Genomic DNA, 56,491 nt, shown 5'->3' with positions numbered 1-56,491 from the left:
GCCGACACCCCGATCCTCGTGTCCGAGGACGGCAAGATGCGCCTGGCCATCATCGGCTGGCTCAAGACCATCGAATGGCTGCAATGGTACGACGTGCAGTCCGAGCCCGGCGGCGTGCTCGACTCCGACAGCCATCAGCGCGGCTCGGTGGAATGCCTGTCCGTCCTGGACGGCGAGTTCGAGGTCGAGGTCGGCGGCGTCACCCAGCAGGCGAAGGCGGGCGAAAGCCTGCGCTACCGCTGCGACCGCCCCCATTCAGTGCGCTGCATCGGCGATGCGCCGGGTCGCGCCACCATGGTGTGCATCCTCAAAGCCGCCGTGATGGATTGAGGCCGAGGGGCCAGGGCTTGGCACGATTGTTGCTCTTCATCGGGCGGACATACCCTCTCACTTCATCACCGGCCTTGTGCCGGTGATCTCGCTCGGAAGGACGCTGCGCTCCACTTTGTCGAGAGGGCCGGGACAAGCCCGGCCATGACGTGAGAGGGTATCATTCCGGCCCAATCAGAAGAGGTAGAACACCGAAGCTCGTTCCTTCCTCACTCCGGCCGCTTGAATCCCTGTTTCGGCGGCAGAGACAGCAGATATTCCGCCATGGCCCGGCGGTCGGCGTCGGGGATCTGGGCCGTGTTGGCCACCACGGCTCCCATCGGCCCGCCGACCGTATCGAAGTTCGGCGTCTCGCCGGTCGTCAGCAGGGTCGTCAGGTCATCCACCGTCCAGCCTCCGATCCCGGTCGGATGCGGCGTGATGTTGGGAACGATGCCCCTGCCCTCCGGGTCGGGGCCGCCGGCGAAGCGTCGATCCTCGAGGATGGCCCCCGCGGTGTTGCGCTCGCTGTGGCACTCGGCGCAATGCCCGGGCCCGTTCACCAGATAAGCGCCCCGGTTCAGGCTCTCCGACTTCGACGGATCGGGCGTGAAGACGTTCCCGTCCAGGAAAGCCAGCTTCCAGAGACCAACGCCCCGACGGATGTTGAAGGGGAACGGCAGATCGTGATCGGGTGCGCGGCCTTCCACGGCCGGGAGGGTCTGCATGAAAGCAAAAAGGTCCGCGAGATCCCCCTCGGGCATCTTGGCATAGGAGGCGTAGGGAAAGGCGGGATAATAGTGGCGACCGTCGGGGGAGACGCCCTCGCGCATGGCGCGGACGAAGTCCGCCGTGGTCCAAGAGCCGATGCCGTCCTGCTTATGGGGCGAGATGTTGGGCACGTGGAAGGTGCCGAAGGGGGATTTCAGCGCATACCCGCCGCCGAGCCGTAGCTTGTCGCTCTGCTCGGGCACGGCATGGCAGGACGTGCAGCCTCCGGCGAAGAACAGGGTGCGGCCGTTCTCCAGGTTCGGCTGGCGGTTCGATCCGGACGTCTGCCCCGAGCTGGCCTGACCGTTCCCCCGGATGAGCGCGTAGGCCGCCGGCGAGGTCAGACCCCAGAAGGCCAGCGCTCCGATAACCGCCAGAACTACGAGACCCACGATCACCTTGCGCATCGACTCGTCTCCAAATGAAACGGGCGGCCCAGAGGCCGCCCATTTTAAAGCCTTCTGATCTTACGAGCTCTTCTTGCGGAAGTCGTTGTGGCAGGCGCCGCAGTTCTGCAGCACCTTCGGCAGCTCCGCCTTGAAGGAGGCCTCGTCCTTGATCGAAGCCATCGCCGCCTGGGCATCCGTGCGGAGCTTCGTCATGATCGAATCGAATTTCGCCTTGTTCTCCCAGATGGCCGGAAGAGCTTCGGTCTTCTCGGCGTTCTTGGAGCTCTCAGGGAACAGCGGACCGGCCTTCTCGGCATTCACTGCAAGAACCTGGAGGCTGGCCTTTGCCTTGGCGAGATCGAACGGCTCCTGGCCGCGCATCATGCCGCCGAGGGGACGCGTCTGCGCTCCCATCTCCTTCATGAGACCCTGGCGCTGCTCGACGACATTGCTTTGGGCAATGGCAGCCGTCACTCCGAGCGCCAGGAGGCTGGCGACGAACATTGTACGCTTCATATCTTCCTTCCCTCATGGGCCGACCGATGGTGTCCCTACGAACCACCGTCAGCGGGCCGGCATTAGCGCACATCTCGTCAAGCTTGAGCACTCCACTTTAGAACACATCTATGTGAGGCGCTCTCGAGACCCTACTCCACGGGCTCTCCCGCAGCCGCCCAATCCTTGAAGCCGCCCTTGTAATGTTCCCGGATGTCCCGCCCGGCCGCCTGGGCGTATTCGATGGCCCGCACGGACCGGACGCCCGCCGCGCAGGAAAAGACGACTCGCTTGCCTTCGGGCAGAGCGGAGACATCGAAGGACGAGAGCGGATGGGAGACGGCTCCCGGAATGTGCCCGGCGGCGAATTCATGCGGCTCGCGCACGTCGACGAGCACGAAGGCCCCCTCTTGCAGCCCCTGCTTGACGGCGTCGCGGTCGAGATCGATGACTTTCGGCGTTTCACTCATGGCAACTCCTCCCTGGGATGAGTTCCGTCATACCGGCTCGGCAGGGAGGAGTGCAATCCAGGCTGTCTCAGGCGAGCGGTGGAATCCGCAGCACCCAGCCGGGCTGGATCATGTCCGGATCCTTGACCGGCGGCGAGTTGGCCTTGACGATCTCGGTGTATTTCGCGCCTTTGCCCTTGCCGTAGTGCTTCTCGGCGATCTCCCAGAGGGTGTCGCCCTTCTGGACCGTGTACATGGTCGAGGCTGCGGCGGGCTGCTGGACCTGCAGCTCGCTCGTGTCGACTTCGGCGACGCCATAGGTGTTGCCGAGGGACAGAATGATCTTCTCGGCCTCTTCCTGGTTGGTCGCCTGGCCGGACAGTTTCACCTTGTCGCCCTCGACCTGGATCCCGAGCTTGCTCGCATCGAATCCGTGGCCCTGGACCTCCTGCTGCAGCTTCTCGGGAGTGGCAGCGGCGGCACTGCCGCCGAAGATCTTGGCGCCGGCTTCCTTGATGAACTTGAACAGACCCATATGGTCCTCCTCCTGCTCCTGCCCGGCTCACGATGGCCAAGCTGGGAGGAAGACGCATGGCCGTCCCGGGGGTTCCGATCAGGCCAAACTCGAAAAGACATCCGCCAGCGACGGCAGGCGATCCTTGAGCCGGAGCAGGGCGATCAGCTCGATCTGCACGATGGCGGTTTCGAATTCCACGTCCGTCTCATGATCCAGCCGCTCCTCGAAGGCGGCGAGGATCTCGTCCTTCGAGCGGCCCTTCACGGCCATGATGAACGGGAAGCCGAATTTCTGCCTGTAGGCCTCGTTCAGCTTCAGGAAGCGGTCGCGCTCCGCCTCCGTCAGGCTGTCGAGGCCGGCGGAGGATTGCTCGTTGCGGGAATCGGCCGTGAGATCGGCAAGCTTCAGGCGCCCGGCGAGATCCGGATGGGCATTGATCAGCGCCTGCTTCTGCTCGTGGGTCGCCTGCGAGAGGACGTGGACCATGGCCGCATGAAGTCCCTCGGCCGTGTCCTGCCCGGTGGTCAGCCCGGCGTCGAAGGTGCGCTCGGCGATCCAGGGCGAATGCTCGAAGATGTCGCCGAAAAGCTCGACGAACATCATCCGGCTCATGCGGCTGGGCTTCATGTCCGCCGGGCGGTGGTTCCGGATCCAGTGGCGCGCGATGTCGATCCGCCGGGCCACCCAGACATTCTCGTGGGACGTCACGTAATCCAGGAACCGGGCAAGCGCCGCAGCGCGCCCTGGGCGGCCGACGAGGCGGCAATGGAGGCCCACCGACATCATCTTCGGCGCCGTCTCGCCTTCCGCGTAGAGCGTGTCGAAGCTGTCCTTCAGATAGGCGAAGAACTGGTCGCCTGCATTGAACCCCTGCGGGGTGGCAAAGCGCATGTCGTTGGCGTCCAGCGTATAGGGCACGATCAGCTGCTGCCGGTCGCCATGCTGCTCCCAATAGGGCAGCTCATCCGCGTAGGAATCGGCGCTGTAGAGGAAGCCGCCCTCCTCCGCCACGAGACGGTTGGTGTGCTCCGAGGTGCGGCCCGTGTACCAGCCGAGGGGCCGCTCGCCCGTCACCTCGGTATGGATGCGGATCGCTTCCCTCATATGCGCCCGCTCCTCCTCGGCCGAGAAGTCTCGGTAGTCGATCCATTTAAGCCCGTGGCTGGCGATCTCCCAACCGGCCTCTTTCATGGCGGCAACGGCCTCCGGATTGCGCATGAGAGCCGTGGCGACGCCGTAAACGGTCACCGGCAGGCCGCGCTCGGTGAACAGGCGCCACAGACGCCAGAAGCCGGCGCGGGAACCGTATTCGTAGATCGACTCCATGCTCATGTGCCGCTGGCCGAGCCAAGGCTGCGCACCCACGATCTCCGACAGGAACGCCTCGGAAGCCCGGTCGCCGTGCAGGATGTTGTTCTCGCCGCCCTCTTCATAGTTGATCACGAACTGAACGCAGATCCGGGCTCCGTTCGGCCAGCGCGGATGCGGCGGGTTGCGGCCATAGCCGACGAGGTCGCGCGGATAGGAGATGTCGGGCAAGATCAGCTTCCTCGATAGGTGGAGTAGCTCCAGGGCGAGACGAGGAGCGGGACATGGTAATGGCCGTCGGGCTCCGCGATGGTGAAGCGGATCGGCACGACATCCAGGAACGGCGGATCGGCGGTCGCGGTGCCGAGGGAAGCGAAATAGGCGCCGACCTCGAAGACAAGCTCGTATGTTCCCGGACGGAACGCGCCGCCAATCATCAGGGGCGCATCCGTGCGTCCATCCGCATTCGTCGTCGTGCGGACGACGGAGCGGCGCTGCGTCCCCTCGACGGCGAAGAGTTCGATGGCGACACCCTTGGCGGGCTTGCCGTTGACGGTATCCAGTACGTGGGTGGACAGGCGTCCCATAAGGCCTCGCGGTCAGTGCAGTGTCCTTCGACGGGTGGAATCTTTCGGGACCACGTTCCGCCGTCAAGCGCATCCATAAGTCTAGTTGCACAAGTCCCGGGCATTCGCGACAGGGAAGCTGTTGAAAAAACGGCAGCATGGGCCTTCCGCCAAGGGGAGCCGGGCCCTAGGCTGTGACGTCCCCATCTGACCAAGTGGCTGCATGATCGACCCGCAAATTTCCGAATGGATCAGCCAGATCATCCGCTGGGTCCATGTGATTACGGCCATCGCCTGGATCGGCTCGTCGTTCTATTTCATCCATCTGGATCTCAGCCTCAAGAAGCGCGAGGGGCTGCCTGAAGGCGTCGGCGGCGAGGCGTGGCAGGTCCATGGCGGCGGGTTCTACAACATGCGCAAATATCTCGTCGCGCCGGCCGAACTGCCCAAGGAGCTGACCTGGTTCAAATGGGAGAGCTATTCCACCTGGATCAGCGGCTTCTTCCTCATCGTCTGGGTCTATTATCTCCACGCGGACCTCTACACCATCGACCCAGCCGTGCGCGCCTTGGAGCCCTGGCAGGCACCCGCCATCGGGATCGGTGGCATCGCCGCGAGCTGGCTGGTCTATGAGGGGCTCTGCCGTTCGCCGCTGGGCAAGAACGGTTTCGTCCTCGGCGTCGCGCTTTTCGTCTACATCCTGCTGGCAGCCTTCGCCTTCACCCAGGTCTTCAATGGCCGAGCGGCCTTCCTCCATACGGGCGCGATGATCGCCACCTGGATGTCGGCGAGCGTCTTCTTCATCATCATCCCGAACCAGAAGAAGGTGGTGGCCGAGCTCCTGGCGGGCCGCTCGCCCGACCCGAAGCTCGGCAAGGAAGCCAAGCTGCGCTCGACGCACAACAACTACCTGACGCTGCCCGTCATCTTCCTGATGCTGTCGAACCATTATCCGCTGGCCTGGTCGTCGCGCTACGCGGTCGCCATCATCGGGCTGATCGTGATCGCGGGAGCCGTGATCCGGCACTTCTTCAACTCGCAGCATGCGGGCAAGGGCTCGCCCTGGTGGACCTGGGCCGTGGCCGCCCTTTGCATCTGGGCCGCGATCTGGCTGTCGATCCTCGGCAAGCCGGGGAACGCCAACTTGGCGTCCGCCCCTGCGGATGCGACGCCCGCAGCCGTTACGGCATCCTTCGACGAGGCCGTGCTGGCGATCCAGTCCCGCTGCTCGATGTGCCATGCGACCGAACCCGTCTGGGACGGCATCGTCACGGCCCCGAAGGGCGTGCGCCTCGACACGCCGGAGGAGATTGCCCGCCACGCGGAGATCATCCGCATCCAGAGCGTGCTGACCCACGCCATGCCGCCCAACAACATCACCGAGATGACCCTGGACGAGCGCAAGGCCGTGGCAACGTGGCTCGCGGCCAGGGAAACGGCTACGCGTTAAGGGCACGGCGCCTACCCAACAACGACAGCAACGGAGGATCGAGTGACCGAACTCACCCTGGAGACGGCCCAGACAATTGCCACCGCCGCCCTCAAGACCGCGCGGGAAAAATCCTTCAAGCCGCTTTCCGTCGTCGTCTACGACGCTCGGGGCGCCCTCAAGGCTCTCCTGTCGGAAGACGGCACCAGCCTCAAGCGGGCCGAGATCGCCATGGGCAAGGCCTATGGCGCCCTGGCGCTCGGAGCCGGCTCGCGGGCCCTGCACAAGATGGCGACCGACCGCCCCTATTTCGTCGCCTCGGCGACCCACGCGGTGGGCGGGCAGCTCGTACCGGTTCCGGGCGGAGTCCTGATCAAGGACGCCCAGGGGCGGATCTTGGGTTCGGTGGGCGTCTCCGGCGACACCTCGGACAATGACGAAATCGCCGCTGCAGGCGGCATCGAGGCCGCAGGATTGGTGTTCGACACCGGTGCCTGACGCTAGGTCAAACGGACAACCGTTTGTTATTCCAGGAATTTCTTAATTTTTTGGATAGTACTGGACATAAACAGTTGATTGATCAACAAATAGGGCAAGGTTACTGCCCTACCGGCTCTGACCGAGACATTCAAAGACCCTAAGAGAAAATCAGAAAGGGAACGCGTCCGATGTCATCATGGATCAAACGCACGGCTCTCGCCGCCGTCGCCACGGCCGCCCTCATGGGCGCCGCGTCGGCTGAAGTCGTCTACAACCGCGCCAATTCGGGCGAGCCCGAGACGCTCGACACCCACAAGACCTCGACGGTGCAGGAATTCCACATCCTCCAGGACATGCTCGAAGGACTTGTCGCCTATGACATGAAGGCCAAGGCCGTTCCCGGTCAGGCGGAGAAGTGGGAGGTCAGCGACGATGGCAGGACCTATCGCTTTACGCTTCGTAGTGGTCTGAAGTGGTCGAACGGCGATCCTGTGACGGCTGAGGACTTCGTCTATTCTTATCGCCGCATCATGGATCCGGCGACGGGCGCGAAGTACGCCAACATCCTCTACCCCATCAAGAACGCCGAGAAGATCAACAAGGGCCAGGCGAAGGTCGAGGAGCTCGGCGTCAAGGCGGTCGACCCGAAGACCGTCGAGATCACCCTCGAGCAGCCGACCCCCTACTTCATCGAGCTCCTCACCCACCAGACCAGCCTGCCCGTTCACAGGGCTTCGGTGGAGAAGTTCGGCAAGGACTACGTGAAGCCGGGCAACATGGTGACGAACGGCGCCTACAAGCTCGCCGAGTTCGTGCCGAACTCGCACATCAAGCTCGTCAAGAACGAGAACTACCGCGACGCCAAGAACGTCCAGATTGAAACGGTCAACTACTTCCCCACCCCGGACTTCGCCGCCATGGTGCGCCGTTACGAGGCCGGCGAGCTCGACACGACGGACGACGTTCCGGCCGACCAGATGAAGTCGCTCAAGGAGCGCTTCAAGGATCAGGTCCACGTCGGCCCTTGGATGGGTGGCTGGTACATGGTCGTGAACTCCTCCAAGGCTCCGTTCAATGACGTGCGCGTGCGCCAAGCCCTCTCGATGGCCCTCGACCGCGAGTTCATCGCGGATCAGATCTGGGGCCAGACCATGCTGCCCGCCTATTCCTTCATCCCCCCGGGCGTCGGCAACTACGGGGAGCCCGCCTATGTGGACTACAAGGATACCTCACCCATCGATCGTGAGGAAAAGGCCAAGGCCCTCCTGAAGGAAGCCGGGTTCGGCGAAGGCAAGCCGCTGAAGCTCGAAATCCGCTACAACACGACCGACAACAACCGCAACACGGTCATCGCCATTGCCGACCAGTGGAAGCAGATCGGCGTCGAAACGACCTTCATCAACACGGACGGCAAGACCCACTTCGCCCATCTGCGTGACGGCGGCGACTTCGACATCGCCCGCTACGGCTGGATCGCAGACTTCTCCGATCCGGACAACTTCCTGTTCCTCCTCCGGAGCGACAACAAGGGCTTCAACTACGGCAAGTACAACAATCCGGAGTTCGACAGCCTGCTCCGGCAGGGCGCCGCCGAGATGGATCTGAAGAAGCGTGCCGACATCATGAAGAAGGCTGAGACCATCCTCATGAAGGACATTCCCTGGATCCCGATCATGTACTACGGCAAGAGCCACCTGATCTCACCGAAGATCAAGGGCTTCGAGCACAATACGCGCGGCATCTATCCGACGCGGTTCCTCTCGAAGGTCCAGTAAAAATATTTCTTCCTAGGGGCGGTCTGCTCGTCAGGCCGCCCTATTGTATTTCTGTTATGCTGTAGCAGGAGGAGCTTTCCATGCTCTCCTTCATCTTCCGCCGTTTCTTGTCGGCCATCCCTACTCTTTTCATCATCATTACGCTCTCGTTCTTCCTGATCCGGCTCGCTCCCGGCGGACCGTTCGATCTGGAGCGGCCTCTCGAGGCCAAGGTGATGGAAAACCTCAACCGGATCTATCAGCTCGACAAGCCGCTCTTCGAGCAGTACCTGCTCTATCTGGGCGCGGTCGTGCGGGGCGATTTCGGCCCCTCCTTCATCCTGCGCGACTTCTCCGTGGCCGAGCTCTTCGCCCGAGGCCTGCCCATCTCGATGACACTCGGGGCTCTGGCTCTCTCATTCGCCATCATCGTGGGCGGCACCCTGGGCTCCATCGCGGCTCTGCGCCAGAACAGCACCATCGACTATCTCGTCACCGGCATGGGCGCCCTCGGTCTGACGATCCCGAATTTCGTCGTTGCACCCATTTTCCAGATCGTCTTCGGCCTCGCCCTGGCTTGGCTGCCGGTGGCCGGCTGGGCCAACGGCAATCTCCGTAATCTCGTCATGCCGGTCCTCGTGCTGTCCCTGCCGCAGATCGCGGTCGTCGCACGCATGACCCGCGCGGCCATGATCGAGAACCTGCGCTCCAACCACATCCGCACCCTGCGTTCGCTCGGTCTGCCCACGCGGGTGATCGTGGCCCATGCCCTGCGCGGCGCGGCCCTGCCCGTGGTGTCCTATCTCGGGCCCGCGGCGGCAGCCCTGCTCACCGGCTCCGTGGTAGTGGAGACCATCTTCGGCCTGCCGGGGATCGGACGCTACTTCGTCGAAGGCGCGCTCAACCGCGACTACACCCTCGTCATGGGCACGGTCGTGGTGGTGGCGATCTTCGTTCTGCTCTTCAACCTCGTGGTCGATATTCTCTACGCCCTTATCGATCCGCGCATTCGCTACGAGTGAGATCTCCCATGGCTGAAGGCGCCGTTCTTCCCGTCGAGACCATGACGGGTCCCATCACCGGACGCTCCCTTTGGGCCGAGGCTCGCGGGCGTCTCATCCGCAACCGCGCGGCCCTGACCAGCATCATCGTGCTGAGCTTCATTGCGCTCGCCTGCATCTTCGGGCCGTTCTTCACCGGTCATCCCTTCGACCGGGTCTATCCGGATTACGTGAAGGTGCCGGCAAGCATCGAGGCCTATCCGAAGGCCGATCAGATCGAGCCGAACATCGAGCGCATCGGCGCCCGCGTCCGGGCTAAGGCCGAAAACATCACGATCGACAACGACGTCGTCCGCATGACGCTCGTGAGCTCCAGCTCGCGGCCGATCGACGAGCGGTTGCTGGCCTATTTCGAGCGCTCCGACCTGTTTGGTCCCGCCAAGGTCGTCGAGAAGCAGCAGGAGGGTCAGCGGCTCGTCGTCGACGTGCCTCTGAAGCGGCAGCATTTCCTCTTCGGCACGGACACCAACGGGCGCGATCTTCTCACCCGCACCATGAGGGCAGGCCAGGTCTCGCTCGCCATCGGGCTGCTCGCCACCTTCGTGGCGATCCTGATCGGCGTGATCTACGGCGCCACATCGGGCTATCTCGGGGGACGCGTCGATCTGGTGATGATGCGCGTCGTCGACATCCTCTATTCGCTGCCCTTCATCTTCTTCGTCATCATGCTGGTCGTGTTCTTCGGCCGCAACTTCGTGCTCATGTTCATCGCGGTCGGCGCGGTGGAATGGCTCGACATGGCCCGCATCGTCCGCGGCCAGACGCTCTCCATCAAGCGCCAGGAATACGTCCAAGCCGCCGAGGCCCTGGGTGTAGAGACGAAGGGCATCATCCGCCGTCACGTGATCCCCAACACGCTGGGACCGGTGGTCGTCTACATGACGCTTCTCGTGCCGAAGGTGATCCTGCTCGAGAGCTTCCTGTCCTTCCTCGGCCTCGGCGTCCAGGAGCCCAACACAAGCCTCGGCGTTCTGATTTCCGAGGGCGCTAAGAACATCCAGGGCGCCACCTGGATGCTGATCTATCCCTCCATCACGCTTGTCGCGATTCTTTTCTGCCTGAACTTCATCGGCGACGGCTTGCGCGATGCTCTCGACCCGAAGGATCGCTGACATGAAGGACGCCAATATGGCCGAACCCGTTCTTTCCGTCCGCAACCTTCACGTCCGCTTCCGTACCGGCGACGGCATTCTCCATGCGGTGAAGGGCATCGACCTCGACATCAACCCGGGCGAGACCGTGGCCATCGTGGGCGAGTCCGGGTCGGGCAAGAGCCAGACCATGATGTCCGTCATGGGGCTGCTCGCCTCGAACGGCTGGGCCGAGGGCTCGGTCAAGTATCGCGGCGAGGAGCTGGTGGGCCTCTCCCCCGACAGGCTCAACCACTACCGCGGCTCCAAGCTCACCATGATCTTCCAGGAGCCGATGACTTCGCTGGACCCGCTCTACCGGATCGGCGATCAGCTCAGCCTCCCGCTCATCACCCATGGCGGCCTGAGCAAGGCCGCTGCCCGCAAGCGCGCCATCGAGCTTTTGGAGCTCGTCCGCATCCCGGACCCGGCCCGGCGCATCGACGCCTATCCGCACGAGATGTCCGGCGGCCAGCGCCAGCGGGTTATGATCGCCATGGCGCTCGCCAACAATCCGGACGTGCTGATCGCCGACGAGCCGACCACCGCTCTCGACGTGACCGTCCAAGCGCGCATCCTAGAGCTTCTCGCGGACCTGCAGAAGCGGCTCGGCATGTCGATCGTGTTCATCACACACGACCTCGGCGTCGTGCGCCGCTTCGCCGACCGCACCTACGTGATGAAGCGCGGCGAGGTGGTCGAAAGCGGCGACACCGACGCGATCTTCGCAGCGCCCAAGCACCCGTATACGCAAATGCTCATCGATGCCGAGCCGACGGGCCGCAAGGAGCCCGTCGCGTCCACGGCTCCCATGGTGATCGATGCGCGAAACATCGCGGTTCAATTCACGCTCGAGAAAAGCTTTTTCGGCAAGGCCACCCATGTGCTCAAAGCCGTCGACGATGTGAGCCTCAGGGTTCGCGCCGGCGAGACGGTGGGCGTCGTGGGCGAATCCGGCTCGGGCAAGTCGACGCTCGGCCGCGCCATCCTGCGCCTGCAACCCGCTTCGGGCATGGTGCGGTTCGAGGACCGCAACCTCATGCCCCTCGACCGGGGCGGCATGAGGCCGTTGCGGCGCCATCTCCAGCTCGTCTTCCAGGATCCGTTCGGCTCCCTCTCGCCGCGCATGACGGCGGGCGAGATCGTGACCGAGGGCCTCCTCGTCCACGAGCCCAGCATCTCGCGCAAGGAGCGCGACCGGCGCGCCTCACAGGCGTTCGAGGAGGTGCAGCTCGATCCGGCCTGGCGCAACCGCTTCCCGCACGAGTTCTCCGGCGGCCAGCGGCAGCGCATCGCCATCGCCCGCGCCATGATCCTGCATCCGAAGCTCGTGGTCCTCGACGAGCCGACCTCGGCGCTCGACCGCTCGGTCCAGAAGGAGATCGTCGAGCTCTTGCGCAGCCTGCAGAAGGCCCACGGCCTCGCCTACGTCTTCATCAGCCACGACCTTGCAGTCGTGCGCGCCCTCTCGGACGAGATCATGGTGATGAAGAGCGGCAAGGTGGTGGAACGCGGAACCGCGGAGGAGATCTTCGACCGGCCGCAGGAGGAGTACACCCGCGACCTGATCGCGGCCGCCTTCCTGACCGAGCGCAGCACGGCCGAGCCGGCCACTCAGCCTCTGGCGTCCTGAGACGGGAACCAGATTGCCGGGCGCGGATTTGACTCCGCGCCATGGCAAAGCTCGCAGCCTACCGCGCCAAGCGCGACTTCACGAAAACATCCGAGCCGGCGGGGAAAGCCTCCCGCCGGCGGGGCGCCTCCTTCGTCGTCCAGAAACACGACGCCTCCCGCCTGCATTACGATTTCCGTCTGGAGCTCGACGGCGTTCTCAAAAGCTGGGCGGTGGCCAAGGGTCCGAGCCTCGTCAAGGGCGAGAAGCGCCTTGCGGTTCATGTCGAGGATCACCCTCTCGGTTACGGCGATTTCGAAGGCACCATCCCCGAAGGCCAATATGGCGGCGGGACCGTTCTGCTCTGGGATCGCGGAACCTGGGAGCCGGAAGGCGATCCTCACGAGGGTTACGAGAAGGGCCGCCTCACTTTCCGCCTCGAGGGCGAGAAGCTGCAGGGGACATGGCATCTCGTCCGCATGGCCAAGCGCCCGCGCGAACGCCAGGAATCCTGGCTCCTGATCAAAGCCGACGACGGCTATGCGCGCGGTGAGGACGATCCGGATATTCTCGACGAGGCGCCCCTGTCCGTGAAAACAGGTCGCACGCTCGAGGAGATTGCTCCAGGTGGGGCGGCGAAAACTCCCGCGAAACGAAAAGCTCCTGCAAAGAAAGCCGCATCTTCGAAATCGGAGAAGCCTGCCAAGCGGGTCGCTTCGAAGTCCAAGATATCCGATGATGCGACAGCCGAAGTCGCCGGCGTGCCACTCACCCATCCGGACCGCGTGCTGTGGGAGGATCAGGGGCTCACCAAGAAGGAGCTGGCCACGTTCTATGCCGGCATCTCCGATTGGCTGCTGCCGCATCTGGTCAACCGTCCTCTCACGCTCGTCCGTTGCCCCGGCGGTGCGGAGAAGAAGTGCTTCGTCCAGCGTCATTCCTGGGCCGGCATGAGCGCCTTTATCCAAGCGGACATGGTGAAGGATGGAACGGGCAAGCAGGAGGTCCTGACCGTTCGGGACATTCAGGGCGTCGTTTCCCTCGTCCAAGCAGGCGTACTGGAGATGCATGTTTGGGGTGCGACCCTGGCCGACTTGGAACGGCCCGATCGTCTCATCTTCGATTTCGATCCCGGCGAAGGCGTGGAATGGCCGCGCGTGATCGAAGGGGCTATTGCCGTCCGCGAACGCCTGAAGGTGCTGGGCCTCGAAAGCTTCGTGAAGACGACAGGCGGCAAGGGCCTGCACGTGGTCGTGCCACTCAGGCCGAAAGCGCCATGGAAGGACGCCCTCGCCTTTACGCGGGAAATCGCCGAAGCCATGGCGGCCGACGAGCCGGATCGCTACACCACTACCTCCGTCAAGCAGGAGCGCGAGGGGCGAATCTTCATCGATTACCTGCGCAACAACCGCGAGGCATCGGCCGTTGCACCCTACTCGACCCGCTCGCGGCCCGGCGCTCCCGTAGCCACGCCGGTGGCCTGGGAGGAGTTGTCGCCTGATCTCAGGCCGAACGGCTTCACCGTCGCGAACCTGAGCAAGCGTCTCGCCTCGCTCAAGCAGGATCCCTGGGCAGGGATGAGCAAGGTCGACCAGGTGCTGCCGGAACGCGCACGGACGAAGCGGGCCTCACGGCAGAAATAGCCTCAGAAGATCGGGGCCTTGATCCCTTCCACCTCAAGGGTTTTCTGAACGGCCGGCCGCGCCAGCACGCGCTCTGCGAGAGCGTTCAGGTTCGGGATGCTGCGAGGCGGCCGCGGCAGGCCACGGCCCCAGCGGATCAGCATGAACAGGAAGAGGTCTGCCGCAGAGAAGCGCTCGCCGAGAAGCCATGTCTTGTCCCCGAGCTGCGCGGAGATCACGTCGAACATGCGGTTGAGGCGCTCGCTGGCCGCCTGCTTGACGGCCGGTGCGGCAGCCTCGTCGGTCACGTGCTCGTGCGGATAGAACCAAGCGCGATACTCCACCTGCGGCGTGTTCGTGAGGTGGATGATCCATTTGTAGAACTCGGCCCGCTCGGCGGTTCCGGAGGCGGGCGCAAGGCCCGATTCCGGGAACCTGTCGGCCAGATGCAGGACGATGGCGGCCGTCTCGAACAGGACCAGGTCGCCGTCGATCAGCACGGGGATGCGTCCGCTCGGGTTCAGCCTGAGGTATTCCGGGCTTTTCTGGGCGTTCTGCCCCCTGTCCACGAGGCGCAGCTCGAACTCGGCGCCGATTTCCCGCAGCATCATGTGCGGCAGCAGGCTGGCATTGCCGGGATAGTAGTAGAGTGAAAGCATCGTGGCAGCCCCTTCCATCTTGACTGGCAGAACTCTGGTACGTCCTGCCCGCAATCCCGTAAAGAGTGCGCCGGCTTCGATCCCAGCCTTCCTTTCCAGTTGTCATGCCCTATCGTCCTGGAGACATGGAGGATTGCGGATGACGGATCAGGAACGGACCTTGAGGGAAAAGCTCCGGATCAAACCCGGCGAGACGATCCGGCTGAAGGACCGCAGCCCGCGGGACAAGTCGCTCTTCGGCGACGAGCAGCAGACGAAGGCCGCCACGGCCGCTCTGGCGAAGGAGATCGATACCCTGCAGGATCGGCTCTACGCGGAAGGCTCCCGCGCCCTTCTGGTGGTCCTCCAGGGCACGGACACGTCGGGCAAGGACGGCACCATCCGCGGCGTCTTCAACGCGACCGGACCTCTTGGGGTCACGGTCCATGCGTTCGGCCCGCCCTCGCGGCTCGAACTGGAGCACGATTATCTCTGGCGCGTGCATGCCGCCTGCCCCCGGCGCGGCACCATCGGCATTTTCAACCGCTCCCATTACGAGGACGTTCTCGTCGGCAAGGTGCGCAAGCTCGCGCCCGAGAAGGTCATCGAGCAGCGCTACGAGCAGATCAACGCATTTGAGAAGATGCTCGTGGAGACCGGCACGACCATCCTCAAGTTCATGCTGCACATCTCGAAAGATGAGCAGAAGGAGAGGCTTCAGGAACGCCTCGCCGATCCGGCGAAGCACTGGAAGTTCAACCCGGGCGACCTGGAGGATCGGGAGCACTGGGACGACTACCAGGAAGCCTACGAGATCATGCTCCACCGCTGCTCGACCCAATGGGCGCCCTGGCACGTCATACCTGCCGACCGGAAATGGGTTCGCAATGCGGCCATCGCGACCATCGTCAAGGCCACCCTCGAGGAGATGGACCCGCAATATCCGAAAGTCTCCTGGAACCCAGGAGACTTCAAGGTCGAATAGCGAACGCCCGATCTACTGCTGGATGCCCGGATAGGCCCACAGCCCAGAGACGCGCATCAGGTCGCGGTAGATCACCATCCTCTCGTCCTTGGAGACTTTCGCGGCCTCCTCGATGGACGGCGCGTCGAGGGCGACGATCGGGAGGATCGGCGCGCTGATGTCGTATTGCCGAAAGGCGTCCTCGAGGAGCGTGCGGGCCCGGCGCATGTGGCTGGAGCTCGTCACCAGGATGACTGAATCGGCCGTGTGGCGTTTCAGGAGATTGGCGACGTTCAGCACGTTGCCGACCGTGTCCTTCGACTTGTCCTCGATCAGGATGCGGTCCCGGTCGATGCCCTTCTCCACGAGCCACTTGGTCATGACGTCGCCCTCGGTGACGCCTGCCTGGGGCTGTCCGCCGGTGACCATGATCCGGGCCGTCGGGTTGGCGTTCGCGGCCTTCAAGGCCACGTCCAGGCGGTCAAGAAGCGGCTTTTCCGCCGTGCCGTCCTTGGCCAGGGCATAGCCGAGGGCGACAATCATCACGCGGCCCGGAACAGTCGGCACGTCCACATTCGGGCGCTCCGCCATGATGGCCTCGGCATGGGCAAAACGCCGGCGATAGGCTTCCGCGCGCTCGCGGTCGAGGGCCGCCAGAGCCTGGTCCGTCAGCGCGGCCTCATCGGCCTTGCCCTCGATGCGGGCGAGCGCTGCGAGCCAGGCTTGGGCGTCGAAAGACGACGGGTTCTTGGCCAGGATGTCCTCGTAGGTCGCGCGGGCCCCGGCAAGGTTCTTCTGCAGGATCTGCGACGAGGCGACGGCGAAGCGAAAATCGAGGCGCTCCGGCGCGAGCGACGAGGCTTCCGCGAAGGCCTTTTCCACCACGTCGTAGCGGCCGTGCAGGGTGATGCCCTTGAAGACCTCGGCTTCCGCCTTCTTCACGTCCCCGCCGGACCAGTAATACTGCATGCCGGTATCCACGAGCGTCTTGATCCGGCTCGTGTTGCCCGGATCGAAAGCATGGGCGGTGACCGACACGGACAAAGCGAGCAAAGTGGCTGCGCTGATGAGTGCGAACTTACGCATGGCGAAGGGCTCCTTGATGTGGCCGGGCATTCAAAGCTGGAGCCGACGACAATCCGATGTCAAACTCAAACCCATCCACAGCCCGGGGTGAACTTTCGGATGGTCTTGCCGAGCCGAGGTTTAAGCGCGACAATAATCCTCATGAAGAGCATTCTCGTCCCGATTGAAGATCACGGCATCGTCGAGCCTCAGCTGCAGGCAGCCCTGCAGCTCGGCCGGATGTTCGACAGCTATATCGAGGGGATCGCGATCACCCCCGATTATCCGGTCGTCCTGCCGGTGGATATCGCTATCGGCGTGCCCTCCCCGATCACCCCGGAGAACCGCCTCGAAATGGCCCGCGCCTGCCGCGAGCGCTTCGAAGCCTTCATGACGACGCAGCAGATCGCCCGCGCATCGGCGGGGCTTCCCGGGCTGAGTTCGGGCTGGCGGCAGGATGGCCTGATGGAGGACGCCTTCCTCGGCGCCTACGGCCGGGTGTTCGATCTCGTCGTGGTCGGCCGACCGGACGGGTCGAACGGTCAGACCCGCCTTTCCACCGTGGAGGCGGCCCTGTTCGAGACCGGGCGCCCCGTTCTCATCGCGCCGCCGACCGCGCCCCGGACCTTCGCCGAAACCGCCGTGATTGCCTGGAACCGGAGCACCGAGACTGCCCGGGCTGTCCTGGGATCGATGCCCCTGCTCAAGAAGGCCCGGCGCATAATCGTGCTCGAACTCGAAGACTGGGGCGTTCCCGGCCCGTCCGGATCGGAGCTCGCCAGGCACCTGCGGATGCACGACCTGCCTGCAGAAGCCGTCACGGCGGCTGATCCTTCGAACAGGCCGGGCGAGACCATCCTGTCCGAGGCCGCCGCTCTCGGCTGCGACCTTCTCGTGAAGGGAGCCTACACCCAGAGCCGTCTGAGACAGATGTTCTTCGGCGGCGCGACCAGCCATATCCTGAGCAACACGTCGATGCCCGTTCTGATGGCTCACTGACAGGACCTCCCAATCACCATGTTCAGAGATGTCGCCGTCGTCCTCGACGATCGCTTTCAGCACCTGTTCAAGGGATCGGCGCGCTTGGAGAAGCTGGCGGAAGGCTGCCGCTGGGCTGAGGGGCCGGCCTATTTCCCAGCAGGTCGTTATCTCGTCTGGAGCGACATCCCCAACGACCGGATGATGCGCTTCGACGAGTCCTCGGGCGCCGTCAGCGTCTTTCGCCATCCGGCCGGGTATTCCAACGGCAACACGGTCGACCGCCAGGGCCGCCTCGTCACCTGCGAGCACGGCAACCGAAGGGTGACGCGCACCGAGCACGACGGGTCCATCACCGTGCTGGCGAGCCATCACCAGGGCAAGCGCCTCAACAGCCCCAACGACGTGGTGGTGAAGTCGGACGGCTCGATCTGGTTCACGGATCCGGCCTATGGCATCGATTCCGATTACGAGGGCCATAAGGCGGACAGCGAGATCGGCGCCTGCCATGTCTACCGCATCGATCCGCAATCGGGCGACGTGCGCATCGTGGCGGACGATTTCGTGCGCCCGAACGGGATCGCCTTCTCGCCCGACGAGACGCGCCTTTACGTGGCCGATACCGGCGCGACCCATCTCAAGGATGGACCGCGCCACATCCGCGCCTTCGACGTGAATGCCGATGGCGGCCTCTCGGGCGGCAAGGTCTTCGCCACCTGCACTCAGGGCCTGTTCGACGGCTTCCGGCTCGACGAGGCGGGACGGGTCTGGACCAGCGCCGGCGACGGGGTGCATTGCTATGACCCGGACGGCACCCTGATCGGCAAGGTCCTGGTGCCGGAAGGTGTGGCCAATGTCGTCTTCGGCGGACCGAAGCGGAACCGGCTCTACATCTGCGCCACCACGTCGCTCTACGCGATCATGCTGCCGGTGAACGGGGCCAAGACGTTTTAGATCTGAGCTTCAACGGCCGCCTTGTCGATCACCGACCATACGCGTTCGATCTTTCCGTCCCGGAATTCGTAAAAGACGTTCTCGGAAAAGGACACTCGCCTGCCGTTGACAGGGAGGCCGAGGAATTTTCCCGTCGGCGTGCAGTCGAAGAGCAGCCGGCTTGCAACGTGAGGCGGGTCGGAAATCAGCAGGCCGATTTGGAAATGGAGATCGGGGATATCCCGAACGTTGCGCTCCAGCATTTCGCGATAGCCCACCAATCCGATCCACCGGCCGTTGTAGGAGACGTCGTCATGAACGAACCGCTCCAATCTCGGCCAATCCCGCTCGTTCAGGCAGTCGATGTATGCGCGGTAGAGATTGGAGAGATCGGCTTTGTCCACGACGATTGCCCCGTGCTCCTGCAACATCCCTGCTGAAGCGCAGGCCGGGAGGGGATCTGCAGCCGGGACGGCACGATTCAAGGGGGCAGGAGAACCTGCCTATCTCCATCGGCCGTGATCATAGCTTCCCTCCTTCCTGGCTTGTGAATGGAAAGGGAAGGCAAAGCAATCACGCCGTCCGACTTTGCTAATCCGCTCCCGCAAGGGGGAGAAAAGGGCGGGTGGCCGATCGCGCTAATCGCTCACCCCCTCGCGCCCCTGAACCGCCATGAGCGTCGCCGTCAGCAGCGCGACCTGTTTCTCACGGCCGTCATGGACGGCGAACACGTCGGTCTAGGCCAGCGTGAGCGTCCTGCCTGCCTTGATGACCCTGCCCCGCGCCGTCATGCGCTCGCCGATCCCGGGCGCCATGAGGTTGATCTTGAACTCGGCCGTGAGAACGCCGGCACCGGGTGGCATCAGGGTCAGGGCCGCATAGCCGGCAGCGGAATCCGCGATGCTGGCGATCGCTCCCGCATGGACGAAACCGTGCTGCTGCGACACGGCTCTGCAGGCGGGCAGCGAGATCTCGACCAGACCTGGAGACACGCGAACGAGAGATGCGCCCAAGGTCGCCATCATCCCCTGGGACGCGAAGCTCGTCCGAACCCGCGCCTCGTAGCCGGGATCCTTGGGTGCCAGATCGTTCATGAGGTGTCTCCCAATGTCTTCAACCTAAGTCAGACCGCAAAAGTCTTGGAATCAAGCTCATTTTCCCGCATTGATCCGCCCCATGAAGCATTCCAGCGCCTCTTCCGCCCAAAAGATCCGCTCGGGCACCCTCGTCGGCATCGGCCTGATGCTGCTGGGCGTGTTCATGTTCGCCATGAACGACGTCATGGGGAAATGGCTCGTCGCCACCTATTCCGTCGGCCAGGTGCTGCTCCTGCGCAGCGTTGCGGCCCTGACGGTTCTTCTCCCCCTCATGCGTCGGCAGAAGGTGCCCTTCGCGATCCCGCCGCAGCCGGCCCTGCATGCGGTGAGGATCACCCTCTCGACGCTCGAGGTGGCCTGCTTCTACTGGGCCGTCACCTATCTGCCGCTCGCCGACGTGATGACCTATTACCTAGCCGGACCGATCTATGTGGCGGCCTTCGCGGCGTTCTGGCTCGGCGAGAAGATCGACAAGCCGCGCATCCTCGCCATCGGGATCGGCTTCGTCGGCGTTCTGATCGCTCTGCGGCCGTCCACGGCCACCCTGTCCCTGCCGGCCCTCATCGCGCTGGCCGGAAGCCTGTTCTACTCGCTCCTGATGATCACCACCCGCAAGCTGCGGGAGACCGACGATGCGACCCTCGTGCTCGGTCAGATTCTCGGGACGTTGATCTTCGGCCTCATCGCGGCGCCGCTTGCCTGGGTGATCCCGGGACCGCTCGACCTCGCAGGCCTGTTCCTTCTCGGCATCGTGTCCATGGCGGCCCATGTCTGCGTCAACCGCTCGCTGAAGATCGCGCCGGCCTCCGTGGTTGCGCCCTATCAGTATACGCTGATCGTCTGGGCGATCGTACTGGGCTACCTGTTCTTCGGGGACGTCGTGGGCTTCTGGACTCTGGTCGGCGCCGCCGTCATCTGTGGCGCGGGGCTGGCTCTTCTGCTTTTGGAACGCGAGGCTGCGCGGCGCGGACGGGAGGCGAAGGACATCGAGACGCCGGTTCTGCCGGAGGCGTGAGGGGTGCCTTTCGCGCCAGACCAATGAGAGTTGGATGGTCCGAGAGTCGAACTTGACATGCTGCATTGCGAAGCCGTCAATGACCCCATAAAACCATGGGGAGTTCGATGCGCCTGAAGCTCACACTCGCTGCCGCTGCAGCAGGCATTCTCTTTGCATCCGCGGCCTTTGCCCAGGACATCAAGATCGCTCTGATCGCCGGCAAGACCGGACCGCTCGAGGCCTATGCCAAGCAGACCGAAGCCGGCTTCATGATGGGGCTGGAATACCTCACCAAGGGCACGATGGCCGTCAATGGCCGCAAGATCAGCGTCATCGTGAAGGACGACCAGCTCAAGGCCGATCTCGCCAAGACGCTGCTGGAGCAGGCCTACAACGACGACAACGTCGATCTCGCCGTCGGCACCACGTCGTCGGCTGCCGCACTCGCGATGCTGCCGGTGGCCGAGGAGAACGGCAAGGTGCTGATCGTTGAGCCCGCCGTGGCCGACGCGATCACCGGCGACAAGTGGAACCGCTTCATCTTCCGCACCGCGCGCAACTCGACCCAGGACGCCTATGGTGCGGCGGCGGCCGTGCCAGTGAGCGGCGAGGTTTCCATCGCGACGCTCGCGCAGGATTACGCCTTCGGCAAGGACGGCGTCGCGGCGCTCAAGAACGCCCTCGCGGAGATCCGCCCGAACGCCAAGGTAGTGTTCGAGGAATATGCGCCGCAGAACGCCACGGACTTCACGGCCTCTGCCCAGAGGATCTTCGATGCGCTTAAGGACAAGCCGGGCAAGAAGATCATCAACATCATCTGGGCCGGCCAGCATCCGCTGCCGAAGATCGCCGACCTGAAGCCCGAGCGCTTCGGCATCGAAATCGCGCCGGGCGGCAACATCCTGCCGGCCATGCAGATCTACAAGAACTACCCGGGCATGGAAGGCGCGGTGTATTACTATTATGCCTTCCCGAAGAACGCCATGAACGACTGGCTCGTGGCCGAGCACCAGAAGCGTTTCAACGCGCCGCCGGACTTCTTCACCGCAGGCGGCTTCGCGGCGGCTTCCGCGGCCGTCACGGCGATCCAGAAGGCGGGCGGCACCGACCCCGAGAAGCTGATCACCGCCATGGAGGGCATGACCTTCGAGACGCCCAAGGGCCCCATGACCTTCCGCAAGGAAGACCATCAGGCCCTGCAGGAGATGTACCACTTCAAGGTCAAGGCCAACGGCAAGGACGCGAACGACCTGCTCGACCTCGTTAGCGTCATTCCGGCCGACAAGATGCCGATCCCGGTCCGCAATAAGCGCTGAGCCCACGTGACCTCAACGGCAGCAACGACGCCCGCGCTGGAAACGCGCGGGCTGACCATCCGCTTCGGCGGCCACGTGGCCGTCGATCACGTGTCGTGCAGGTTCACGCCCGGCACTCTCACGGCCATCGTCGGGCCGAACGGCGCCGGCAAGACCACCTATTTCAACCTCATCTCGGGACAGCTGCGCGCCACATCGGGTCAGGTCATGGTCGACGGCGAGGACATCACGGGACTGCCTGCCTCCGCCCGAACCCGGCGCGGACTGGGACGCGCGTTTCAGCTCACCAATCTGTTTCCGCAACTGACGGCGCTCGAGAATGTCCGCCTCGCGGTGCAGAGCCGCGCCGATGCGGGCTGGTCCATGTTCAAGGTGTGGAACGCGCGCCGCGATCTGATCGAGAAAGCGGAAAGCGTCCTCGAACGGGTGCGGCTTGCGGACAAGCGCCACGTGGCGCCGAAGGCGCTGTCGCACGGCGATCAGCGCAAGCTCGAGGTTGCGCTGCTGATCGCCATGGAGCCCAAGGTCTTCATGTTCGACGAGCCGACGGCCGGCATGAGCGTCGACGAGGTGCCGACCGTGCTCGAACTCATCCACGACATCAAGCAGCGCAGCGATGCCACCGTGCTTCTCGTGGAGCACAAGATGGATGTGGTGCGCTCGCTCTCCGACCGCATCATCGTGCTGCACAACGGCACGCTCGTGGCCGACGGCGAGCCCGCCGAGGTCATCGCCTCGCCGGTGGTGCAGGAAGCCTATCTCGGGGTGGAGGCTGCCCGTGCCTGAGCCCCTCCTCGATCTGACGGACGTGCATACGCATATCGGCCCCTACCACATCCTGCACGGCGTGGATTTCGCAGTGCCTGCCGGCGAGCTGACCATGCTGCTCGGCCGCAACGGCGCCGGCAAGACGACGACGCTTCGCACCGTCATGGGCCTGTGGCAGGCCTCGTCGGGCCGCATCCGGTTCGACGGCCGCGACATCACGAGAAGCGCCACGCCCGACATCGCGCGCTCGGGCATCGCCTACGTGCCGGAAGCCATGGGCATCTTCACCGACCTGACCGTGCGCGAGAACATCGTGCTCGCGGCCCGCAGCGGGCCGGTGGACAAGACCCGTCTCGACTGGATCCTCGGCCTGTTCCCTGCCCTCAAGCGCTTCTGGAACCTGCCGGCCGGCAACCTCTCCGGCGGCCAGAAGCAGATGCTCGCCATCGCCCGCGCCATCGCGGAGCCGCGCCGGCTGCTCCTCATCGACGAGCCGACTAAGGGTCTCGCGCCGGTGATGGTCCGCTCCATGATCGAGGCGTTCAAAGCGCTGAAAGCGTCAGGCGAGACGATCCTGCTGGTGGAGCAGAATTTCTACGCCGCGTCGGCGCTCGGCGACAACGTGGTGGTCATGGATGACGGGCGCATCGTCCATTCCGGCGCCATGAGCGAGCTGGTCGAGAACAATGCCCTGCAGCAGCGCCTGCTCGGCCTCTCCCTGGATGCGCACCAATGAGCGACATGACCGTTGACACCTCCGCCACCGCAGAGCTGCCGCGTGCCAAGGCGGATTGGCTGCCGCTCCTTCTCGTTCCGGCTCTCGCCCTGCTGGCGCTGCCCTTCGTCGGCAGCCCCTCGACCTGGGTGACGCTCACCGTGGCGGGGCTCGCCATGGGCATGATGATCTTCCTCATGGCCTCGGGGCTCACCCTGGTCTTCGGCCTGATGGACATCATCAATTTCGGCCACGGCGTCTTCATCTCGCTCGGCGCTTACGCGACGCTCCTCGTGCTCGGACCGCTCGCGGGTTGGGCGACGGCGGATTCCATCGGGCTGAACCTCGCGCTGTTGCTCCTGTGCATCCTTTGCGCCATGGCGATCACCGGCGTGGTTGGCGCAGTGTTCGAGCGGGTTGTCGTGCGCCCGGTCTATGGCAGCCACCTAAAGCAGATCCTCGTCACCATGGGCGGGCTGATCGTCACCGAACAGGCGATCCATGCGATCTGGGGCGCCTCGCCGATTCCGATCCCGCTGCCGCAGTCGCTTCGCGGCGCCTTCGTGCTCGGCGAGATCGTCATGGAGCGCTACCGCGTCGTCGCGGTCATCATCGGACTTGCGGTCTTCATCGGCATGCAACTGCTCCTCAACCGCACCCGGATCGGCCTCCTGATCCGCGCCGGCGTCGAGAATCCCGAGATGGTGGAGGCTCTCGGCTACCGCATCCGCCGCCTCTTCGTGAGCGTCTTCATCGCAGGCTCCGCGCTCGCGGGCCTCGGGGGCGTCATGTGGGCCTTCTATCGCCAGACGCTCACGGCCGGCATGGGCATGGAGGTGATGGTGCTGGTGTTCATCGTCATCATCATCGGCGGCCTCGGCTCCGTCGGCGGCTGCTTCGTCGGCTCGATCCTCGTCGCGCTGGTGGCCAATTACGTCGGCTTCATCGAGCCCAAGCTCGCCCTGATCTCCAACATCCTCGTCATGGCCCTCGTGCTGATCTGGCGTCCGCAGGGCCTTTTTCCGGTGGCCCGTCGATGAGCACGTCTCCCGCCCTTGCCCTTCCCTTCGACGAAACCCGCCGGCGCGGCGGCTTCTCAAGCACGATCCTGTCCTCGGACATGCCGCGCTCGAAGGTGCTGAGCATCATCCTGCTCGCCATCCTGCTGCTGCTCGCGGCAACGCCGTTCCTGTTCTCGGGGAGCCAGCCGATCGGCACCGCGGCGAAGATCTGCGTCTTCATCGTGCTGGTCGCCAGCTACGATCTTCTGCTCGGCTATTCCGGCATCGTGTCCTTCGCGCATACGATGTTCTTCGGCATCGGCGGCTACGGCATCGCCATTGCGCTCGAACGTATGGGTCCCACCTGGGGCTCAGCTGCCGTCGGACTTGTGTCGGCGCTGATGCTGTCCGCCGTGCTCGCCGTCGCTATCGGCCTCCTGTCACTGCGGGTGCGCGCCATTTTCTTCTCGATGATCACGCTCGCGGTCGCCTCGGCGGCCGCGGTTCTCGCTTCGCAGCTATCGGATGTAACCGGAGGCGAGGACGGCTTGTCGTTCCAGCTGCCGCCGGCGTTGCGCCCGGCCTTCCGGCTCCTGTCGGAGCCCCTCTTCGGCACGGCCGTCAACGGACGGCTGATCGCCTATTATCTCGTGTTCGCCGTCTCGCTCGTCGTCTTCCTCGTCCTCTTGCGCATCGTGAACTCGCCCTTCGGGCGCGTGCTGCAGGCCATCCGCGAGAACGAGTTCCGCGCCGAGGCCCTCGGCTATCGGGTCGTCGCCTACCGCACGGCGGCCTCCGTCATCTCGGCCCTCGCCGCCACGATCGCCGGTGCGCTGATGGCCCTGTGGCTGCGTTATAACGGGCCTGACACCACCCTGTCCTTCTCGATCATGATCGACATCCTCCTCATGGTGGTGATCGGCGGCATGGGCACCATGTACGGGGCGGTCGTCGGGGCCGCTCTGTTCGTCCTGGCCCAAAGCTACCTGCAGGTTCTGATGGGCGCCGGGAGCGCAGCCTTGGCCGGCATCCCGCTCCTGCCGAACCTGATCCATCCGGATCGCTGGCTCCTGTGGCTCGGCGCGCTGTTCGTCATCAGCGTCTATGCCTTCCCAGGCGGCATCGTCGGGCGCCTAAGGCAAGCGAGGCAATAAAGGTTAGCCGTGGAAACCTTCACGAACCTCGAACCGTTTTCTCCAAAAGAGCGGAGGAGACGTAATGAGCCGTGCCTTTGTTCGTGAAACCGAGGGTGGAGAAGCCTTCGAGGATCTTCCCGACCGGATGATCAGTCCACATCATCTCGTGACGCCCTCGGGGCTGGCCCAGATGGAAGCAGAGATCGAGGCCCTGCAGAAGCGCCTCGCCGAGGCTCAGTCCGCAGACGACAAGGCCGAAGTAGCGCGCCTCACCCGCGACCTGCGCTACTGGTCCGCCCGCCGGGCCTCCTCCGAGGTGGTGCCGCCCCCCACGGACAGCGCTCATGTCCGCTTCGGCGCCCGGGTCACCTTCGAGCGCGAGGACGGCCGGCGGCAGACCTACCGGATCGTGGGCGAGGACGAGGCAGATCCCGCGAAGGGGAGCCTGTCCTATGTGTCTCCTCTGGCACAGGCGCTCATGGGCAAGGAGATCGGCGACGTGGTGCCCATCGGGCAGACCACGGCCGAGATCGTCGAGATCGGCTTGTGACACTCCGCTTCGTCACCGCCTGTTGTCACTGGCCCTGTACCGGTGATCCCGATCTGAGAGGCACGGTGCTCTTCCTGATCGGGATGGGCGGGACAAGGCCGGCCATGACGTCGGAAAGGTAGCGTCGTTGTTCTCAGCCGGTGCACGCCCAACTAGCCGACGCTCGCGTAATACGCGCGCTTGGCTTCGTACATCAGGAGATCGGCGCGCTTGACGACCGCTTCCAGCCTCTCGCCCGGTTGGCTCGTCGCCGCACCCATGGCGAAGCTGAGAGGCAGACCGGTGTAGAACTGGTTGTTGACCTCGAGCAGGTTCTCGATGCTGTCCGTCACGACCTTGGCATCGCGCTCATCGGTGCCCGGCATCAGAAGAGCGAACTCGTCGCCGCCGATGCGCGCGGCATAGGACGGCTTGTCGACGGCCTTGCTCAGCACCTCGCCGGCCCGACGCAGCAAGGCATCGCCAGCCGCGTGACCGAGCTGGTCATTCGCCGCCTTCAGTCCGTTGAGGTCGATAATGACGATGCTGACCGGGAATGGTCCCTTGCGCTCCAGGCGGTTGAGCTCGTCGACATAGAAGGAGCGGTTGTAGAGTTTGGTCAGGACGTCGTGCTTGCCCAGATATTCCAGATAGGCTTCGGCGCGCTTGCGGGCGGTGATGTCGGTGAGCGCCACCTGGACCAGCGACCAATCCTTTTCATGGCCGGGCAACACGGAGAACTGCAGATGAAGATGCAGTTCGTCGCCCGAAAGGGAGTAATTGACGACCTCGCGCTGCTGGAAAATCTTTCCGTTCCAGAGGTCGATCAGCTGCTCCTTGAAGTGCTCGCGCATCTCGTCACGGAACACGTCGCCGAGACGCATTAGCAGGGTCTGCTTGTCGGGCGCCGAGAAGAGGTCGAGGGTGTGCCGATTCACGTCGATCACGCGGATCTCACTCATGCAGCGCGAGACGAACTCGGGATGGACATCGGTGAAGACGCGGAAATCGGCGATCCCCTGCCGACGCACATCGTCGAGAAGCTGCTTGACTGAGCTGAAATCCTCCACCCACAGCGAGACCGGCGAGTGCTCGAAAAGGCCGCGGGCATAGGTCTCGCTGGCCGCAAGCTGCCGGCGCGCCGTCTCGCGCTCGGTCACGTCCTCAATGGCGATCAGAACCCGGTCCCATCTCTCCTCGTGCCCCGGCAGCACGCTGCCCTTGAGCTGAATGTCGAGCCTCTTTCCCGACAGAGTGTAATTCACCGTATCGCTGAAGAATTCCGTCCGGCCGTCCCAGAGCTGCACGAGTTCATCGATGTGAGTCTTCAGCATGTCATTGCGGAAGATTCGGTCGAGATTGTCGACGAGCCGCGGCAGATCTTCGGCTTCGAACAGGCTCAGCGTCCTGCGGTTCACCTTGATGACGCGGATCAGGCTGGAACAGGCCTCCACGCGTGCTGTGTCCTCCAACAGGTAATCCCGCAGCGAGGTCACGCCGGCTGCTCGCCATTGCGTGAACAGCTGCTTGAGGCCGCTGTAGTCTTCCAGCCACAGGGAAACAGGTGCCAGTTCGAACATCTCGGCATCGTTGGCGCGTTCGCCTGCCGGCTGAACGGTGAAACGGTCGGTTTTGGAGGTCAGCATGGAAGGCCCGAACATCAACCCAATGTCGGGACGCTATTCAACCCAGACCCGCAATGTAATACTAGGTTAGAAAGGGTGTTTTTTCAGGCATAATGAAAGTTGTCCAAGAAGCAGGTATTCTTGCAACACTGCCGAATTACCACACATGTCTCCAGATTTAGTTTCGTCGTCCCCGACCTTGTGCCGGTGATCCCGGTCCTGTGACATGCTACCGCCTGCTTGGCACGATAGCTGTCGCTTCGATCTCGAGCCGGGCAGCCTTTTCTACCAACCGCACGACCTGGACGAGCGCCATGGCCGGATAATGGGCGCCGAATACCTCCCGATAAGCGCGGCCCAGTTCGCGAAGATTGGCGAGGTACTCGTCGATATCGACCACATACCAGGTCAGGCGCACGAGGTGCCGGGGTTCCGCTCCTCCCTCGGCGAGAATGGCACGGATGTTCTCGAAGATCTGACGCGCTTGGGCGACAAACCCATTGGCGAAGGTTTCGCTCTCGTCCCAGCCGACGATGCCGCCCGTCACAAGAACGCTGCCTTCAGCCATCATGCCGTTGGCATAACCTTTGGGCGTCGGCCAATGCTTCGGGTTGAGGACCTCAGGTCCATCGTCGATGCCTGGCATGGGAGCGCCTTCCAGAGCGGCTGACATTGGTGTTCCTTTCCCTATCGATTGGACGCCGAGTCGAGGTCGCCGGAGCGCCGGCTCTCCAGCATTTTCAGAAGCTCGCGCGCGATCACGATCTTTTGGACCTCGGTGGCGCCCTCGTAGATGCGCAAGGACCGAACTTCCCGATACAATTCCTCGACCTTCACGCCCTTGGTGACGCCGAGACCGCCGAAAATCTGCACGGCCTTGTCGATAACGCCCTGCGCCGTTTCCGTCGCGTACATCTTCGCCATGGCGGCTTCCCGCGTCACGCGCGGTGCTCCCTGATCCTTGGTCCAGGCTGCGCGATAGACGAGAAGCGCAGCGCTGTCCACGCCCGTCGCCATGTCGGCGAGAGCGCCTTGAGTCATCTGCAAGTCGCCGAGAGGCGCACCGAAGAGCTTGCGGGAGGAGGCATGCTGCAGCGCCTCGGCGAGAGCGCGGCGCGCCAGGCCGAGCGCGGCTGCGCCGACCGTCGAGCGGAACACGTCGAGCGTCGCCATGGCGACCTTGAAGCCCTCTCCCGGCCCGCCGATGCGCTTCGCCAGCGGCACGCGGCATGCCTCGAACCGCAGGGTCGCAAGCGGGTGAGGCGCAATCACATCGATGCGGTTCTCGATGCTCAACCCGGGCGTCTGCGCATCCACAACATAGGCGGACAAGCCCTTTGCGCCGGGCGCCTCGCCCGAGCGGGCGAAGACCACGTAATGATCCGCGATCCCGCCATTGGAGATCCAGGTCTTCACGCCGTCGATCCGTACATGATCCGGCCCGTCCGGATTGGCCGTGGTGCTCATGGCCGCCACATCCGATCCGGCCTCCGGCTCCGAGAGCGCGAAAGCCGCAATGGCCTCTCCCCGCGCGACCGGCGGCAGGTACTGCTCCTTGAGCGCCTCTGTGCCGAAGAGCGTGATCGGCCCCGTGCCGAGGCCCTGCATGGCGAAGGCGAAATCGGCCAGACCTTCGTGGGCAGCCAATGTTTCCCGGGCCAGGCACAAGGTGCGCACATCGAAGGCAGGATAAAGGCCGCCATAAGCCTCAGGCACGACCGCCTTGAGCCATCCTCCTTCACCCAACCGGTGCACGAGGCGCCGGCAGGAGGCATCCACGTCGTGATGATCGACGAGCGGCTTGATGTCCTGTGCCGCCCATGCGGTCAGGTCACCGGCAAACCGACGATGGCGATCCTCGAAGAACGGCCAGGAGAGAAAGCTCGCATCGAACACATCAATCTCCCTTGAAGACAGGCTTCTCTTTCGCCGCGAAGGCGCGGAAGGCGCGGGCGAAATCTTCTGTCGTCATGCACAAAGCCTGCGCGACGGCCTCCGCCTCGATGGCTTCCTCCACCGACATGGCCCATTCCATGGCGAGCATGCGCTTCGTCATGGTGTTGGCATAGGTTGGCCCGGTGCCGATCGCGCGGGCGAGATTGCCGGCCTCGGCGAGAAGATCTGCGGCCTCGACGAGGCGGCTGAAGAAGCCCCAGCGCTCGCCCTCCTCGGCGCTCATGAAGCGTCCCGTGTAGAGGAGTTCCGAGGCACGCCCCTGTCCGATGATGCGCGGAAGAATGGCGCAGGCGCCCATGTCGCAGCCCGCGAGCCCGACCTTGTTGAACAGGAACGCCACCTTGGCCCCCGGCGCTGCAAGACGCAGATCGGATGCCATGGCGATGATGGCACCGGCTCCCGCGCAGATGCCCTCGACCGCCGCCACGATGGGCTGCGGCGCGGCGCGCATGGCTTTGACCAGCTCGCCCGTCATCCGCGTGAAGGCGGTGAGACCCTTGGTGTCCATCTCGACGAGCGGACCGATGATCTCGAACACATCGCCTCCGGACGAGAAATTGCCACCCGCTCCCGTGATGACGATGGCTTTGACTTCATCGTCCTTGGCGCAAGCATGAAAGAAATCCGTCAGTTCGCGATAGCTCTCGAAGGTGAGCGGGTTCTTCCTGTCAGGACGGTTGAGGGTGACCGTCGCGACGGGTCCGTCGACCGACAGCAGGAAATGCCGCGGCTCATAAGCGGCCAGCGGCAGGGTGACGGAATTAGCGAATTTCGTCACTGGTCGTCTCCCATGATGGCGCGCCTTGCAGACAGCTTGGTTTTCGCGAGCAGCCGCATGAGTTCGCTGCGATCCTTGGCGCTAAGATCACCGAAGAGATCGGCAATCCAATGTTCATGCTCGCCGGCCATGGTCCGGAACTCGGCGCGACCTTCGTCAGTGAGGCTGATCACCATGGCCCGCCGGTCGGTCGGCGACACGGTCCGCACCACATGGCCGGAGGCCACGAGCCGGTCGACGAGGCCGGTGAGATTGCCGTTCGACACCATCATCCGCTTCGAGAGATCGGACAGCATCATGCCGTCCGGGGCCTTGTCGAGCTGCGCCATCAGGTCGAAGCGCGGAAGCGTTACGTCGAAGCGCTCGCGCAGGCGTCGGCGCACTTCGCCCTCGATCAGGGTGGAGCAGGTGAGAAGCCGCAGCCAGAGGCGCAGTTCCTCCCGGTGATCCTCGGGCTGTTCGACCGCCTTGGTCTCGGCGTCGAGAGGGATTGCTTGATCGTCCATCGTCAGATTTCTCCACCGGCCACCAGGATGGCCTGCCCCGTCACGGACCGCGCACCCTCGCCGCACAGCCAGAGCACGGCATCGGCGATCTCCGAGGGATCGATCAAGCGTCCCTGCGGGTTATGTTTCACGAATTCGGCGAGCGTCTCGTCCCGGGTCCGGTTGGTTTTCGTCATGATCCGATCGAGGCTCTCCGCCACGAGATCGGTGTCGGTGAAGCCAGGGCACACGGCATTGACGGTGACGCCAGTCTTTGCCGTCTCGAGCGCGAGCGCGCGAACGAAGCCGATAACCGCATGCTTGGCGGCGCAATAGGCGCTCACATAAGGATAGCCCTTGAGGCCCGCGGTCGACGCCACGGCGACGATGCGCCCGAAGCCACGCTCCGTCATGGAGCCGAGCACGGCCTGTGCCATGTTGGTGACGCCGAGCAGGTTCACGTCCAGCATCTGCCGGAACACCTCAGGTCCCGTTTTCATGAACGGCGCGGAGGCAGCCGAACCGGCGTTGGCGATCATCAGATCGACCGGCCCGTAGCGATCGACCGCTTCCTGTACGGCTCTTCGCACCGCCTGCGCGTCCGTCACGTCGGCCACCGCAGCACCATGAGCATCGCCGCGAGAAATTGCTTCTTCGAGCGATGCGGGACTGCGCCCAATGATGGTCACCGTCGCGCCGACCTTCACGAGCGATGCCGCGATGGTGCGGCCGATTCCGCGGTTGCCGCCGGTGACCAAGGCATGCCGGCCTTTGAAAGGTGTCATGGTCATGTCATTCCGCCGCGAGGGGCTTCTCGCTGGCCTCCATCTTCAGCTCCGCCCGGGTCTTGGGCTTCGCCTTCACTTTGAGGTCCTCGAGATCCTGCCGGTCGCGGACGGCGTTGCGGAAGATCTGGTCTTTGCCAGCGAGGTACGGCGACGGGCAATGAATGTCCTTCGCACCGTACCAGGCGGCGGCCTTCATGGTGAAGAACGGATCGACCAGATGCGGCCGGCCGAGCGCAACGAGATCCGCACGGCCGGCTGCCAGGATCGTGTTCACCTGATCGGCAGCCGTGATGTTGCCGACACACATGGTAGCGACCTGCGCTTCGTTGCGCACCTGATCGGAGAGCGGCGTCTGGAACATGCGCCCGTAGATCGGCCGCGCTTCGCGCACGGTCTGCCCTGTCGAGACGTCGACGAGGTCGACCCCATGCTCGGCGAAGGCCCGGGCGATCTCGACCGCATCATCACCCGTCACACCTCCATCCGCCCAATCGGTCGCGGAGATGCGCACGGACATGGGCTTGTGCGCGGGCCAGACCTCGCGCATGGCGTCGAACACCTCGAGCGGGAACCGCAGCCTGTTCTCAAGCAAACCGCCATACTCGTCCGTGCGGCGGTTCGTGAGCGGCGACAGGAAGCTCGCCAGCAAATAGCCGTGGGCGCAATGGAGTTCGAGCATATCGAACCCGGCCCGCTCGCCGCGCTTGGCCGCCTCAACGAACTGCGTCTTGATGCGGTCCATGTCCGCGCGCGACGCTTCGCGCGGGACTTGGCTGTCCGGAAAGTAAGGGATCGGCGATGCGGAGCAGATGTCCCAGGCGCCCTCCTCCAGCGGCCGGTCCATGCCCTCCCACATGAGCTTGGTGGCACCCTTGCGGCCGGAATGTCCGAGCTGCAGGCAGAACATCGCGCCGGAATTGGCATGGACATAATCGACGATACGCTTCCAGGCGGCTTCCTGCTCGTCGTTCCATAGGCCCGTGCAGCCGAGCGTGATGCGCGCCTCCGGCGAGACGCAGGTCATTTCGGTGAAAACCAGTCCCGCGCCGCCCATGGCGCGCGCGCCGTAATGGACGAGATGGAAGTCGCCCGGCATGCCGTCCTTGGCTGAGTACATGTCCATCGGCGACACGACGACCCGGTTCGCAACGACCATCTCCCGCAACCGGAAGGGCTGGAACATGGGCACGCTCGGGCTGTCGACCGATACATCGAAGCCCTGCTTTCGCACCTGCCTTGCAAAGGTCCTGTCGACGGCTGCCACGAAGTCGGGCGCGCGCAGGCGTAGGTTGTCGTAGGTGATCGCCTTCGCGCGCGTCATGACGCCGAAGGCGAACTGCACCGGATCGAAATCCCAGAAGCGCGCCACGTGCTCGAACCAGACCAAGGACACATCGGCCGCGTGCTGCGTCTTCTCCACCTCCTCACGCCGTCCGGTCTCGTAGAGCGCCAGCGCCCCCTCGACGCTCGGGTCGCGACGGAAGGCCTCGTAGAGCGCAATAGCATCCTCCATGGCGAGCTTCGTGCCGGAGCCGATGGAGAAATGCGCCGAGGCCTTGGCATCACCCAGGAGCACCTTGTTGCCCATGACCCAGCGCTTGTTGCGGATCATTGGGAAGTTGCGCCAGATCGAGCGGTTGGTGAGAATGCGATGGCCGCCGAGGAACCAGCCGAAGATCTTTTCCATGAGCGCGGCCGATTCGGCCTCGCTCTTGTCCTTCAGCCCGGCCCGCTCAAAAGTCTCCGGATCGGTCTCGAACACCCAGGTGGAACGGTTCGCCTCGTATTGGTAGGCATGGGCAATGAACGGGCCCCACTCGGTCTCCTGGAAGATGAAGGTGAAGGCATCGAGCGGTTTGGTCGAACCCATCCAAGTGAACTTGTTGGGCCGCAGATCCACCTCGGGCTGGAAGTGATCCGCATAGCGCTCCCGGAAGCGGCTGTTGATGCCGTCCGCCACGACCACGAGATCCGCATCCGCGAACAGGCTCTCGTCATCCACGTCGGCTTCGTAGCGCAGCGTGACGCCGAGCTCCTGCGCGCGATCCTGCAGAATAAGGAGCAGCGTACGGCGCGAGCAGCCGCAGAAGCCGTTGCCGCCGATCCGGTGCTCGGTTCCCCTGAAATGGATGGCAATGTCGTCCCAATAGGCGAATTCCCGCACGATCCGCCGGTAGCTTGGCAGGTCGTATTTCTCGAAATTATCCAGCGTCGCATCGGAGAACACGACACCGAAGCCGAACGTCTCGTCGGCGCGGTTGCGCTCATAGACCGTGATGTCGGATTCCGGCCGAAGCTTTTTCAGCAGGATCGCGAAATAAAGCCCCGCCGGGCCACCGCCGATGATCGCCGTCTTCATGAGAATCCTACCCGAAAATTGCACTTATTGTTTTAAGCTTAAAATAATTTTGGATCAACCTGTGACGCCGATCCTTCGCCGAACTCTCTTCAGCCGGCTATCAGGCACTCATTGCTTCGTGGTGATTGTCGGCTTCCTGGGCAATCCGGCGCAGCTCGAAGCGCTGCAGCTTGCCGGTCTGGGTGCGCGGCAGCGCTTCCACGAACTCGATGAGGCGCGGATACTTGTAAGGTGCAATCTCCGCCTTCACGTGATCCTGCAGCACCTTCGTCAGTTCGAGCCCTGGGATATGGCCGGGATGCAGGACCACATAGGCCTTGACCACCGTGCCGCGTCCGTCGTCGGGGGCGCCCACCACACCGCACTCGGCCACGGCCGGATGGGTGAGGAGCGCCGCTTCGACCTCCGGGCCGGCGATGTTGTAGCCGGCCGAGATGATCATGTCGTCGGAGCGGGCCTGATACCAGAAGTAACCGTCCTCATCCATCAGGTAGGTATCGCCGGTGATGTTCCAGCCGTTCTGGACGTATTTGCCCTGCCGTTCGTCGGCGAGATAGCGGCATCCGGTGGGCCCGCGGACGGCGAGGCGACCGATGCTGCCAGGCGGGAGGTCGCGTCCCTCTTCATCGACGACCTTCGCCTCGTAGCCCGGAACGGGCTTTCCAGTCGAGCCAGGGCGGATCTCGTCCTCTCTCGCGGCGATGAAGATGTGCAGCATCTCGGTTGCGCCGATTCCGTCCATGAGCCGGATGTTCGTGGCGGCCTTCCAAGCCTCGAATGTACCCTTCGGCAAGGGCTCACCGGCGGAGACGCATTTGCGTAAGGACGAGATGTCGTAGCCTTCAAGCTTGGAGAGCATCGCCCGGTAGGCAGTCGGCGCTGTAAAGCAGATGGTGGCCCTGTACTGCATGATGGCGGGCAGAAGATCGTCGGGCCCGGCCTTCTCCAGCAGAACGCTCGAGGCGCCGACGCGCATGGGGAACAGGACGATTCCACCAAGTCCGAAGGTGAAGGCGAGCGGCGGGGAGCCGATGAAACGGTCGCTCGGCTCGGGCCGCAGCACGTTTTTCGCATAGCCGTCGCAGATCGCCAGCATGTCGCGATGGAAATGCATGGTGCCCTTCGGCTCGCCCGTCGTGCCCGACGTGAAGCCGATGAGGCAGACGTCGTCTGCCGCCGTGTCGAGCGCATCGAAATCGGGCGAGACCTCGGCCATCAAGGCTTCGAGGCTATCAGGCCTGTCCGATCCCCAATACACCACATGCTGGAGATCTGGCGCCGTCGTCCTGGCGCGCTCCATCTCCTCCCGGAGGCGATGGTCGCAGAAGGCGATGGTGATCTTCGCCTTATTGAGCGGATACGCGATCTCCTTGGCGCGCAGGAGCGGCATGGTGGCCACCACCACCCCACCGGCCTTCAGAACCGCCAGATAGGCTGCCACCATCATCGGGTTGTTGGCGGAGCGCAGGAGAACGCGGTTGCCCGGAACGAAGCCGAGCCTGTGGACCAGCACGTTGCAGATGCGGTTCACCCGCTCCTGGAGAGCCCGGTAGGTCAGCGTCTCGGTGGGGCTGATGAGGCAGGGCTCATCGCCCCTGCCCTCATCGACCCATCGATCGAGAAACGCCACGGCGCAGTTGAGCCGCTCGGGATACTGAAGCTCGGGCCGGGTGAACCGGAACTCCGGCCATTGATCCCGCGGCGGAAGATTGTCCCTCGCGAAGGTATCCACATGGGCCGTGTCCGCCATCGTCCGCTCCTCTGACTTATTGTGCGGCAGGAGAACGGAGCTCGCTTAACTTGGGTTGGTCGCAGGGGAGCGAAGTCACGAGATCGCATTGCATGGCGAACCCCGTGTCGCTGCCCATTCGCCGCCAATCACGCGCTCGTCATTCCGCCTACCATCCTCTGCGAAATAATCCGCTTGAAGAACCTGAGAAATATTTTAATCTTAAAATAATCCTTGGCAATCCCAAAGATTGGGCGAAGACTGGGGATGCCGATAGGGAAGCTCCGATAAAGGGAGTGTTCGGCAAAAAAGTTTTGCGGCAGAGTATCGCCGACTTGTCCGTCGAGGCGTCTCACGTCTCGCCGGGAACAATCATGCAGCACAGCCAATGTGCGCAGGGAACAGCCACTCGGGAGACTATGATGAACGTGACGATCAAAACCCTTGGCCTTGCAGCGGCCGTCGGCTTGGCTGCGGCACCGGCCATGGCGCAGGAGAAGCTGAAGGTCGGACTGCTGCTGACCCTCTCCGGTCCCTCCGCCGTCCTCGGCCAACAGGCCCGCGACGGTTTCCAACTTGCGGTGAAGGACCTCGGCGGCAAGCTTGGCGGACGGGACGTCGAGGTGATCGTCGTCGACGACGAATTGAAGCCGGACGTGGCGGTGACGAAGGTGAAAGGCCTCCTAGAGCGCGACAAGGTGGACTTCGTCGTAGGCCCAATTTTCTCGAACGTGGCCGTTGCTGTTCACAAGCCCATCGTAGACGCGAACACATTCTACATCAGCACCAATGCCGGTCCCTCAAACCTCGCCGGCAAGAGCTGCAACCCGTATTTCTTCGCTACGTCGTATCAGAACGACCAGAACCACGAGGTCCTCGGCAAGGTTGCGCAGGACAGGGGCTACAAGAAGGTCTATCTGCTAGCCCCGAACTATCAAGCCGGCAAGGATGCGCTCGCCGGGTTCAAGCGCCACTACAAGGGCGAGGTCGTCGAGGAATCCTACGTTCCACTCAATACGCTCGATTTCCAGTCCGAGCTTGCGAAGATCGCCTCCATGCAGCCCGATGCGATCTTCACCTTTATGCCAGGCGGCATGGGCGTGAATCTGGTCAAGCAGTACCGGGCAGCTGGCCTTGCCGACCGCATTCCCTTCTTGTCCGCTTTCACCGTCGATGAATCGACTCTACCTGCGCAACAGGACGCGGCCATTGGCATGTTCGGCGGCTCGAACTGGGCTCCGAATCTCGACACCCCGCAGAACAAGAAGTTCGTTGCGGCCTACGAGGCAGCCTACAATTCTGTGCCCGGCTCCTATTCCATGCATGCCTATGACGCAGCTTTGCTGATCGACAGCGCGCTCAAGACGACCGGCGGCAAGATGGACAAGGACGCAGTGCGCGCCGCCATCAAGAAAGCCGATTTCAAGTCCTTGCGCGGCGACTTCAAGTTCGGTTCCAACGGATTCCCGATTCAGGATTTCTATCTGGTGAAAGCTGCAAAGCGCCCGGATGGCAAGTTCCAGACCGAGATCGTGGAAAAAGTGTTCGACGATTACACGGACGCCTATGCCAAGGAATGCGCCGCCACGAACTGAGGCGGTTCGCAGAGCTGAACGATCTGCCCTCGCCGGGCAGATCGTTCCACATCCTACGACACAATAATCATGGCGCTTTCGCAGGGGAGCGCCCGCTCAGGGGTTTGATCGATGCAGGCCTGCTGCCGGTAATGTGCCGATGAACGCAACACTCCTCCTCGTCCAGGCTCTGAACGGCCTCCAATTCGGCCTCATCCTTTTCCTCATCGCGGCCGGGCTGACCCTGGTGTTCGGGGTGATGGATTTCATCAACCTCGCGCACGGCGTGCAGTACATGGTCGGTGCCTATCTAGTGGCGGCGTTCAGCGCCTGGACGGGGAGCTTCGGCTGGGCGCTCCTTCTCGCTCTACCCTCTGCGCTTGCCTTCGGCCTTCTGCTCGAAGTCCTGGTCTTCAGGCACCTCTATGATCGCGACCACCTCGATCAGGTGCTCGCGACCTTTGGGGTGATCCTGTTCCTGAACCAGGGCGTGAAGTTCGTCTGGGGCGCGGCCCCCTTGAGCGTCCCGGTTCCCGAGCTGCTCTCGGGCTCCGTCGAGATCGCGAACGGTCTCCTCTATCCCGTCTACCGCCTCGCCATCATCGCGGCAGGCCTTGTGGTCGCCGCCCTGCTCTATGTTCTGGTCAACCACACGCGCGTCGGCATGCTGGTGCGCGCAGGTGCCAGCAATGCTGCCATGGTGTCGGCTCTCGGCGTCAACATCCAGCGGCTGTTCATGATCGTGTTCGGCTTCGGCGCCATGCTGGCTGGCTTTGCCGGCGCCATGGTGGCGCCGATCCTCTCGGTCGAGCCCGGCATGGGCGACAACATCCTGATCCTCGCCTTCGTGGTCATCGTGATCGGCGGCATCGGTTCGATCCGCGGCGCGTTCCTGGCAGCCCTTCTGATCGGGCTCGTCGATACGGTCGGACGCACCTTCGCGCCGAACCTGCTGCGCCTCGTGCTCGACCCGGCTGCCGCGAGCCAGACGGGCCGCGCTCTTGCACCGATGCTGATCTACATCTTCATGGCCGCGGTGCTGTTCTTCCGCCCCTCCGGCCTGTTTCCTGTGAAGCGCTAGGGGGCGTTCATGACCGAACTCGCCGAAACCCGGTCCGCTTCGATGCCGTCACTCAGGCCACGGCTTGAGATCGTCCCCATCATTCTCTTCGCCACCTTCGCGGCAGCGCCATTGCTGGCGACAGTCTCCGGCGCAGAGGGCTATGTCCTGTCCCTTCTGACGCGGGTGATGATCTTCGGCATCGCCGCCATGGCGCTCGACCTGATCCTCGGCTACGGCGCACTCGTGAGCTTCGGCCACGCGGCTTTTTTCGGAATCGGCGGCTATGCCGTCGGCATTCTCGCGAGCCAAGGCATCGAGGATGCCCTGGTGCAGATCCCAGTCGCTCTCGCGGCCTCCGCCCTCTTCGCTCTGATCACCGGAGCGATCTCGTTGCGGACCAAGGGCGTCTACTTCATCATGATCACCCTTGCCTTCGGGCAGATGCTGTACTTCCTCGCCACATCCCTGGCCGCCTACGGCGGCGACGACGGCATGACCTTGGCGTCACGCAGCCTCGTGGCGGGTTCCGGCATCCTGGAGAACGACTTCACCTTCTACTGGCTTTGCCTTCTCTGCCTTCTCGGCACCTATGCGTTCTCGCGATCGGTCGTCGCTTCGAGGTTCGGCCGCGTCCTGCGCGGTACGCGGGAGAACGCGGTTCGCATGCAAGCCGTCGGCTTCCAGCCTTTTCCGTTCCAGCTCACGGCTTATGTGCTCAGCGGCATGATGGCAGGGCTCGCCGGCTGCCTGTTGGCCAACCAGGCCGAGTTCGTAAGCCCGGCCTTCATGACGTGGCAGCGCTCGGGTGAGCTGATCTTCATGGTCGTGCTCGGCGGGCTCGGCTCCCTGCACGGCGCGATCATCGGTGCTGCCGCCTTCCTGCTGCTGGAGGAGTTCCTGCCGGAGATCCTGCATGCATCGAGTTTCTTTCTGAGCGAGGAGACCCGCGCTCATCTTGCCGAGAACTGGAAGATGGTGTTCGGCCCCCTTCTGATCCTGATCGTCCTGTTCGTCCGCGGCGGGATCATGGGCCTGCTTCGGAGGCCTTACCATGGCTGACCCCTTGCTCGAACTTCGCCATCTGCGCAAAGCCTATGGCGCTCTCGTTGTCACCGATGATGTCAGTCTTTCGGTCCGTCCCGGCGAACTGCACGCCGTCATCGGCCCCAACGGGGCAGGCAAGACGACGCTGATCCATCAGATTTCCGGCACGCTGGCGTCTGATTCCGGATCCATCCTTTTCGACGGCGAAGACGTGACGTCGCTCTCTATGCCGCAGCGGGTCAGCCGCGGGCTTGCGCGCTCCTTTCAGATCACGTCGGTCCTTCCGGGCTTCTCCGCCCTTGAGAATGTGGCACTTGCCGTTCAAGCGCGCTCGGGATCGAGCTTCCGTTTCTTCGGCAAGGTCGCGCAGGAGAAGGCTCTGAACGAACCTGCCATGGATTGTCTCGCGCAAGTCGGGCTCGCCGCGCGCGCCCACCTTCCTGCAGGCCTTTTGTCTCACGGCGAGAAACGCCAGCTCGAACTCGCCATCGGCCTTGCGACCGAGCCGAAGCTGCTTCTTCTCGACGAGCCGCTCGCCGGCACGGGGCATGATGAATCCCAACGCGTCGTCGAGACCCTGCGCCGCCTCAAGAGCCGCCTCACCATCGTGCTGATCGAGCACGACATGGATGCGGTGTTTTCCCTCGCCGACCGCGTCTCCGTTCTCGTCTACGGCCGCGTGATCGCCACCGATACGCCGGAGCGGATCAGGGCGAACCCGGAGGTGCGCGCCGCCTATCTCGGCGAAGAGGAGATGGTCTGATGCTCTCCGTCCGGCAGCTCCAGGCATCCTACGGCGCCGCGCAGGTGCTCTTCGACATTTCGCTCGAGGTCAAGGCCGGCGAGGTGGTGACGCTGCTCGGACGCAACGGCATGGGCAAGACCACCACCGTGCGCTCCATCATGGGCCTGCTCCGCCCGCGCGGCGGTGAGGTGCGCTTCGACGGCGCTGCCGTGACGGGTCTCGCGCCCTATCGCATCGCCAAGACGGGCATCGGCCTCGTTCCGGAAGGCCGGCAGATCTTTCCGACGCTCACGGTGGAGGAGAATCTTGTTGCGACTTCATCCGCCCGAAGCGGTCAGCGGCGCTGGACCCTCGATGCCATCTACGACCTCTTCCCGCGTCTGAAAGAACGTCGCGGCAATCTGGGCACCCAACTCTCAGGCGGCGAGCAGCAGATGCTGGCCATCGGGCGCGCGCTCATGACCAACCCGAAGCTGCTCATTCTGGACGAGGCCACGGAAGGACTGGCGCCGCTCATTCGCGCCGAGATCTGGACCTGTCTCAAGCGTCTCAAGGGTGAACGCCAGTCCATCCTGGTGATCGACAAGAATATCGGCGCGCTTGCGAGCTTCGCCGATCGCCACGTCATCATCGAGAAGGGCCGCTCGGTCTGGACGGGAACGAGCGAGGAGCTCATGAGCGATACCAGCCTCAAGGACCGGTACCTTCACGTTTAAGGTTTCACTCGATGGCATCCGAAGACCTGGACCTGGAGGCCGAGTACAACAACCGGGCCCGCGTTCCCGATCATCCCGTACACATCGCCGATTGGCAGCGGCATTCGGCCGCTTATCGCGAAAGCGCGCGCTGTGAACTGGATCTAGCCTATGGCCCCGGCGAACGGCACCGGCTCGATCTGTTCCACCCGCAGAACGGCGAAACCGGCAGCCCGGTGTTGCTGTACATCCACGGCGGCTACTGGCAGGCGCTCGACAAATCGACGTCGAGCCACTTGGCGCGCGGAGCCAACGAGCGCGGACTGACGGTCGCGATCCCGAACTACACGCTCGCTCCTGCGGCCAAACTGGCCGACATCGTGTCCGAGATCGAGGCTGCCGCCAACTTCGTGATGCAGCGCCTGGGCCGCCCTCTCGTGGTGAGCGGGCACTCCGCCGGCGGTCATCTCGCGGCCTGTCTCATGGCCCACTCAAGTACTTTACAGAGGCCTGTTCGCGCCGCCGTGCCGATTTCCGGCCTGTTCGATCTGACTCCGCTCGTTACGACCTCGATCAACAGGGCCCTTGGACTGACCATTGAGGAGGCGCATCGCCTGAGCCCTTTGGAGTGGGATCCGCCCGAAAATGGGCACCTGATCGCCGTCGTCGGGGGTGCGGAAAGCAGCGAGTTCCTGCGCCAATCCCGTGCCGTCGTCGAGCGATGGGGTCAGGCCGGTGTCGCGACCCGCTATCACGAGGTGCCCGGCGCCCATCATTTCGACGTCATCGCTGGGCTTGCCGAGCCGAACGACGCACTTGTCGATATGATCCTAGAGCTGGCTGCCGAAGCTTGAACGGTCCTGCGACAGTCTTCAGGAACCTGGGCCGTTATCCGACGTTGCGTCTCTTGGTGAGGCGCATTCAGATCGGCTGGTGGCGCATGCCCTTCGTGCTGGCATTTCTGTTCCTTTGTTCGATGGCTTGGCCTCAGGCTCTCCAGGCATCGGAAGAAGCATGGCGGGCTTTGCAGGAGGGCGGCACCATCGCCCTCTTCCGGCACGCTCGTGCGCCCGGGACTGGCGACCCCACTAACTTCCGGCTCGAGGATTGCGCGACGCAGCGCAACCTCTCGGCCGAAGGGCGTCGGCAGGCACAGGCGATCGGTGAGGCCTTCAGGACCCGGAGGATCCCGGTCGAGCGCGTGCTCTCGAGCCGCTGGTGCCGTGCGTTGGATACGGCCCGCTTGGCCTTTGGCGCTCTTACGGAACCATTCCCACCGCTCGATTCGTTCTTCGAGGGCCGAGAACAGGAGCCGGCCCGGACTCAGGCCGTGAGGCGCACCATCCAGGAGTGGCGCTCGAACGGCGTCCTCGTGCTCGTCACCCATCAGGTCAACATCACGGCCCTCACGGGCATCTTTCCCGCCGAGGGCGAAATGCTCGTACTCAGACCCAAGCAGGATGCCGGCTTCGATCTCGTCGGAAGAATCAAGCTCTAGACATCAGCTGTCGGCTCTGAGCTGCTCGACGACGCCCTGGCTCATGTAAGGGTGACCCGCCTCGTTGAGAGCCCGGTCCAGGGCCTCGATGGCAACCAGGATCTTCGTGAGCTCTTCCGCCATTTCGATGGAAGGAAGCGGTGCCTCGGAAATCTGCCGCGCCATCTCCCTGCGCCGCTTCACAAGGTTTTCCCGTGCAGCATTCAGTTCTTTGATTTCCTCGGACGTCATAGGCTCCTCACGATCAGGATGTTCTTACGATTAAGCTCTTCGAGGCTAATCCGTTCACAGTTGATCTCTTCAAACCAATGATGATCGCCAAGTTCCAATTCAAGGCTCGAGAGAAACCAACAGTTCCAGGATCCGCTTTTGGCGCTCCTCTGCCTGCCGGCTCGAGATTGAAAGGATCAGTCGCTCCTTGCTCCAGTTCAGCATTCCCTGAGAGGCGTCCATCGTCCTCTGCAGGGCAAGCTTCTCAGACGCGCCGGGTCGAAGCGTCAGAGCTATTCCTTGTGGCCCTGCATCGATGCGGGCGATCTCGAGGCGCCGGCAGAGCTGCTGGAGTTTTGCGAGTCTCAGGAGATCTTCAACCGGCTCAGGGATGGGACCGAAACGGTCCTCGATCTCTTCCTCAAGCTCATCGATGGTCTCGGATGAGTCGAGACGAGCGAGGCGTGCGTAGAGATTGATCCTCGTCTCTGGATCATCCACATACTCGTCCGGAATCGTGCCCGCGAGCCCGATATTGAGCTCAGGTATCCAGTCGTCGTCCAGCGTCTCGCCGCGCAGGGCATGTTTGAGCATATGCTGGTAGAGATCGGTGCCGATCAGCTTGACATGGCCCGACTGCTCCTCGCCGAGGAGCGCTCCTGCCCCACGCTGATCGAGATCCTGCGCGCTGATGGCGAAACCCGCTCCGAGTCGATCAAGGGCCGCCAAAGTCCTCAGTCGCTTTTCCGTCGCTTTCGGAAGGTCCTGGCCGGGCTCCGTCAGCAGGTAGGCCGTACCGCGGATACGCCCTCGTCCGACCCGTCCGCGGAGCTGGTGCAATTGCGCCAGCCCGAAGCGGTCCGCGCGCCATACCAGCATGGTATTGGCCCGGGGAACGTCCAAGCCGCTCTCGATGATGTTGGTAGCGAGGAGGACATCCCCTTCACCATCGGCAAAGCGCACCATCACGTCATCCATCTCGGCAGGATCCATCTGCCCATGGGCAGTCATGACTTGCAGTTCGGGAACGAGCTTTCCCAACCGCTCACGCATCGGCTCGATATCCTCGACCCTTGAGCAAACGACGAAGCTTTGGCCGCGGCGCCGTCGCTCACGCATGAGCGCATCCCGAACGCTTGCCGAATCGAACGGCGTCAGGAACGTGCGGATCGGCTGCCGCCGCGCCGGAGGTGTCGCGATGACGCTCAACTGCTGCAACCCGACCAAGGCGGATTGCAGGGTCCGAGGGATCGGCGTGGCCGTCAGAGTGAGAACATGCCCGCCTGCAGCCAGGTTCCTGAGTTTGGCCTTATGCGCCGTACTGAACCTTTGCTCTTCGTCGATGATGACGAGTCCGAGATCCTTGAACGTCACCCCTTTCGCGGCAAGCGCATGGGTGCCGATGATGATGCGGATCGATCCATCCGCCAATCCTTTTTTCACGGCTCGGGCTTCGCCCGAGGTTACGAGACGGGAGAGATGCGCGATCTCGATGCCGAGTCCGGCAAAACGCCTCTGGAAGCTCCGAACATGCTGGCGCGCCAGGACGGTCGTAGGCGCGACGACAGCGACCTGCTTGCCGGACAACGCGGCGGCGGCAGCCGCGCGCAGGGCAACCTCCGTCTTGCCGAACCCGACATCGCCGCAAACCAGGCGGTCCATCGGCCGGCCCGATGAGAGATCCTCAAGGACCTCCTCGATGGCGCGCACCTGGTCGGCAGTCTCAGAAAACGGGAAGCGAGCAACGAAGCGTTCGTATTCGCGGCTCGGCGGGACAACCGGCTCCAGTTTCAGTGCTTTGCGAGCCTCGACCAGATCAGTCAGGCGCTTAGCAGTTTCCTTGATCTCCGTTTCGATTTTCTCGCGGCGAACTGACCATGCATCGCTTTTCAGCCTGTCCAGAGAGATAGAGTCCGACATTGCACCATAACGCCAGACGCGGCCCATCTCTATTGCAGGAATCAAGAGCGTCGTGTCGGCCGCATATCTCAGTCTGATGCCGTCGCTTATTCCGGCATCGCCAGCGGCGATGGTCTCCATGCCATCAAGCGCTCCAATGCCATGATCGATGTGAATAACGGCATCGCCGATCCGGAAACCGTCATCTGTGAAGCTCGCCGCGGCAGAACTCACCTCTTTCTCGACGCCGCTGCTGACACGGCTGCCCAAGACGTCGGTAGCCGTGATCAGCGCAATGCCGTGCCGTTCGTCGATGAAGCCTTTCTTGAGATCGGCCTGCAGCGCGAACCACCCCTTGGCGAGGCCGTCGACAACAGCACTCCAACTCTCGACATTGTCGCACTGTCCGATGGATTGAACGCGGCGCTTGAGTCGGCTGAGATCCGACCGGGCGGCCGCAGCCAGAACGATCTTTCGACCGGCATCCCCTTGGACGCGAAGGAAATCCGCAAGGGCCTTCGCGGACCTCGCAGCAATTGCAAAGTTCGGCACCCCGCTTTCTAGAGCTTCGTTCTGCGATACCGCATGAATGAACGTGAGACGGCGCTTCGACAGGATATCGGCCCATTCATGGTCTTCGATAAAGAGCCGCTCAGGCGAGATCGTGGACTTGACGCTGCCCTGCCCGCGCAAACTCATCCGGCTGTCATAAGCGTCGGCGACCTGCTCCATCACGAGCAGCCGCCTCTCCTCCGCCTTCGCATCCAGAACGACCGCCGCCTCCGGCCAATAATCGAAGACCGTCTCCAGATTCGCGCAATATTCCGGCAAGGAATGTTCCATTCCATCGAACCGCTCGACGGATGCATCGCTGCCTTCGGCCTCCTGCAGAACGATCTCCGAAGCCGGGCCGATGAGGAGGTGATCAACCTCCGTTTCCGTCAATTGGGAGATCGGATCATAGGAGCGTATGGCCACGATGGTGCGTCCGTCGTGCTCGGCCCTATAAGGCAAGGGACTGTCGGCCGGAAAGAGGTCGATAACCTGTCCCCGGATCGCTGCCTCGCCCGGCTCATCCACCCTCTCGTCGAGGATATAGCCGGCGCGATGCAAATAGCCTTCAAGACCATCCAAAGCGAATTCCTCGCCGGTCTTGAGGCTGAGAACAGCCTGCTTGACGATGTCGCGCGGCGGCACACGCTGAAAGACGGCAGCAGCGCTCGTGATCAGGAGCCGCGGTCCCGCACATGGTTCACTCATGCGCCGGAGAACAGACATGCGCCGTCCCATCGCCTCCCGCGAAGGCGACGCACTGTCGTAGGGAAGACAATCCCAGGGAGGCAACAGGTCTATATCGAGATCGGGAGCCAATCCCCTCGAGGCCTGCGCCAGTTGCTCGGCCCAGCGCTCACCTCCTGCGACATAGATGACCCCCGTCGATCCGGCTTCCTGCACCTGTTCGAGAAGGCGTACGGCGTGGAGGCCTACAGAAGACGGCAAAGTGAGGTCGGCTCGCCTGATATCCTGGGAGGGGGCAGGCTTGGCACGCATGGGAAACTCTTGTGACGGGGCTCGGGCCGAGGACAACGTTCAGGCGGTGTCCCAGTTGCAGCTATGCTCCCGGCAGCACCCTTTACAGCATTTTTAAACCATCATTGCCCATAGTCCGAGCATGACCTATGGGAATGCAAAACGTCTCTGCCTCGGATTGGCTCTGCTCTCATGCTCCACCGTTGGGAGTAGTCGGGCCACCTTGGCGGCGGCCGAGAATTCTGCTCCGACCGCATCCGTTCAGGCGCCAGCGAGCTTACCGGCATCCCCTGCTCCGGAGGCGCCGCTGCGGCCGAAAGCAGCAGCGCCCGTCAAGCCCGCCGATAAAACCACCCCGGCGCCTGTAGCTACGATCTCGCAGGATCCCCGTCCGACTCTCGACGCGAGCACCTTCATCAACACGATGCGTGCGGCCTGGACCTACAAGCGCATTGCTGAAGCGGGAGGATGGCCGACCCTGCCCGCCGGCACGGTTCTGAAGGCTGGCGACAAGGGTCCGCTCGTCGCGACCCTGCGGCAACGCCTTGCCTCGGAGGGCGAGCTTTCCGCCGATTTGACCACGAGCACAACCTTCGATGCCGAACTGACAAATGCGGTCAAGCGGTTCCAGGCACGTCACGGCCTGCCGGAATCCGGCGCCGTACGTGCGCGAACCCTGGAAGCCCTGAACGTCCCGGCTCTAACCCGGCACCGTCAGCTGACCGCCTCGGCTCAACGGCTGGCAGGGTCCACGTTTTCCTTCGGCGAACGCTATGTGGTCGTGAATATACCATCGGCTGCGGTCGAAGCCGTGGAGCGCGGACAGGTTGCCCGCCGCTATGTCGCCATCGCCGGCAAGGTCGACCGCCCGTCGCCGACCGTCGAGACCCGCGTCACGGCCGTCAATCTCAATCCCACATGGACGGTTCCCGTCTCCTTGATCAAGAAGGACATCATCCCCCATGTCCGGAAGGATCCCGGCTATCTGGAGAAGATGAAGATCCGCATTCTCGATGCAAAGGGACAGGAGGTCGATCCCAAGACGCTCGACTGGTCGACGCAGAATGCGGTGAACTATACGCTCCGCCAAGATCCCGGAGCGATCAACTCGCTCGGGCAGATCCGCATCGACATGCCGAACAAGCATGCCGTCTACATGCACGATACGCCCAAAAAGCAGCTCTTCGCGCAGGATGCGCGTTTCCACTCCTCGGGCTGCGTTCGCGTAGCCGATGTGTCCGGCTTCGCTGAATGGCTTCTGCGCGGCACGAATGGACCGGCAGGAGCATGGACGAAAGAAGGGATCGATACCGCCATAGCCAGCACGGCCCGTCAGGACATACGCCTCGAAAAGCCGATTCCTGTCGCCTGGGTCTATCTGACAGGCTATGCGACCGCAGACGGCGCAGTGCACTTCCGCGACGACGTTTATGGACTCGACACGCCGAAAAGTGATCCCCTGTCGGAGCCTCAGATCCTTGATGTGCCTGCAACGGCGTCGATCAAGCCCAAGCGCCTGTAAGCACCGCGCCAGTCAAACGAGGACTCAAAGGCTTTTCCGGCGCAGCAAGCATCCGGAGGATGGAACGACCGTGCGGGCCTTGCGCCATTCCAATGCGGCATCCTGGAACAGGTCGATAGCGGCGACAGCCTGAGCCCGCAGCGCCGCGATCGCAGCAGGATCGCGTGGAGAAAAGCGATCTGTTACCTGAGCCAATTGACGGCAGCGTTCTTCGACGAGGCGCCGCGCTTCCCTCAAGCGGAGATTCGGCTCACCGGGCACCGTCATCTCGTCGCAGAAGCGGAGCACGTCGCGCGTTAGGTTCTCGCCGGAATAGAGACCTGAGTAATGATCGATCATACTGCGGACGAAACCCAGGGAGTCACGGATCTCCTGCCGCAAAAGTGTTTCGCTGCTCATCGCACCCTTCCCGAAGACGAGCCGCATTTCTGCGGGCCGGCGATGATGTGGTATGAATGAAAGATCTCTAAAAAGAGGTTAGCCCGGCTGGCCCGCCTGAGGATCAGCAGGGACCTTCGGCGGAACCGGAAGAGGAGCATCGTTGTTCTGGGTGACCGTCAGGCGAGACAGCCAAACTCTTTCAAGGAGAGGACCTGCAACGATCCCAGCAACGAACGCGAACGCAGCCACGATCAGACCGATCCGGCCGCAAAGGCTCAGCACATCCTTGAATGCCATAAACCTTCCTCCCGTCTGCTTTGGTTGGAGAATCCTAGGGGACCTCTCGGCCCTAGCCAATAGGCGAAAGCGTCAATGGCCAGGACAATGGCGGCATAGGGCTTGAACAATGGGACGGAACGCAAGGAAAAGGCGAAGCTTTTTGCCTCCATCCAACCTGTGAATTATTTTTGCGCAACAGCTCTTCATACTGCGAAGCCAGCCTCACCTGAAATGTTGTATCGTACGAGTTTGATCTCACTACCCTCATCTGCTCGCGAACCTGAACCATGCAACGGCCTCGGCCCGTGCGGCAGCTTGATCTGACCCGACAATTCTGAACATTTCGAGCGCCATGGAATTGAACACGAGTTCATGGGACAGGATGCATGCCAACTTCCGCCGCATATCGCCCTGCGGGGCGCCATCGGGAACTCGGTTCGGATTTCTACGATATCGTCCGCCCAGCGGAGTTTCCGCAGCACGTTCTGCGCTACCGCAATCAGCGCTGGGCCGAGCGCGTAGGACTCGGGTCGCTCAGCGATGAGGAGTGGATCGACCACTTCGGACGCTTTTCCCCGCTTCCCGGAAATTTCGAGGAGCCCCTCGCCCTCCGCTATCATGGCCATCAGTTCAGAACCTACAATCCGCATCTTGGAGACGGACGCGGCTTTCTCTTTGCTCAACTCCACGATGTTCAGGATGGCAGGCTCCTCGATCTCGGCACGAAAGGCAGTGGGCAGACACCGTGGTCGCGCCATGCGGACGGTCGTCTGACCCTCAAGGGTGGCGTGCGGGAGATCCTCGCGACGGAAATGCTCGAAGCGCTCGGCGTCGAAACATCGAAATCCTTCAGCCTGATTGAGACGGGCGAGGAACTTGAGCGCAGCGACGAACCCTCGCCCACGCGGTCGTCCGTTCTGGTGCGTCTCAGCCATTCCCACATCCGCATCGGAACGTTCCAGCGGCTTCTGTACCTCGATGAAACCGATAATCTCCGCAAGCTCCTCGATTACACCCTTCAAACATACATGCCGGATCTCTGGCGCGACGATGACGCGGATCGTGCTCCCGCGTTTCTGGAAGAGGTGTGCCGACGGGTCGCTCGCATGGGCGCGCAATGGATGGCGGCGGGCTTCGTCCATGGCGTGCTCAACACCGACAACATCAACGTCACGGGCGAGAGCTTCGACTATGGCCCATGGCGCTTCCTGCCCGTGTACGAACCTGGATTCACCGCAGCCTATTTCGACGAGACCGGTCTTTATGCCTTCGGGCGGCAGCCCGACACGCTGTTGTGGAACCTGTTCCGTCTTGCGGAATGCCTGCTGCCCCTGTCCCAGCAGAGCAGTCTCGAGCAGGCCTTGGGTGCCTTTGAACCGGCCCTGCACCGGGAGTTCACCGGTGCCATCATACGCCGCCTTGGAATCCAGTCGAGAGACTTCGAACAGGATGGAGCCTTGGCCAAGGCCTTGTGGACCTTTCTCCACGAATCCAAAGCGCCGTTCGAGCAAACCTTCTTCGATTGGTATGGCGGACGCCTGAGTGCGGAGCGCGCAGAGAGAAGCCCCGCGGCAGAGCTTTACGCGCAAGCGTCTTTCCAGCCCGTTCGCGCCGCTCTGAGCGCCTTCGATCCGGCACCCCAGATACGGCTCGACCATCCCTATTTTGCGCGCCCGACGCCCTGCACCATGCTGATCGATGAGGTCGAAGCGATCTGGGCCCCGATTGCCGCACAGGACGATTGGTCGATTTTCAGGAACAAACTGAATGAGATCCGCAGCATGGCCGAGGCTTATGGAACGGAAGAGCATGGCCAATCTTGATGCAGCGCAGCTGAGCAAACTATCGAGTTCCACCCTTCGAAGCACCGCTTTAAAGTAAAGCTTCCAGCAAAGTTCCTGTTCTGAGTGGATTAGTTTTTATTCACATAACGGAACGTTATTCCAGATACCGCGTCTTCTAAACAACCGGGCTGCATCGACGCGGCTCATCATCAAAATTGGCTTTGTATAGGTGAACACGATGAAGCGTTCATGCGCTCTTGCTTTGTCCGGCACTGCCTTCTTCCTCGCATTTGGAACCTCGTCCGATGCTCAAAGCATCAGGACGGGTCAGCAATGCGTGCCAGCAGTCGCTGACGCCTCGATGTACTACAACTGCCGGCTCCGCATCGTACAAGGTCAGGAAACCTGTCGCTGTGCCATTCGGCCCCAAGCCCAGCGCCGCATGGAGCGACCGGCGGATTCGAATCAAGACGACACCGTGACCGGATCCATCGACAATGGTCCCGTAGCCGTTCCTGGGTTCGAGAACCCGGCCCGCGGCACGCCCGGTGCAGTCGGCAGCGGCACTCCTGCCACAGGCGCCATCGGCGGTAGCGCGAGCCCAGGTCGTGCCGGTGCTGTGGCGGATACTGCCACTTCGGGAGCGAGCGGAACCGGTAGCAGCCGTAGCGGCGCCAACACGGCTGGTTCGAGCGGCTCCCCCGACAACGGCGGCACTGGAACCATCGGCGGGACTGGCGGAACAGGCAGCGCAGGCGGGGGCGTCAATGCTGGCAACGGCAATGGCGGCGGCCGCGGCAACAACGGCGGCCATGGCAATAACGGGCACGGCAATGACGACGACGGCAACGACTCGTCGAATCCCGGCCGCTCCAATAATGGCGACGGCACGGATCAGGATGGCCCTGCCGGGAACGGGGGCGGAAACGGCAATGGAGGTGGTAATGGAAATGGCGGCGGCAAACGCTGACGCGACCTGAGTCCTATGCGAAAAGTCCTTGGCTGCACCCCGCAGCCAGGGACTTTGATTTTGACGATGCGGGCATCCACTCCTCCGGGGACGTCGGTTCAGGGACGCTCCCAAACCAACAACCCGTTCTCCTAACCGACTAGGAGAACGATGCCGGCGACTGCAACCACGGCGCCGGCCAGTCGCCCGACATGCGCCTGGCGGGCAGTGACCGCCCCGAAGGCGACGCCTAGCCCATGCAGCGACATGCTCGCCAATGTGAAACCGAGGCTGTAGAGCGTCACACCGGCTCCAGCCGGGATCTCCGCACCGTGAGCGTGTCCGTGAAAGACGGCGAAGACACCGACGAGCGCCATCGCCGCTCCGACGGGCCATACCCTCCGTAGGGACACAAGCGCGCCAAGGGTGATGACGGAGGCAATGATCCCAAACTCGACGGCCGGAACCTCGATACCCGCCAAGCCCAGCACCCCGCCCATCAGCATCATTGCGATGAAACTTGCGGGGAGTGCCCACAGGGCTTGCCCCCCGAGCAGGGCCGCAAAGAGGCCGACGCTCACCATGGCGAGAACATGGTCAAGTCCGCCGAGAGGATGCGATAAACCGGCAAGGAAACCCGATGCTGAATGATGCCCCGAATGAGCCAAGGCCGGCATCGCTGCTGTGACCAATACGGCGGCGAGAAGTGAACGTCTGAACATCCTGAAACGTCTCCTTAGGCTGCGGCAGACAGGCCACCGGCCCGTTCGATGAATGCGGCAATGGCATCGACACCCACGCCGTCGCGAATATTGCTGAACACAAAGGGGCGCTGACCGCGCATGCGCTTGGTATCCTCTTCCATGATGGCGAGGTCGGCGCCGACATGTGGCGCGAGATCGATCTTGTTGACGACCAGAAGATCGGAGCGCGTGATGCCGGGACCGCCCTTGCGCGGAATCTTCTCGCCTCCTGCCACGTCGATGACATAGATCGTCAGATCGGCGAGCTCGGGCGAGAACGTCGCCGCCAGATTGTCGCCTCCGGACTCGACCAGAACGATGTCGAGCGCCGGGAAGCGCTTGCTCATGGTGGCGATGGCCGCAAGGTTGATGGAGGCATCCTCGCGGATCGCCGTATGCGGACACCCGCCTGTCTCCACGCCCATGATCCGTTCCACCGGCAGGGCACCGGCAACCGTCAGGAGGCGCGCGTCCTCCTTGGTATAGATGTCGTTGGTGATCGCGCAGATGTCGTAACGCTCGCGAAAGGTCTTGCAGAGGGCTTCCATCAGGGCTGTCTTGCCCGAGCCGACCGGCCCGCCGATGCCGACGCGAAGGGGTCCCGTGTGAGATGTCATGAGCGGAAGAGCCTCGTATACTGGTTTTCGTGGTAAAAGGAGCCGAGATCGGCCCGGAAAGTTGCCCCGCCGATGTCGTCGAGCGTGAGAACCACGCCCTGTCGTGCAACGTCCTGCACCGTTCCGGTGAGCGCGGCGGACGCCCGGATGCCGGCAGTCTGTCCGATGGGCGCCAAACGGATGGCGGCGGATACGAGCGTCTGCACGAGCCCGAAGAGGTAGGCCTGCGATGTGATCGGCAGAGGAATGCCATGCGCGGCTGCCGCCATGCCGATCGCGACAGGAAAGGCGACATCGCCGTCGAGCGGCGACAGCCGCGACGAGGGCCATGCGGCAAGCGTCGCATCGAGGAAGCTGCGTCCCTGTTGGCTCGTTTCCAGATAGAGTTCGGCGGACGGCGAGAGGGCGAGAGCGAGTTCGTTGATGACCTCAAGAGCTTCGCAATCATTCTGCTCGATAGCCCGATAGGCGTGGCTCAGGAGAATAGCGTCGTTGCGACCCAGGCCGAGAGTGAGCAGATCAGCCAGCCATGCCACGAGGCTTGCTTCGTCGGCGACGTCGCCCGCCTCCACGGCCCATTCAAGAGTGTGCGAATAAGCATAGCAGCCGACGGGATAGGACGGCGAGAGCCATGCGAAGAGCGGCAGAATCGCCGCTTCCGTTCCCCAGCCCTGGGCCTTCAGAGATGTATTATCCATGGCCATGTTCCTGATCGTGGGAATGCCCGCCATGCTCGTGGTGATGATAGGCGCCGCGCACAGGTCTGAACGGGCGTTCGACGATTTCGACCTTGGCGCCCAGGCCGAGCAGCATGTCGACCAGCACGTGGTCGTAGGCGATAAAGATCGCCTCGCGGGTGATCTCCGCCGGAACGTGCCGGTTGCCGATATGCCAGGCGAGGGTCAGGAGTTCGAGCGGATCCTCCGTGGTGATCTCCACGAGCTTCTCGGGCGCTGCCCTCACCTCGACGAGCCAGCCGCTCTCCAGCCGAATGGCATCGCCGTCCTCCAGCACATCGGCCTTGCCGAGATCGAGCAGGAAGGTCGTGCCGCCGTCGGCATTGAGCATGATGCGGCGGCGGTGCCGGTCGCCGTGATCGAGGGTGATGACATCGACGATGCGATCCTGCTCGACGGCTTCGCGGCGGATGATGGATGTGGCGCGGATCATGTCAGAACAGAAAGTAACGTTGAGCCATGGGAAGAACTTGTGCCGGTTCGCAGACGAGCAGTTCGCCGTCGGCGCGGACATCGTAGGTTTCGGGATCGACCTCGATCACGGGCGTGGCATCGTTGAGCACCATGTCCCTCTTACCGATCCCGCCGCGGACGTTCTCGACGGCCACAAGCTGCTTCTGAACGCCGAGCTTTGCTGCCAGGCCATTCTCCACCGCAGCCTTCGACACGAAAGTGAGCGATGTCGTGGCGAGCGCCCGGCCATAGGCACCGAACATCGGCCGGTAATGCACAGGCTGCGGCGTCGGGATCGAGGCGTTGGGATCGCCCATCAGAGCGGCCGCGATGGCACCTCCCTTAACCACCAGATCAGGCTTCACGCCGAAGAAAGCAGGCGTCCAGACCACCAAATCGGCGAGCTTTCCGACTTCGACCGAGCCGATATGTCGGGACACCCCGTGGGCAATGGCCGGATTGATGGTGTACTTCGCCACATAGCGACGAGCGCGAAAATTGTCGTTGTCACCGGTCTCTCCGGGAAGCGCGCCACGCTGGACCTTCATCTTGTGCGCCGTCTGCCACGTGCGGATGATGACCTCGCCGACGCGGCCCATGGCCTGGCTGTCGGACGACATCATCGAAAGCGCCCCGATGTCGTGCAGGATATCCTCTGCCGCAATGGTTTCCTTGCGGATGCGGCTCTCGGCGAAGGCGAGATCCTCCGGGATCGACGGCGAGAGGTGATGGCAGACCATGAGCATGTCGAGATGCTCGTCAATGGTGTTCACCGTATAGGGCCGCGTCGGATTGGTGGAGGACGGCAGCACGTTGGGAAGACCAGCCACCTTGATGATGTCCGGCGCGTGCCCACCGCCTGCTCCCTCTGTGTGGAACGCGTGGATGGTGCGTCCCTTGAAGGCGGCGATCGTGTCCTCGACGAAACCGGATTCGTTGAGCGTGTCTGTGTGGATCATCACCTGGACGTCGTAAGCATCGGCCACGGACAGGCAGCAATCGATGGCAGCCGGCGTCGTGCCCCAATCCTCATGCAGCTTCAGCGCACAGGCGCCGGCCCGGATCATCTCCTCCAGGGCTTCGGGCTTCGAGGCATTGCCCTTGCCGGTGAAGGCGAGATTCATCGGAAAGGCGTCCGCCGCCTCGATCATCCGCGCGATGTGCCAGGGACCCGGCGTGCAGGTGGTGGCGAAGGTGCCGGTCGCGGGTCCCGTTCCACCGCCCAGCATCGTGGTGATGCCGGACATGAGCGCCTCTTCGATCTGCTGCGGGCAGATGAAGTGGATATGCGAGTCGAAGCCGCCGGCCGTGATGATCTTGCCCTCGCCGGCAATAACCTCCGTGCCCGGCCCGATGATGATGTCGACATTGGGCTGCACGTCCGGATTGCCGGCCTTGCCGATGGCGGCGATCCGCCCACCCGTGATGCCGATATCGGCCTTCACGATACCCCAGTGATCGAGGATCACCGCGTTGGTGATGACCGTGTCGACGGCGCCCTCCGCACGGGTCGCCTGGGACTGCCCCATTCCGTCGCGGATGACCTTGCCGCCGCCGAACTTGACCTCTTCGCCATAGGTGGTGAAGTCCTTTTCCACCTCGATCACGAGAGACGTGTCGGCTAGGCGAATGCGGTCGCCCTTAGTCGGGCCGAACATGTCGGCATAGCCGGACCGCGAGAGGGACGCGGGCTTTCTTGCATTCGACATCAGAGCGCTCCCATCACAGCTTGGCGGAAGCCATGGACCTCCCGCCTGCCGGAGAGCGGAACCAGCACCACTTCGCGCGTGGAACCGGGCTCGAAACGCACCGCCGTGCCGGGAGCGATGTCGAGCCGCTTCCCGCGGGCTTTCTCACGGTCGAAGGACAAGGCCGGGTTCGTCTCATAAAAATGATAGTGGCTGCCGACCTGGATCGGCCGGTCGCCCGTATTTGCGACGGTGAGCACGGTGCGTTCGGCGCCCTCATTGAAGACGATCTCGCCGTCCTGCACGATCACCTCCCCGGGAATGTCCTTGGATGCCGCGCCACGGATCGGATGATGCACGGTGACGAGCTTGGTGCCATCCGGGAAGGTCGCCTCCACCTGCACGTCGTGGATCATCTCGGCGACGCCTTCCATCACCTGATCGGTTGTGATGACCTGCGCGCCAACCGCCATCAGTTCCGCAACGGAGCGGCCGTCGCGCGCGCCCTCCACGACAGTATCGGTGATGAGGGCGATGGCCTCCGGGTGATTGAGCTTTACGCCGCGTTCGAGCCGGCGGCGGGCGACCAAGGCGGCCATGGCAATCAGGAGCTTGTCTTTTTCACGGGGCGTGAGTTGCATGGTTCGACCCTAACTGAGCCAGACGCGAGGCAGAGGCTCGCCGCGAAAGGCGAGAAGAAAAGGAAGAGCGGCATTGCGCAATGACTCAATGGTCATCGCGCAGAAGCGCACAGCAAGAAGCCCGTTCCAGGCACTGGCCGCAACATCGCAGCCATGCGTTGTGGAGAGCCAATCGCGCACTGAGTCGAGGCGAGTCTCGGCATCGGGCGCAACGTGGATCAACGTGGCGAAGGCTCGGGCACCCTTGCCGACGCTAGGTTTCCGGAGAAGGTCGGCAATCGGCCCATCGAGCCGCATCGTATCGACATAAACGAGGCGCCCTCCACGCCGGACGCGCCAGCGGTCTTCGAACAAGCCATGGGCGATGCGCTCGGCCCGGGCCTCGCGCCCAAACACAACGGCCTCGAACACGGTCAGGCATGCATCGGCAGGCATCTCGGCCGTGAGTGTCCGACGCAGGCGCGCCCTGTCGAACAGGATGGTTTCCTGCGGCAGCCAGTCGAGCCGTGCACCGGCTTCAAGCTTGAGATCGACCGACAGTTGGGCGACCGGCCCGTCCGAGCGATAGACTTTCTCGGCCGCTGGCGTGGCAACCGATACCGTCGCACCAGAGCGCGCCTCGATCTCCACAGCAAAACGGTCCCCGCACGCGATGCCTCCCGCCGTGTTGACGAGCACGGCATCGAGCCC

Annotated in this window: 56 protein-coding genes (2 of these 56 only partly in view); 28 read left to right on the top strand and 28 right to left on the bottom strand. The window is 63.3% G+C overall.

The genetic code is table 11. The features are described 5' to 3' along the window. Positions 1-330 carry the 3' portion of a helix-turn-helix domain-containing protein gene (locus VB672_RS20385; RefSeq protein ID WP_329786044.1) on the top strand. Its footprint begins 288 nt before the window's first position, so only the last 330 of its 618 coding nucleotides appear in the window; its start codon lies beyond the left edge, outside the window; its stop codon occupies positions 328-330. A gap of 209 nt (positions 331-539) precedes the next feature. Here VB672_RS20385 and VB672_RS20380 read toward each other — a convergent pair whose 3' ends face one another. The 6 genes from VB672_RS20380 to uraH all read right to left on the bottom strand — a co-directional run bounded on the left by VB672_RS20380 (position 540) and on the right by uraH (position 4,825). After that, a complete protein-coding gene (locus VB672_RS20380) occupies positions 540-1,487 on the bottom strand; it encodes a cytochrome c (RefSeq protein ID WP_329786043.1) in 948 nt (315 codons plus the stop codon). Between the two features lie 60 nt (positions 1,488-1,547). Continuing rightward, complete coding sequence (locus VB672_RS20375; protein ID WP_329786042.1) at positions 1,548-1,985, bottom strand: c-type cytochrome; 438 nt, start codon at positions 1,983-1,985, stop codon at positions 1,548-1,550. 131 nt (positions 1,986-2,116) lie between these two features. Continuing rightward, the gene (locus VB672_RS20370) at positions 2,117-2,434 is read right to left on the bottom strand and encodes a rhodanese-like domain-containing protein (protein ID WP_329786041.1); all 318 of its coding nucleotides are present in this window, start codon (positions 2,432-2,434) and stop codon (positions 2,117-2,119) included. A 67-nt stretch (positions 2,435-2,501) separates the two neighbouring features. Beyond that, the gene (gene lysM, locus VB672_RS20365; RefSeq protein ID WP_329786040.1) at positions 2,502-2,948 is read right to left on the bottom strand and encodes a peptidoglycan-binding protein LysM; all 447 of its coding nucleotides are present in this window, start codon (positions 2,946-2,948) and stop codon (positions 2,502-2,504) included. 78 nt (positions 2,949-3,026) lie between these two features. After that, on the bottom strand, positions 3,027-4,460 hold the full coding sequence (gene puuE, locus VB672_RS20360) for an allantoinase PuuE (protein WP_329786058.1): 1,434 nt from the start codon (positions 4,458-4,460) through the stop codon (positions 3,027-3,029). Between the two features lie 11 nt (positions 4,461-4,471). After that, positions 4,472-4,825: a hydroxyisourate hydrolase gene (gene uraH, locus VB672_RS20355; RefSeq protein WP_329786039.1), complete on the bottom strand. Its 354-nt coding sequence runs from the start codon at positions 4,823-4,825 to the stop codon at positions 4,472-4,474. 202 nt (positions 4,826-5,027) lie between these two features. On the opposite strand from uraH, the gene VB672_RS20350 reads away from it, so the two are divergent. The 7 genes from VB672_RS20350 to ligD all read left to right on the top strand — a co-directional run bounded on the left by VB672_RS20350 (position 5,028) and on the right by ligD (position 13,913). Beyond that, positions 5,028-6,254 carry a urate hydroxylase PuuD gene (locus VB672_RS20350; protein WP_329786038.1) on the top strand — a complete coding sequence of 409 codons (1,227 nt, stop codon included), beginning with the start codon at positions 5,028-5,030 and terminating at the stop codon, positions 6,252-6,254. Positions 6,255-6,296: 42 nt separating this feature from the next. Then, positions 6,297-6,731 (top strand): GlcG/HbpS family heme-binding protein, encoded by a 435-nt coding sequence (locus VB672_RS20345; RefSeq protein ID WP_329786037.1) that lies wholly within the window; start codon positions 6,297-6,299, stop codon positions 6,729-6,731. Between the two features lie 170 nt (positions 6,732-6,901). Further along, positions 6,902-8,488: a peptide ABC transporter substrate-binding protein gene (locus VB672_RS20340; protein ID WP_329786036.1), complete on the top strand. Its 1,587-nt coding sequence runs from the start codon at positions 6,902-6,904 to the stop codon at positions 8,486-8,488. 80 nt (positions 8,489-8,568) lie between these two features. Then, positions 8,569-9,489 (top strand): ABC transporter permease subunit, encoded by a 921-nt coding sequence (locus tag VB672_RS20335; RefSeq protein WP_329786035.1) that lies wholly within the window; start codon positions 8,569-8,571, stop codon positions 9,487-9,489. Between the two features lie 8 nt (positions 9,490-9,497). Beyond that, the gene (locus VB672_RS20330; RefSeq protein WP_329786034.1) at positions 9,498-10,640 is read left to right on the top strand and encodes an ABC transporter permease subunit; all 1,143 of its coding nucleotides are present in this window, start codon (positions 9,498-9,500) and stop codon (positions 10,638-10,640) included. Position 10,641: 1 nt separating this feature from the next. Continuing rightward, positions 10,642-12,291 (top strand): ABC transporter ATP-binding protein, encoded by a 1,650-nt coding sequence (locus VB672_RS20325; protein ID WP_329786033.1) that lies wholly within the window; start codon positions 10,642-10,644, stop codon positions 12,289-12,291. Between the two features lie 41 nt (positions 12,292-12,332). Further along, on the top strand, positions 12,333-13,913 hold the full coding sequence (ligD, locus tag VB672_RS20320) for a non-homologous end-joining DNA ligase (RefSeq protein WP_329786032.1): 1,581 nt from the start codon (positions 12,333-12,335) through the stop codon (positions 13,911-13,913). A 2-nt stretch (positions 13,914-13,915) separates the two neighbouring features. On the opposite strand, the gene VB672_RS20315 is transcribed toward ligD, so the two are convergent. Continuing rightward, complete coding sequence (locus VB672_RS20315; protein ID WP_329786031.1) at positions 13,916-14,551, bottom strand: glutathione S-transferase family protein; 636 nt, start codon at positions 14,549-14,551, stop codon at positions 13,916-13,918. A 139-nt stretch (positions 14,552-14,690) separates the two neighbouring features. Here VB672_RS20315 and VB672_RS20310 point away from each other — a divergent pair, with 139 nt between their 5' ends. After that, entirely contained in the window at positions 14,691-15,515 is an 825-nt protein-coding gene (locus tag VB672_RS20310; protein WP_329786030.1) for a polyphosphate kinase 2 family protein, read from the top strand. Positions 15,516-15,527: 12 nt separating this feature from the next. Here VB672_RS20310 and VB672_RS20305 read toward each other — a convergent pair whose 3' ends face one another. Next, complete coding sequence (locus VB672_RS20305; protein WP_329786029.1) at positions 15,528-16,580, bottom strand: ElyC/SanA/YdcF family protein; 1,053 nt, start codon at positions 16,578-16,580, stop codon at positions 15,528-15,530. Positions 16,581-16,721: 141 nt separating this feature from the next. On the opposite strand from VB672_RS20305, the gene VB672_RS20300 reads away from it, so the two are divergent. Continuing rightward, entirely contained in the window at positions 16,722-17,558 is an 837-nt protein-coding gene (locus VB672_RS20300; protein WP_329786028.1) for a universal stress protein, read from the top strand. An 18-nt stretch (positions 17,559-17,576) separates the two neighbouring features. Continuing rightward, positions 17,577-18,491 carry an SMP-30/gluconolactonase/LRE family protein gene (locus VB672_RS20295; protein WP_329786027.1) on the top strand — a complete coding sequence of 305 codons (915 nt, stop codon included), beginning with the start codon at positions 17,577-17,579 and terminating at the stop codon, positions 18,489-18,491. On the opposite strand, the gene VB672_RS20290 is transcribed toward VB672_RS20295, so the two are convergent. Then, a complete protein-coding gene (locus VB672_RS20290; RefSeq protein ID WP_442932134.1) occupies positions 18,488-18,901 on the bottom strand; it encodes an ester cyclase in 414 nt (137 codons plus the stop codon). The two genes, VB672_RS20295 and VB672_RS20290, sit on opposite strands and share 4 nt — an antisense overlap. Before the next feature lie 306 nt (positions 18,902-19,207). Then, positions 19,208-19,564, bottom strand: a complete 357-nt coding sequence (locus VB672_RS20285) for a PaaI family thioesterase (RefSeq protein ID WP_329786025.1) — start codon at positions 19,562-19,564, stop codon at positions 19,208-19,210. An 82-nt stretch (positions 19,565-19,646) separates the two neighbouring features. Between VB672_RS20285 and VB672_RS20280 the strand changes: the two genes are divergently transcribed. From VB672_RS20280 to greA, 7 genes are all read left to right on the top strand, one after another. Continuing rightward, positions 19,647-20,582 carry a DMT family transporter gene (locus VB672_RS20280; RefSeq protein ID WP_329786024.1) on the top strand — a complete coding sequence of 312 codons (936 nt, stop codon included), beginning with the start codon at positions 19,647-19,649 and terminating at the stop codon, positions 20,580-20,582. A 107-nt stretch (positions 20,583-20,689) separates the two neighbouring features. Then, positions 20,690-21,880: a substrate-binding domain-containing protein gene (locus VB672_RS20275; RefSeq protein ID WP_329786023.1), complete on the top strand. Its 1,191-nt coding sequence runs from the start codon at positions 20,690-20,692 to the stop codon at positions 21,878-21,880. A 6-nt stretch (positions 21,881-21,886) separates the two neighbouring features. Next, complete coding sequence (locus VB672_RS20270) at positions 21,887-22,666, top strand: ABC transporter ATP-binding protein (protein WP_329786022.1); 780 nt, start codon at positions 21,887-21,889, stop codon at positions 22,664-22,666. Continuing rightward, positions 22,659-23,384, top strand: coding sequence for an ABC transporter ATP-binding protein (locus tag VB672_RS20265; RefSeq protein ID WP_329786021.1), 726 nt, complete (start codon positions 22,659-22,661; stop codon positions 23,382-23,384). The genes VB672_RS20270 and VB672_RS20265 overlap by 8 nt, the downstream gene beginning before the upstream one ends. Beyond that, entirely contained in the window at positions 23,381-24,403 is a 1,023-nt protein-coding gene (locus VB672_RS20260) for a branched-chain amino acid ABC transporter permease (protein ID WP_329786020.1), read from the top strand. The genes VB672_RS20265 and VB672_RS20260 overlap by 4 nt, the downstream gene beginning before the upstream one ends. Positions 24,404-24,483: 80 nt before the next feature. Continuing rightward, entirely contained in the window at positions 24,484-25,518 is a 1,035-nt protein-coding gene (locus VB672_RS20255) for a branched-chain amino acid ABC transporter permease (protein WP_329786057.1), read from the top strand. A gap of 64 nt (positions 25,519-25,582) precedes the next feature. Further along, complete coding sequence (gene greA, locus VB672_RS20250) at positions 25,583-26,050, top strand: transcription elongation factor GreA (protein ID WP_329786019.1); 468 nt, start codon at positions 25,583-25,585, stop codon at positions 26,048-26,050. Between the two features lie 152 nt (positions 26,051-26,202). Here the strand turns inward: greA and VB672_RS20245 are convergent, their stop codons facing one another. The 8 genes from VB672_RS20245 to VB672_RS20210 form a co-directional block, all read right to left on the bottom strand. Continuing rightward, positions 26,203-27,675 carry a sensor domain-containing diguanylate cyclase gene (locus VB672_RS20245; protein ID WP_329786018.1) on the bottom strand — a complete coding sequence of 491 codons (1,473 nt, stop codon included), beginning with the start codon at positions 27,673-27,675 and terminating at the stop codon, positions 26,203-26,205. 208 nt (positions 27,676-27,883) lie between these two features. Next, a complete protein-coding gene (locus VB672_RS20240; RefSeq protein WP_329786017.1) occupies positions 27,884-28,327 on the bottom strand; it encodes a RidA family protein in 444 nt (147 codons plus the stop codon). A gap of 14 nt (positions 28,328-28,341) precedes the next feature. Beyond that, positions 28,342-29,550 (bottom strand): acyl-CoA dehydrogenase family protein, encoded by a 1,209-nt coding sequence (locus VB672_RS20235; protein ID WP_329786016.1) that lies wholly within the window; start codon positions 29,548-29,550, stop codon positions 28,342-28,344. A gap of 1 nt (position 29,551) precedes the next feature. Continuing rightward, the gene (locus VB672_RS20230) at positions 29,552-30,388 is read right to left on the bottom strand and encodes an enoyl-CoA hydratase family protein (protein ID WP_329786015.1); all 837 of its coding nucleotides are present in this window, start codon (positions 30,386-30,388) and stop codon (positions 29,552-29,554) included. Beyond that, positions 30,385-30,894: a MarR family winged helix-turn-helix transcriptional regulator gene (locus VB672_RS20225; RefSeq protein ID WP_329786014.1), complete on the bottom strand. Its 510-nt coding sequence runs from the start codon at positions 30,892-30,894 to the stop codon at positions 30,385-30,387. The genes VB672_RS20230 and VB672_RS20225 overlap by 4 nt, the downstream gene beginning before the upstream one ends. A gap of 2 nt (positions 30,895-30,896) precedes the next feature. Continuing rightward, a complete protein-coding gene (locus VB672_RS20220) occupies positions 30,897-31,664 on the bottom strand; it encodes an SDR family NAD(P)-dependent oxidoreductase (protein WP_329786013.1) in 768 nt (255 codons plus the stop codon). 1 nt (position 31,665) lies between these two features. Continuing rightward, the gene (locus VB672_RS20215) at positions 31,666-34,020 is read right to left on the bottom strand and encodes a bifunctional salicylyl-CoA 5-hydroxylase/oxidoreductase (RefSeq protein WP_329786012.1); all 2,355 of its coding nucleotides are present in this window, start codon (positions 34,018-34,020) and stop codon (positions 31,666-31,668) included. A gap of 100 nt (positions 34,021-34,120) precedes the next feature. Beyond that, complete coding sequence (locus VB672_RS20210) at positions 34,121-35,770, bottom strand: benzoate-CoA ligase family protein (protein WP_329786011.1); 1,650 nt, start codon at positions 35,768-35,770, stop codon at positions 34,121-34,123. A 401-nt stretch (positions 35,771-36,171) separates the two neighbouring features. Here VB672_RS20210 and VB672_RS20205 point away from each other — a divergent pair, with 401 nt between their 5' ends. The 7 genes from VB672_RS20205 (at position 36,172) to VB672_RS20175 (ending at position 42,368) form a co-directional block, all read left to right on the top strand. Then, entirely contained in the window at positions 36,172-37,344 is a 1,173-nt protein-coding gene (locus tag VB672_RS20205) for an ABC transporter substrate-binding protein (RefSeq protein ID WP_329786010.1), read from the top strand. Between the two features lie 139 nt (positions 37,345-37,483). After that, positions 37,484-38,404 (top strand): branched-chain amino acid ABC transporter permease, encoded by a 921-nt coding sequence (locus VB672_RS20200; protein ID WP_329786009.1) that lies wholly within the window; start codon positions 37,484-37,486, stop codon positions 38,402-38,404. Between the two features lie 9 nt (positions 38,405-38,413). Further along, on the top strand, positions 38,414-39,445 hold the full coding sequence (locus tag VB672_RS20195) for a branched-chain amino acid ABC transporter permease (RefSeq protein WP_329786008.1): 1,032 nt from the start codon (positions 38,414-38,416) through the stop codon (positions 39,443-39,445). After that, the gene (locus tag VB672_RS20190; RefSeq protein WP_329786007.1) at positions 39,438-40,193 is read left to right on the top strand and encodes an ABC transporter ATP-binding protein; all 756 of its coding nucleotides are present in this window, start codon (positions 39,438-39,440) and stop codon (positions 40,191-40,193) included. The genes VB672_RS20195 and VB672_RS20190 overlap by 8 nt, the downstream gene beginning before the upstream one ends. Next, a complete protein-coding gene (locus VB672_RS20185) occupies positions 40,193-40,891 on the top strand; it encodes an ABC transporter ATP-binding protein (protein ID WP_329786006.1) in 699 nt (232 codons plus the stop codon). The genes VB672_RS20190 and VB672_RS20185 overlap by 1 nt, the downstream gene beginning before the upstream one ends. An 11-nt stretch (positions 40,892-40,902) precedes the next feature. After that, entirely contained in the window at positions 40,903-41,724 is an 822-nt protein-coding gene (locus tag VB672_RS20180; RefSeq protein WP_329786005.1) for an alpha/beta hydrolase, read from the top strand. Positions 41,725-41,780: 56 nt separating this feature from the next. Next, the gene (locus VB672_RS20175; RefSeq protein WP_329786004.1) at positions 41,781-42,368 is read left to right on the top strand and encodes a histidine phosphatase family protein; all 588 of its coding nucleotides are present in this window, start codon (positions 41,781-41,783) and stop codon (positions 42,366-42,368) included. Between the two features lie 3 nt (positions 42,369-42,371). Here VB672_RS20175 and VB672_RS20170 read toward each other — a convergent pair whose 3' ends face one another. Then, a complete protein-coding gene (locus VB672_RS20170; RefSeq protein ID WP_152708886.1) occupies positions 42,372-42,599 on the bottom strand; it encodes a hypothetical protein in 228 nt (75 codons plus the stop codon). Between the two features lie 99 nt (positions 42,600-42,698). Beyond that, entirely contained in the window at positions 42,699-46,028 is a 3,330-nt protein-coding gene (gene mfd, locus VB672_RS20165) for a transcription-repair coupling factor (protein ID WP_329786003.1), read from the bottom strand. A gap of 403 nt (positions 46,029-46,431) precedes the next feature. On the opposite strand from mfd, the gene VB672_RS20160 reads away from it, so the two are divergent. Continuing rightward, positions 46,432-47,529: a L,D-transpeptidase family protein gene (locus VB672_RS20160; protein WP_442932133.1), complete on the top strand. Its 1,098-nt coding sequence runs from the start codon at positions 46,432-46,434 to the stop codon at positions 47,527-47,529. 24 nt (positions 47,530-47,553) lie between these two features. On the opposite strand, the gene VB672_RS20155 is transcribed toward VB672_RS20160, so the two are convergent. Next, positions 47,554-47,955: a hypothetical protein gene (locus VB672_RS20155; protein WP_329786001.1), complete on the bottom strand. Its 402-nt coding sequence runs from the start codon at positions 47,953-47,955 to the stop codon at positions 47,554-47,556. 620 nt (positions 47,956-48,575) lie between these two features. Between VB672_RS20155 and VB672_RS20150 the strand changes: the two genes are divergently transcribed. Both VB672_RS20150 and VB672_RS20145 read left to right on the top strand, forming a co-directional pair. After that, positions 48,576-50,012, top strand: coding sequence for a protein adenylyltransferase SelO (locus tag VB672_RS20150; protein ID WP_329786000.1), 1,437 nt, complete (start codon positions 48,576-48,578; stop codon positions 50,010-50,012). Positions 50,013-50,451: 439 nt separating this feature from the next. After that, positions 50,452-50,943, top strand: a complete 492-nt coding sequence (locus VB672_RS20145) for a hypothetical protein (protein WP_329785999.1) — start codon at positions 50,452-50,454, stop codon at positions 50,941-50,943. Positions 50,944-51,074: 131 nt separating this feature from the next. On the opposite strand, the gene VB672_RS20140 is transcribed toward VB672_RS20145, so the two are convergent. The 7 genes in view from VB672_RS20140 to VB672_RS20110 are tightly spaced (at most 14 nt apart) and all read right to left on the bottom strand, a layout consistent with a single transcriptional unit that may run on beyond the window. Next, positions 51,075-51,644: a HupE/UreJ family protein gene (locus VB672_RS20140; RefSeq protein WP_329785998.1), complete on the bottom strand. Its 570-nt coding sequence runs from the start codon at positions 51,642-51,644 to the stop codon at positions 51,075-51,077. A 14-nt stretch (positions 51,645-51,658) separates the two neighbouring features. Further along, entirely contained in the window at positions 51,659-52,282 is a 624-nt protein-coding gene (gene ureG, locus VB672_RS20135; RefSeq protein ID WP_329785997.1) for an urease accessory protein UreG, read from the bottom strand. Next, positions 52,279-52,980, bottom strand: coding sequence for an urease accessory protein UreF (locus VB672_RS20130; protein WP_329785996.1), 702 nt, complete (start codon positions 52,978-52,980; stop codon positions 52,279-52,281). The genes ureG and VB672_RS20130 overlap by 4 nt, the downstream gene beginning before the upstream one ends. Next, positions 52,973-53,452 (bottom strand): urease accessory protein UreE, encoded by a 480-nt coding sequence (locus tag VB672_RS20125; RefSeq protein ID WP_329785995.1) that lies wholly within the window; start codon positions 53,450-53,452, stop codon positions 52,973-52,975. Before VB672_RS20125 ends, VB672_RS20130 begins: the two co-directional genes overlap by 8 nt. A gap of 1 nt (position 53,453) precedes the next feature. Continuing rightward, positions 53,454-55,181 (bottom strand): urease subunit alpha, encoded by a 1,728-nt coding sequence (gene ureC / locus VB672_RS20120; protein ID WP_329785994.1) that lies wholly within the window; start codon positions 55,179-55,181, stop codon positions 53,454-53,456. Then, positions 55,181-55,801 carry an urease subunit gamma gene (locus VB672_RS20115; RefSeq protein ID WP_329785993.1) on the bottom strand — a complete coding sequence of 207 codons (621 nt, stop codon included), beginning with the start codon at positions 55,799-55,801 and terminating at the stop codon, positions 55,181-55,183. Before VB672_RS20115 ends, ureC begins: the two co-directional genes overlap by 1 nt. 9 nt (positions 55,802-55,810) lie before the next feature. Next, positions 55,811-56,491 carry the 3' portion of an urease accessory protein UreD gene (locus VB672_RS20110; protein ID WP_329785992.1) on the bottom strand. 33 nt of this gene lie beyond the right edge of the window, so only the last 681 of its 714 coding nucleotides appear in the window; the start codon falls outside the window, past its right edge; its stop codon occupies positions 55,811-55,813.

The organism is Microvirga sp. CF3016 (assembly GCF_036314085.1).
Lineage (GTDB): Bacteria > Pseudomonadota > Alphaproteobacteria > Rhizobiales > Beijerinckiaceae > Microvirga.
This window is presented reverse-complemented; position numbering and strand designations above follow the sequence as displayed.

Bases quoted from the DNA above. Each gene is read 5' to 3' on its own strand.
- VB672_RS20380 (WP_329786043.1), bottom strand. From the start codon at position 1,487: ATGCGCAAGGTGATCGTGGGTCTCGTAGTTCTGGCGGTTATCGGAGCG.
- VB672_RS20375 (WP_329786042.1), bottom strand. From the start codon at position 1,985: ATGAAGCGTACAATGTTCGTCGCCAGCCTCCTGGCGCTCGGAGTGACG.
- VB672_RS20370 (WP_329786041.1), bottom strand. From the start codon at position 2,434: ATGAGTGAAACGCCGAAAGTCATCGATCTCGACCGCGACGCCGTCAAG.
- lysM (WP_329786040.1), bottom strand. From the start codon at position 2,948: ATGGGTCTGTTCAAGTTCATCAAGGAAGCCGGCGCCAAGATCTTCGGC.
- uraH (WP_329786039.1), bottom strand. From the start codon at position 4,825: ATGGGACGCCTGTCCACCCACGTACTGGATACCGTCAACGGCAAGCCC.
- VB672_RS20350 (WP_329786038.1), top strand. From the start codon at position 5,028: ATGATCGACCCGCAAATTTCCGAATGGATCAGCCAGATCATCCGCTGG.
- VB672_RS20340 (WP_329786036.1), top strand. From the start codon at position 6,902: ATGTCATCATGGATCAAACGCACGGCTCTCGCCGCCGTCGCCACGGCC.
- VB672_RS20335 (WP_329786035.1), top strand. From the start codon at position 8,569: ATGCTCTCCTTCATCTTCCGCCGTTTCTTGTCGGCCATCCCTACTCTT.
- VB672_RS20330 (WP_329786034.1), top strand. From the start codon at position 9,498: ATGGCTGAAGGCGCCGTTCTTCCCGTCGAGACCATGACGGGTCCCATC.
- VB672_RS20325 (WP_329786033.1), top strand. From the start codon at position 10,642: ATGAAGGACGCCAATATGGCCGAACCCGTTCTTTCCGTCCGCAACCTT.
- ligD (WP_329786032.1), top strand. From the start codon at position 12,333: ATGGCAAAGCTCGCAGCCTACCGCGCCAAGCGCGACTTCACGAAAACA.
- VB672_RS20315 (WP_329786031.1), bottom strand. From the start codon at position 14,551: ATGCTTTCACTCTACTACTATCCCGGCAATGCCAGCCTGCTGCCGCAC.
- VB672_RS20310 (WP_329786030.1), top strand. From the start codon at position 14,691: ATGACGGATCAGGAACGGACCTTGAGGGAAAAGCTCCGGATCAAACCC.
- VB672_RS20305 (WP_329786029.1), bottom strand. From the start codon at position 16,580: ATGCGTAAGTTCGCACTCATCAGCGCAGCCACTTTGCTCGCTTTGTCC.
- VB672_RS20300 (WP_329786028.1), top strand. From the start codon at position 16,722: ATGAAGAGCATTCTCGTCCCGATTGAAGATCACGGCATCGTCGAGCCT.
- VB672_RS20295 (WP_329786027.1), top strand. From the start codon at position 17,577: ATGTTCAGAGATGTCGCCGTCGTCCTCGACGATCGCTTTCAGCACCTG.
- VB672_RS20290 (WP_442932134.1), bottom strand. From the start codon at position 18,901: ATGTTGCAGGAGCACGGGGCAATCGTCGTGGACAAAGCCGATCTCTCC.
- VB672_RS20285 (WP_329786025.1), bottom strand. From the start codon at position 19,564: ATGAACGATCTGGCACCCAAGGATCCCGGCTACGAGGCGCGGGTTCGG.
- VB672_RS20280 (WP_329786024.1), top strand. From the start codon at position 19,647: ATGAAGCATTCCAGCGCCTCTTCCGCCCAAAAGATCCGCTCGGGCACC.
- VB672_RS20275 (WP_329786023.1), top strand. From the start codon at position 20,690: ATGCGCCTGAAGCTCACACTCGCTGCCGCTGCAGCAGGCATTCTCTTT.
- VB672_RS20260 (WP_329786020.1), top strand. From the start codon at position 23,381: ATGAGCGACATGACCGTTGACACCTCCGCCACCGCAGAGCTGCCGCGT.
- VB672_RS20255 (WP_329786057.1), top strand. From the start codon at position 24,484: ATGCCGCGCTCGAAGGTGCTGAGCATCATCCTGCTCGCCATCCTGCTG.
- greA (WP_329786019.1), top strand. From the start codon at position 25,583: ATGAGCCGTGCCTTTGTTCGTGAAACCGAGGGTGGAGAAGCCTTCGAG.
- VB672_RS20245 (WP_329786018.1), bottom strand. From the start codon at position 27,675: ATGCTGACCTCCAAAACCGACCGTTTCACCGTTCAGCCGGCAGGCGAA.
- VB672_RS20240 (WP_329786017.1), bottom strand. From the start codon at position 28,327: ATGTCAGCCGCTCTGGAAGGCGCTCCCATGCCAGGCATCGACGATGGA.
- VB672_RS20225 (WP_329786014.1), bottom strand. From the start codon at position 30,894: ATGGACGATCAAGCAATCCCTCTCGACGCCGAGACCAAGGCGGTCGAA.
- VB672_RS20220 (WP_329786013.1), bottom strand. From the start codon at position 31,664: ATGACCATGACACCTTTCAAAGGCCGGCATGCCTTGGTCACCGGCGGC.
- VB672_RS20215 (WP_329786012.1), bottom strand. From the start codon at position 34,020: ATGAAGACGGCGATCATCGGCGGTGGCCCGGCGGGGCTTTATTTCGCG.
- VB672_RS20210 (WP_329786011.1), bottom strand. From the start codon at position 35,770: ATGGCGGACACGGCCCATGTGGATACCTTCGCGAGGGACAATCTTCCG.
- VB672_RS20205 (WP_329786010.1), top strand. From the start codon at position 36,172: ATGAACGTGACGATCAAAACCCTTGGCCTTGCAGCGGCCGTCGGCTTG.
- VB672_RS20200 (WP_329786009.1), top strand. From the start codon at position 37,484: ATGAACGCAACACTCCTCCTCGTCCAGGCTCTGAACGGCCTCCAATTC.
- VB672_RS20195 (WP_329786008.1), top strand. From the start codon at position 38,414: ATGACCGAACTCGCCGAAACCCGGTCCGCTTCGATGCCGTCACTCAGG.
- VB672_RS20190 (WP_329786007.1), top strand. From the start codon at position 39,438: ATGGCTGACCCCTTGCTCGAACTTCGCCATCTGCGCAAAGCCTATGGC.
- VB672_RS20185 (WP_329786006.1), top strand. From the start codon at position 40,193: ATGCTCTCCGTCCGGCAGCTCCAGGCATCCTACGGCGCCGCGCAGGTG.
- VB672_RS20180 (WP_329786005.1), top strand. From the start codon at position 40,903: ATGGCATCCGAAGACCTGGACCTGGAGGCCGAGTACAACAACCGGGCC.
- VB672_RS20170 (WP_152708886.1), bottom strand. From the start codon at position 42,599: ATGACGTCCGAGGAAATCAAAGAACTGAATGCTGCACGGGAAAACCTT.
- mfd (WP_329786003.1), bottom strand. From the start codon at position 46,028: ATGCGTGCCAAGCCTGCCCCCTCCCAGGATATCAGGCGAGCCGACCTC.
- VB672_RS20160 (WP_442932133.1), top strand. From the start codon at position 46,432: ATGCGTGCGGCCTGGACCTACAAGCGCATTGCTGAAGCGGGAGGATGG.
- VB672_RS20155 (WP_329786001.1), bottom strand. From the start codon at position 47,955: ATGCGGCTCGTCTTCGGGAAGGGTGCGATGAGCAGCGAAACACTTTTG.
- VB672_RS20150 (WP_329786000.1), top strand. From the start codon at position 48,576: ATGCCAACTTCCGCCGCATATCGCCCTGCGGGGCGCCATCGGGAACTC.
- VB672_RS20140 (WP_329785998.1), bottom strand. From the start codon at position 51,644: ATGTTCAGACGTTCACTTCTCGCCGCCGTATTGGTCACAGCAGCGATG.
- ureG (WP_329785997.1), bottom strand. From the start codon at position 52,282: ATGACATCTCACACGGGACCCCTTCGCGTCGGCATCGGCGGGCCGGTC.
- VB672_RS20130 (WP_329785996.1), bottom strand. From the start codon at position 52,980: ATGGATAATACATCTCTGAAGGCCCAGGGCTGGGGAACGGAAGCGGCG.
- VB672_RS20125 (WP_329785995.1), bottom strand. From the start codon at position 53,452: ATGATCCGCGCCACATCCATCATCCGCCGCGAAGCCGTCGAGCAGGAT.
- ureC (WP_329785994.1), bottom strand. From the start codon at position 55,181: ATGTCGAATGCAAGAAAGCCCGCGTCCCTCTCGCGGTCCGGCTATGCC.
- VB672_RS20115 (WP_329785993.1), bottom strand. From the start codon at position 55,801: ATGCAACTCACGCCCCGTGAAAAAGACAAGCTCCTGATTGCCATGGCC.